At 67.8% G+C, this 56,681-nt stretch carries 55 protein-coding genes and 1 pseudogene (2 of these 56 only partly in view); 22 read left to right on the top strand and 34 right to left on the bottom strand.

Features of this window, described 5'->3' with window-relative positions; all coding sequences use genetic code 11:
- Window positions 1–395, top strand: partial view of an LCP family protein gene (locus tag AC1DWT_RS06625; protein ID WP_477920050.1) — the 3' end only. It extends 1,639 nt beyond the left edge of the window; the window shows 395 of its 2,034 coding nt (coding positions 1,640–2,034); its start codon lies beyond the left edge, outside the window; its stop codon occupies window positions 393–395.
- Window positions 396–477: 82 nt separating this feature from the next.
- On the top strand, window positions 478–1,176 hold the full coding sequence (phoU, locus tag AC1DWT_RS06620; protein ID WP_015888704.1) for a phosphate signaling complex protein PhoU: 699 nt from the start codon (window positions 478–480) through the stop codon (window positions 1,174–1,176).
- Between the two features lie 140 nt (window positions 1,177–1,316).
- Here phoU and pstB read toward each other — a convergent pair whose 3' ends face one another.
- The 6 genes from pstB to AC1DWT_RS06590 form a co-directional block, all read right to left on the bottom strand.
- Complete coding sequence (gene pstB, locus AC1DWT_RS06615; RefSeq protein ID WP_015888703.1) at window positions 1,317–2,093, bottom strand: phosphate ABC transporter ATP-binding protein PstB; 777 nt, start codon at window positions 2,091–2,093, stop codon at window positions 1,317–1,319.
- 43 nt (window positions 2,094–2,136) lie between these two features.
- Window positions 2,137–3,045, bottom strand: coding sequence for a phosphate ABC transporter permease PstA (gene pstA / locus AC1DWT_RS06610; RefSeq protein ID WP_072943053.1), 909 nt, complete (start codon window positions 3,043–3,045; stop codon window positions 2,137–2,139).
- A 3-nt stretch (window positions 3,046–3,048) separates the two neighbouring features.
- The gene (gene pstC, locus AC1DWT_RS06605) at window positions 3,049–4,122 is read right to left on the bottom strand and encodes a phosphate ABC transporter permease subunit PstC (protein ID WP_072943052.1); all 1,074 of its coding nucleotides are present in this window, start codon (window positions 4,120–4,122) and stop codon (window positions 3,049–3,051) included.
- A gap of 68 nt (window positions 4,123–4,190) precedes the next feature.
- The gene (pstS, locus tag AC1DWT_RS06600; RefSeq protein WP_072943051.1) at window positions 4,191–5,309 is read right to left on the bottom strand and encodes a phosphate ABC transporter substrate-binding protein PstS; all 1,119 of its coding nucleotides are present in this window, start codon (window positions 5,307–5,309) and stop codon (window positions 4,191–4,193) included.
- A gap of 216 nt (window positions 5,310–5,525) precedes the next feature.
- Complete coding sequence (gene mshD / locus AC1DWT_RS06595) at window positions 5,526–6,443, bottom strand: mycothiol synthase (protein ID WP_072943050.1); 918 nt, start codon at window positions 6,441–6,443, stop codon at window positions 5,526–5,528.
- Window positions 6,440–7,198, bottom strand: coding sequence for a winged helix-turn-helix transcriptional regulator (locus AC1DWT_RS06590; RefSeq protein ID WP_072943049.1), 759 nt, complete (start codon window positions 7,196–7,198; stop codon window positions 6,440–6,442). Before AC1DWT_RS06590 ends, mshD begins: the two co-directional genes overlap by 4 nt.
- A gap of 195 nt (window positions 7,199–7,393) precedes the next feature.
- On the opposite strand from AC1DWT_RS06590, the gene AC1DWT_RS06585 reads away from it, so the two are divergent.
- From AC1DWT_RS06585 to AC1DWT_RS06565, 5 genes are all read left to right on the top strand, one after another.
- Entirely contained in the window at window positions 7,394–8,173 is a 780-nt protein-coding gene (locus AC1DWT_RS06585; protein WP_072943048.1) for an LmeA family phospholipid-binding protein, read from the top strand.
- Window positions 8,170–8,643 (top strand): thioredoxin family protein, encoded by a 474-nt coding sequence (locus AC1DWT_RS06580; protein ID WP_095863325.1) that lies wholly within the window; start codon window positions 8,170–8,172, stop codon window positions 8,641–8,643. The genes AC1DWT_RS06585 and AC1DWT_RS06580 overlap by 4 nt, the downstream gene beginning before the upstream one ends.
- A 236-nt stretch (window positions 8,644–8,879) precedes the next feature.
- Window positions 8,880–9,332 (top strand): DUF4395 domain-containing protein, encoded by a 453-nt coding sequence (locus tag AC1DWT_RS06575; protein ID WP_477920049.1) that lies wholly within the window; start codon window positions 8,880–8,882, stop codon window positions 9,330–9,332.
- A gap of 67 nt (window positions 9,333–9,399) precedes the next feature.
- The gene (locus tag AC1DWT_RS06570) at window positions 9,400–10,236 is read left to right on the top strand and encodes a sulfurtransferase (protein WP_015888694.1); all 837 of its coding nucleotides are present in this window, start codon (window positions 9,400–9,402) and stop codon (window positions 10,234–10,236) included.
- A 3-nt stretch (window positions 10,237–10,239) separates the two neighbouring features.
- The gene (locus tag AC1DWT_RS06565) at window positions 10,240–10,545 is read left to right on the top strand and encodes a DUF1416 domain-containing protein (RefSeq protein ID WP_072943045.1); all 306 of its coding nucleotides are present in this window, start codon (window positions 10,240–10,242) and stop codon (window positions 10,543–10,545) included.
- Window positions 10,546–10,614: 69 nt separating this feature from the next.
- Here the strand turns inward: AC1DWT_RS06565 and AC1DWT_RS06560 are convergent, their stop codons facing one another.
- Complete coding sequence (locus AC1DWT_RS06560) at window positions 10,615–11,883, bottom strand: cutinase family protein (RefSeq protein ID WP_095863323.1); 1,269 nt, start codon at window positions 11,881–11,883, stop codon at window positions 10,615–10,617.
- A 242-nt stretch (window positions 11,884–12,125) separates the two neighbouring features.
- Here AC1DWT_RS06560 and AC1DWT_RS06555 point away from each other — a divergent pair, with 242 nt between their 5' ends.
- Together AC1DWT_RS06555 and AC1DWT_RS06550 are read left to right on the top strand one after the other, a co-directional pair.
- Entirely contained in the window at window positions 12,126–12,848 is a 723-nt protein-coding gene (locus AC1DWT_RS06555; protein WP_373560157.1) for a heme-binding beta-barrel domain-containing protein, read from the top strand.
- Between the two features lie 87 nt (window positions 12,849–12,935).
- Window positions 12,936–14,045 (top strand): type IV toxin-antitoxin system AbiEi family antitoxin domain-containing protein, encoded by a 1,110-nt coding sequence (locus AC1DWT_RS06550; RefSeq protein WP_373560156.1) that lies wholly within the window; start codon window positions 12,936–12,938, stop codon window positions 14,043–14,045.
- A 243-nt stretch (window positions 14,046–14,288) separates the two neighbouring features.
- On the opposite strand, the gene cydC is transcribed toward AC1DWT_RS06550, so the two are convergent.
- From cydC to AC1DWT_RS06525, 5 genes are all read right to left on the bottom strand, one after another.
- Window positions 14,289–15,968 (bottom strand): thiol reductant ABC exporter subunit CydC, encoded by a 1,680-nt coding sequence (gene cydC, locus AC1DWT_RS06545; RefSeq protein ID WP_477920046.1) that lies wholly within the window; start codon window positions 15,966–15,968, stop codon window positions 14,289–14,291.
- Entirely contained in the window at window positions 15,958–17,661 is a 1,704-nt protein-coding gene (gene cydD, locus AC1DWT_RS06540) for a thiol reductant ABC exporter subunit CydD (protein ID WP_095863321.1), read from the bottom strand. Before cydD ends, cydC begins: the two co-directional genes overlap by 11 nt.
- Window positions 17,658–18,695, bottom strand: coding sequence for a cytochrome d ubiquinol oxidase subunit II (gene cydB / locus AC1DWT_RS06535; RefSeq protein WP_095863320.1), 1,038 nt, complete (start codon window positions 18,693–18,695; stop codon window positions 17,658–17,660). Before cydB ends, cydD begins: the two co-directional genes overlap by 4 nt.
- Window positions 18,696–18,706: 11 nt before the next feature.
- Window positions 18,707–20,203: a cytochrome ubiquinol oxidase subunit I gene (locus AC1DWT_RS06530; protein ID WP_095863319.1), complete on the bottom strand. Its 1,497-nt coding sequence runs from the start codon at window positions 20,201–20,203 to the stop codon at window positions 18,707–18,709.
- A 133-nt stretch (window positions 20,204–20,336) separates the two neighbouring features.
- Window positions 20,337–21,209, bottom strand: a complete 873-nt coding sequence (locus AC1DWT_RS06525) for an aminodeoxychorismate lyase (protein WP_095863318.1) — start codon at window positions 21,207–21,209, stop codon at window positions 20,337–20,339.
- Between the two features lie 62 nt (window positions 21,210–21,271).
- Here AC1DWT_RS06525 and ygfZ point away from each other — a divergent pair, with 62 nt between their 5' ends.
- From ygfZ to AC1DWT_RS06505, 4 genes are all read left to right on the top strand, one after another.
- Complete coding sequence (gene ygfZ / locus AC1DWT_RS06520; RefSeq protein WP_095863317.1) at window positions 21,272–22,393, top strand: CAF17-like 4Fe-4S cluster assembly/insertion protein YgfZ; 1,122 nt, start codon at window positions 21,272–21,274, stop codon at window positions 22,391–22,393.
- Window positions 22,390–23,058, top strand: coding sequence for an MOSC domain-containing protein (locus AC1DWT_RS06515; RefSeq protein ID WP_095863316.1), 669 nt, complete (start codon window positions 22,390–22,392; stop codon window positions 23,056–23,058). Before ygfZ ends, AC1DWT_RS06515 begins: the two co-directional genes overlap by 4 nt.
- Window positions 23,055–24,008, top strand: coding sequence for an asparaginase (locus tag AC1DWT_RS06510; RefSeq protein WP_072943028.1), 954 nt, complete (start codon window positions 23,055–23,057; stop codon window positions 24,006–24,008). The genes AC1DWT_RS06515 and AC1DWT_RS06510 overlap by 4 nt, the downstream gene beginning before the upstream one ends.
- Before the next feature lie 181 nt (window positions 24,009–24,189).
- Window positions 24,190–24,390: a DUF3073 domain-containing protein gene (locus tag AC1DWT_RS06505; RefSeq protein ID WP_005244376.1), complete on the top strand. Its 201-nt coding sequence runs from the start codon at window positions 24,190–24,192 to the stop codon at window positions 24,388–24,390.
- Between the two features lie 111 nt (window positions 24,391–24,501).
- Here the strand turns inward: AC1DWT_RS06505 and purM are convergent, their stop codons facing one another.
- Together purM and purF are read right to left on the bottom strand one after the other, a co-directional pair.
- Window positions 24,502–25,581: a phosphoribosylformylglycinamidine cyclo-ligase gene (gene purM, locus AC1DWT_RS06500; protein WP_005244377.1), complete on the bottom strand. Its 1,080-nt coding sequence runs from the start codon at window positions 25,579–25,581 to the stop codon at window positions 24,502–24,504.
- A gap of 120 nt (window positions 25,582–25,701) precedes the next feature.
- Window positions 25,702–27,285 (bottom strand): amidophosphoribosyltransferase, encoded by a 1,584-nt coding sequence (gene purF / locus AC1DWT_RS06495; protein WP_072943026.1) that lies wholly within the window; start codon window positions 27,283–27,285, stop codon window positions 25,702–25,704.
- A gap of 173 nt (window positions 27,286–27,458) precedes the next feature.
- On the opposite strand from purF, the gene AC1DWT_RS06490 reads away from it, so the two are divergent.
- On the top strand, window positions 27,459–27,839 hold the full coding sequence (locus tag AC1DWT_RS06490) for a class I SAM-dependent methyltransferase (protein ID WP_275957895.1): 381 nt from the start codon (window positions 27,459–27,461) through the stop codon (window positions 27,837–27,839).
- Here AC1DWT_RS06490 and AC1DWT_RS06485 read toward each other — a convergent pair whose 3' ends face one another.
- From AC1DWT_RS06485 to AC1DWT_RS06455, 7 genes and pseudogenes are all read right to left on the bottom strand, one after another.
- The gene (locus AC1DWT_RS06485; RefSeq protein ID WP_095863315.1) at window positions 27,840–28,226 is read right to left on the bottom strand and encodes a sterol carrier family protein; all 387 of its coding nucleotides are present in this window, start codon (window positions 28,224–28,226) and stop codon (window positions 27,840–27,842) included.
- Window positions 28,227–28,230: 4 nt separating this feature from the next.
- The gene (locus tag AC1DWT_RS06480) at window positions 28,231–28,875 is read right to left on the bottom strand and encodes a CPBP family intramembrane glutamic endopeptidase (protein ID WP_095863314.1); all 645 of its coding nucleotides are present in this window, start codon (window positions 28,873–28,875) and stop codon (window positions 28,231–28,233) included.
- Window positions 28,872–30,641 (bottom strand): alpha/beta hydrolase, encoded by a 1,770-nt coding sequence (locus tag AC1DWT_RS06475; RefSeq protein WP_095863313.1) that lies wholly within the window; start codon window positions 30,639–30,641, stop codon window positions 28,872–28,874. Before AC1DWT_RS06475 ends, AC1DWT_RS06480 begins: the two co-directional genes overlap by 4 nt.
- 3 nt (window positions 30,642–30,644) lie before the next feature.
- A complete protein-coding gene (purL, locus tag AC1DWT_RS06470) occupies window positions 30,645–32,930 on the bottom strand; it encodes a phosphoribosylformylglycinamidine synthase subunit PurL (protein ID WP_072943018.1) in 2,286 nt (761 codons plus the stop codon).
- A gap of 143 nt (window positions 32,931–33,073) precedes the next feature.
- Entirely contained in the window at window positions 33,074–34,357 is a 1,284-nt protein-coding gene (locus AC1DWT_RS06465; RefSeq protein ID WP_095863312.1) for a M18 family aminopeptidase, read from the bottom strand.
- 25 nt (window positions 34,358–34,382) lie between these two features.
- Entirely contained in the window at window positions 34,383–34,736 is a 354-nt protein-coding gene (locus tag AC1DWT_RS06460) for a VOC family protein (RefSeq protein WP_095863618.1), read from the bottom strand.
- Between the two features lie 52 nt (window positions 34,737–34,788).
- Window positions 34,789–36,024 (bottom strand): annotated as a pseudogene (locus AC1DWT_RS06455) (macrolide family glycosyltransferase); the annotation flags it as partial.
- A 57-nt stretch (window positions 36,025–36,081) separates the two neighbouring features.
- On the opposite strand from AC1DWT_RS06455, the gene AC1DWT_RS06450 reads away from it, so the two are divergent.
- The gene (locus AC1DWT_RS06450) at window positions 36,082–36,672 is read left to right on the top strand and encodes a TetR/AcrR family transcriptional regulator (RefSeq protein WP_095863311.1); all 591 of its coding nucleotides are present in this window, start codon (window positions 36,082–36,084) and stop codon (window positions 36,670–36,672) included.
- Here AC1DWT_RS06450 and malQ read toward each other — a convergent pair.
- On the bottom strand, window positions 36,669–38,780 hold the full coding sequence (malQ, locus tag AC1DWT_RS06445; protein WP_477920043.1) for a 4-alpha-glucanotransferase: 2,112 nt from the start codon (window positions 38,778–38,780) through the stop codon (window positions 36,669–36,671). The two genes, AC1DWT_RS06450 and malQ, sit on opposite strands and share 4 nt — an antisense overlap.
- Window positions 38,781–38,975: 195 nt before the next feature.
- On the opposite strand from malQ, the gene AC1DWT_RS06440 reads away from it, so the two are divergent.
- Window positions 38,976–39,623 (top strand): HemK2/MTQ2 family protein methyltransferase, encoded by a 648-nt coding sequence (locus tag AC1DWT_RS06440; RefSeq protein ID WP_095863309.1) that lies wholly within the window; start codon window positions 38,976–38,978, stop codon window positions 39,621–39,623.
- A gap of 52 nt (window positions 39,624–39,675) precedes the next feature.
- Here AC1DWT_RS06440 and purQ read toward each other — a convergent pair whose 3' ends face one another.
- Together purQ and purS are read right to left on the bottom strand one after the other, a co-directional pair.
- Window positions 39,676–40,353, bottom strand: a complete 678-nt coding sequence (purQ, locus tag AC1DWT_RS06435) for a phosphoribosylformylglycinamidine synthase subunit PurQ (protein ID WP_095863308.1) — start codon at window positions 40,351–40,353, stop codon at window positions 39,676–39,678.
- Window positions 40,350–40,589, bottom strand: coding sequence for a phosphoribosylformylglycinamidine synthase subunit PurS (gene purS, locus AC1DWT_RS06430; protein ID WP_005244409.1), 240 nt, complete (start codon window positions 40,587–40,589; stop codon window positions 40,350–40,352). The genes purQ and purS overlap by 4 nt, the downstream gene beginning before the upstream one ends.
- Before the next feature lie 130 nt (window positions 40,590–40,719).
- Here purS and AC1DWT_RS06425 point away from each other — a divergent pair, with 130 nt between their 5' ends.
- The gene (locus AC1DWT_RS06425) at window positions 40,720–41,367 is read left to right on the top strand and encodes an MBL fold metallo-hydrolase (protein ID WP_005244410.1); all 648 of its coding nucleotides are present in this window, start codon (window positions 40,720–40,722) and stop codon (window positions 41,365–41,367) included.
- 50 nt (window positions 41,368–41,417) lie between these two features.
- Here the strand turns inward: AC1DWT_RS06425 and AC1DWT_RS06420 are convergent, their stop codons facing one another.
- The 3 genes from AC1DWT_RS06420 to AC1DWT_RS06410 form a co-directional block, all read right to left on the bottom strand.
- Entirely contained in the window at window positions 41,418–42,122 is a 705-nt protein-coding gene (locus tag AC1DWT_RS06420; RefSeq protein ID WP_072943007.1) for a DUF2334 domain-containing protein, read from the bottom strand.
- 98 nt (window positions 42,123–42,220) lie between these two features.
- The gene (locus AC1DWT_RS06415) at window positions 42,221–42,715 is read right to left on the bottom strand and encodes a glutathione peroxidase (protein WP_072943166.1); all 495 of its coding nucleotides are present in this window, start codon (window positions 42,713–42,715) and stop codon (window positions 42,221–42,223) included.
- Window positions 42,716–42,797: 82 nt separating this feature from the next.
- Window positions 42,798–44,183: a cation:dicarboxylate symporter family transporter gene (locus tag AC1DWT_RS06410; RefSeq protein WP_072943006.1), complete on the bottom strand. Its 1,386-nt coding sequence runs from the start codon at window positions 44,181–44,183 to the stop codon at window positions 42,798–42,800.
- 160 nt (window positions 44,184–44,343) lie between these two features.
- Here AC1DWT_RS06410 and AC1DWT_RS06405 point away from each other — a divergent pair, with 160 nt between their 5' ends.
- From AC1DWT_RS06405 to AC1DWT_RS06395, 3 genes are all read left to right on the top strand, one after another.
- Window positions 44,344–45,909, top strand: coding sequence for a sensor histidine kinase (locus AC1DWT_RS06405; protein ID WP_095863307.1), 1,566 nt, complete (start codon window positions 44,344–44,346; stop codon window positions 45,907–45,909).
- Window positions 45,906–46,595 carry a response regulator gene (locus AC1DWT_RS06400; protein WP_095863306.1) on the top strand — a complete coding sequence of 230 codons (690 nt, stop codon included), beginning with the start codon at window positions 45,906–45,908 and terminating at the stop codon, window positions 46,593–46,595. The genes AC1DWT_RS06405 and AC1DWT_RS06400 overlap by 4 nt, the downstream gene beginning before the upstream one ends.
- 93 nt (window positions 46,596–46,688) lie before the next feature.
- Complete coding sequence (locus AC1DWT_RS06395) at window positions 46,689–46,868, top strand: hypothetical protein (RefSeq protein WP_015888663.1); 180 nt, start codon at window positions 46,689–46,691, stop codon at window positions 46,866–46,868.
- A gap of 109 nt (window positions 46,869–46,977) precedes the next feature.
- On the opposite strand, the gene AC1DWT_RS06390 is transcribed toward AC1DWT_RS06395, so the two are convergent.
- The 3 genes from AC1DWT_RS06390 to AC1DWT_RS06380 form a co-directional block, all read right to left on the bottom strand.
- A complete protein-coding gene (locus AC1DWT_RS06390) occupies window positions 46,978–48,432 on the bottom strand; it encodes an amidase (protein ID WP_095863305.1) in 1,455 nt (484 codons plus the stop codon).
- Between the two features lie 92 nt (window positions 48,433–48,524).
- Window positions 48,525–49,193 (bottom strand): hypothetical protein, encoded by a 669-nt coding sequence (locus tag AC1DWT_RS06385; RefSeq protein ID WP_477920041.1) that lies wholly within the window; start codon window positions 49,191–49,193, stop codon window positions 48,525–48,527.
- Window positions 49,194–49,366: 173 nt separating this feature from the next.
- Window positions 49,367–50,626 (bottom strand): YlbE family protein, encoded by a 1,260-nt coding sequence (locus tag AC1DWT_RS06380; protein ID WP_095863303.1) that lies wholly within the window; start codon window positions 50,624–50,626, stop codon window positions 49,367–49,369.
- A 229-nt stretch (window positions 50,627–50,855) separates the two neighbouring features.
- Here AC1DWT_RS06380 and AC1DWT_RS06375 point away from each other — a divergent pair, with 229 nt between their 5' ends.
- Both AC1DWT_RS06375 and AC1DWT_RS06370 read left to right on the top strand, forming a co-directional pair.
- Entirely contained in the window at window positions 50,856–51,770 is a 915-nt protein-coding gene (locus AC1DWT_RS06375) for a LysR family transcriptional regulator (RefSeq protein WP_095863302.1), read from the top strand.
- Between the two features lie 394 nt (window positions 51,771–52,164).
- Window positions 52,165–52,953, top strand: coding sequence for an IclR family transcriptional regulator (locus AC1DWT_RS06370; RefSeq protein ID WP_095863301.1), 789 nt, complete (start codon window positions 52,165–52,167; stop codon window positions 52,951–52,953).
- Between the two features lie 41 nt (window positions 52,954–52,994).
- Here AC1DWT_RS06370 and AC1DWT_RS06365 read toward each other — a convergent pair whose 3' ends face one another.
- The 4 genes from AC1DWT_RS06365 to AC1DWT_RS06350 form a co-directional block, all read right to left on the bottom strand.
- On the bottom strand, window positions 52,995–53,390 hold the full coding sequence (locus AC1DWT_RS06365; RefSeq protein ID WP_072942993.1) for a RidA family protein: 396 nt from the start codon (window positions 53,388–53,390) through the stop codon (window positions 52,995–52,997).
- Between the two features lie 3 nt (window positions 53,391–53,393).
- Window positions 53,394–54,161: a cyclase family protein gene (locus AC1DWT_RS06360; RefSeq protein WP_095863300.1), complete on the bottom strand. Its 768-nt coding sequence runs from the start codon at window positions 54,159–54,161 to the stop codon at window positions 53,394–53,396.
- 77 nt (window positions 54,162–54,238) lie between these two features.
- Complete coding sequence (locus AC1DWT_RS06355; protein WP_167372174.1) at window positions 54,239–55,480, bottom strand: MFS transporter; 1,242 nt, start codon at window positions 55,478–55,480, stop codon at window positions 54,239–54,241.
- 236 nt (window positions 55,481–55,716) lie between these two features.
- On the bottom strand, window positions 55,717–56,681 hold the 3' portion of the coding sequence (locus AC1DWT_RS06350; RefSeq protein ID WP_072942989.1) for an NAD(P)/FAD-dependent oxidoreductase. Its footprint extends 244 nt past the window's final position; 965 of the gene's 1,209 nt are visible here — the last part of the coding sequence; the start codon falls outside the window, past its right edge; it ends in the stop codon at window positions 55,717–55,719.

The raw sequence follows: 56,681 nt of genomic DNA, 5'->3' as shown, positions 1-56,681 counted from the left end.
CGTCCAGCGTGACCGTGCAGGTGTCGAACGCATCGGGTGAGTCGGGGCTGGCCGCGACCGTCGCCGACAATCTCGCCGCCGAGGGCTTCCAGATCTACAACGTCGGCAACTACACGGGCACCAGCAGCGAGACCGTCATCCGGTTCTCGCCGGGCCACGAGGCCGAGGCGGCGACCCTGGCGTCGTCGTTCCCGGGTGCGGTGCTCGAGGCGACCACCGGACTCGGAACGGTCGTGGAGGTCGCGCTCGGTTCGAGCTTCTCCGGGACCGTGCAGACACCGAGTCCGATCGACACTCCGCTGAACGTGTCGGACGTGCGAATCGGCCAGCCGGAGGACGCGGAAATCCCCGCGGACCTGGCGGTTGTGAACGCAGGCGACACGTCCTGCGATTGAGCGCACGCTCAGCAGCGTCGTTCACCCTGCGTTCACCGTGTGATCGTGACTTGGTTTCCCGTGCACCGTAGGCTGTGACCTCATGCGCGTGGCTTACAACGAACAGATGACCGAGCTTGCCGACCTTCTCGGTGAGATGGCGGGGCTTGCGGGGGTCGCCATGGAGCGAGCCACCCAGTCGCTGCTCCAGGCAGACCTCTCGCTCGCCGAGCAGGTCATCGGCGAGCACGACAAGATCACCGAGCTCAGCACCATCTGCGAGGAGCGGGCGTTCGCCCTCCTCGCCCTGCAGGCACCGGTCGCCGGCGACCTCCGCTCCGTCGTCAGCGGAATCCAGATCGTCGCCGACATCGACCGGATGGGTGCGCTGGCGCTCCACGTCGCCAAGATCGCGCGCCGCCGACATCCCAACCACGTGCTCCCCGAAGAGGTCAACGGCTACTTCGCCGAGATGGGGCGCATCGCCGTCTCCATCGGCGCCGCCGCCCGCGAAGTCCTCGAGACGCGCGACCCCGAGCGTGCCGCGCGCCTGCGCGAAGAGGACGAGGCGATGGACGACCTCCACCGGCACCTGTTCACCGTGCTCATGGACCGCGAGTGGAAACACGGCGTGGCCGCCGCCGTCGACGTCACCCTGCTCGGCCGCTTCTACGAGCGTTTTGCCGACCACGCCGTCGAGGTGGGCCGCCGGGTGATCTTCCTGGTCACCGGCAAGCTGCCCGACGACACCGAGACCGCCGTGAAAGACGCCGACAACCTCACGTCCTACCCGGAACTGTAGAACTCCCCCAACACTTTTCGAACGAACRGGACGCTCGYACGGTCTGACCGTGCGAGCGTCCCGTTCGTTCGCTGGAAGTCGTCCATACGATAAGAACGCCCCGGCCGAAGATCCGGCCGGGGCGTTCTCCTCGGTGTGCGTTATCCGAAGCGGCCCGAGATGTAGTCCTCGGTGGCCTTCTGCGTCGGGTTGGAGAAGATCTTCTCGGTGTCGTCGATCTCGACGAGACGTCCCGGCTTGCCGGTGGCCTCGAGGTTGAAGAACGCGGTCTGGTCACTCACACGCGCGGCCTGCTGCATGTTGTGGGTGACGATCACGATGGTGAAGTCCTTCTTCAGCTCCGTGATGAGGTCCTCGATCGCGAGGGTCGAAATGGGGTCGAGCGCCGAGCAGGGCTCGTCCATCAGCAGGACATCGGGCGAGACGGCGATGGCCCGGGCGATGCACAGACGCTGCTGCTGACCGCCGGAGAGTCCGCCACCGGGCTTGTCGAGACGGTCCTTGACCTCGTTCCACAGGTTCGCGCCGCGCAGCGACCGCTCGGCCACCTCGTCGAGACGCTTCTTGCTGCGCTCGCCCTGCAACTTGAGGCCGGCCACCACGTTGTCCTTGATGGACATCGTCGGGAACGGGTTGGGACGCTGGAACACCATACCGATCGTCTTGCGGACGCCGACCGGGTCGATGCCGGAACCGTAGATGTCCTCACCGTCGAGGAGGATCGAACCCTCCACGCGCGCACCGGGAGTCACCTCGTGCATGCGGTTCAGCGAACGCAGCACGGTCGACTTGCCGCAACCGGACGGACCGATGAACGCGGTCACGTTCCGCGGGGGGACCGACAGCCCGACATCGGCGACGGCGTGGAACTTGCCGTAGTAGATGTTGACGTCCTTGAGATCCAGACGCTTGGCCATTACCGGCTCCCTACTGATTGATGTACGAACTCGAGTGTATGTGTCACTTGCTGCGGACCTGTGAGAAGTGGCCGACGACCTTGGCCGCGATGTTGAGGACGGCGATCAGGAGGATCAGCGTCAGCGCCGCGCCCCAGATGCGGTTGGTACCGGCATCGGTCGGGTTGTTCATCTCGGCGACCATGACGCCGGGCAGGGTGCCCATCTCGCCGCCGAACAGGTTGAAGTTGATGAACGGTGCGTACCCCACCAGGATCAGCAGCGGAGCAGTCTCGCCCATCACGCGGGCCAGCGCCAGCATGACGCCGGTGATGATGCCCGGCAGCGCGGTGGGCAGCACGATCTTGGCGATCGTCTTCCACTTCGGAACGCCCAGCGCGTACGACGCCTCGCGCAGGTCCTGTGGCACGATGCGGAGCATCTCCTCCGTGCTGCGGACGACGACGGGCACCATCAGCAGGACCAGGGCGAGCGCCACCGCGAACCCGGACTTCGGGAAGCCGAACGTCGCGATCCACAGGGCATAGATGAACAGGGCGGCCACGATCGACGGGACACCGCTGAGGATGTCGACCATGAACGTGGTCAGCTTCGCCAGCCGCGACTTCCGGTCGGCGTACTCGACGAGGTAGATCGCGACGAACAGTCCGAGCGGGATGGACAGCACCGCGCAGACGAGTCCCTGCAGGATCGTGCCGATCAGCGCGTGGTAGATACCGCCGCCCTCGGCCGACGACGTGAGTCCGCTGAGCGAGTGGGTGAACCAGGTGGCCGACGTCAGGGCGGGAATACCCTTGACGACGGCGGTGATCAGGACCCACACCAGCGGAACCAGGGCGACGAGCACTGCCAGCGTCACGAGAACGGTGGCGGTGATATCGGTGATGCGCCGCCGGGTACCGACACCCCGGAAGGTGGGTGCCTTGACCGGCTTGTCGAGTGTCGCGGTCATGGGTCAGTCCTTCTTTCCTGCGATCACGGCGCGGGCCGCGGCGTTCACGACGAACGTGAGTACGAAGAGCACCAGACCTGCGGCGATGTACGCGCCGGCCTGGATGTTGTTGTTGAACTCCGCGTAGCCGAGGGCGATCTTGGACGCGATGGTGGCGCCGCCGTCGAACAGCGACCATCCGAAGGGCTGCGACGTGGTGCGCAGGATCAGGTACAGCGCCATGGTCTCACCGAGGGCGCGACCGAGGCCCAGCATCGAACCACTGATGTAGCCGGACTTACCGAACGGAATGATCGTGGTACGCACCACTTCCCACCGGGTGGCGCCCAGGGCGAGCGCCGCCTCGATATGGGACGTCGGTGTCTGGACGAACACTTCGCGGGTCACGGCGGTGATGACGGGAAGGATCATCACGGCGAGGACGATGCCGGCCGTGAAGATGGTGCCGCCGCCGGTGATCGAACCGCTGCCCGTCGCGAACAGCGGGAACCAGCCGAGGGTCTCATTGAGCCACACCGCAAGCGGCCTGATTGCCGGCGCGAACACCAGCAGACCCCAGAGGCCGTAGACGATCGACGGCACCGCGGCCAGCAGGTCGATGACGTACGCCAGCGGACGCTTGAGCCAGCTCGGCGAATATTCGGTGAGGAAGATCGCGATACCCAGCGCAACCGGCATCGCGAGCACGAGCGCGAACAGCGACACCAGAACCGTCACCTGGAAGAGGTCGAGCACACCGAACGCCATCGCGTTGATGTCCTGGGTGACCCACTCGCGGCTGGTGAGGAAGTTGACCTGGTTCCGGCTCAGCGCGGGAACGGCACGCCAGACGAGGAAGATGCCGATCGCGGCGATGAGGATGGAGATGACGATCGCCGACGTGGTCGCGAGGGACTTGAAGATCCGGTCTCCCGGCCTCGCGACGGCCTTGCCGCGAGGTGTATCGGTCGGGGTCGGGGTTTCGGCCTTGGTGGAACTCAACTCGGCCTCCGGAGTGCCGTTCGGACCGCCCACCCCGGCCCCGCCGGAAGCGGAGCCGGAGGCGCGAGGTGCTGATTCGGTGTGCGCTTCACTCATCTGCGCTCCCAATCTTTCATCGTCAGAATATCGAGTCATGGGCGGGTCCGAACGACTTACCGTGTGAATCAGCCGATTGCGGCGACCGACGCGTTCAGCTTCTCCTTCATGGAGTCGGGCAGCGGCACGTAGCCCTGCGCGGCCAGGTTGTCCTGGCCCTCGTTGGCGGCGCTGGTCAGGAACGACTTGACCGCTGCGGAGGTGTCGGCGTCGTAGCCCTTCGAGCACACGATCTCGTAGGTGGCGAGCACCAGCGGGTACGCGCCGGCTTCCTTGGTGCCGAAGATCGAGGCGAGGTCGAGGGTCAGGTCGCCCTCGCCCGCACCCTTGAACTGCGCACCCTCGATGGCCTTCGCCGCGGACTCGTCGGACAGCGCGACGGGGCCCGAGCCGGTGTCGATCTGCGCTGCCGACAGCTTGTTCTGGTCTGCGTACGACTTCTCGACGTAGGTGATCGAGCCGGGGGCGGAGGCCACTGCCTGCGCGACACCGGCCGACCCCTTGGCGCCCTCACCGATGCCGCCGGTGAAGTCGGAGCCGGCACCGGTGGTCCAGGCGCCGTTCGAGGCGGCGGTGAGGTACTGCTGGAAGTTGTCGGTGGTTCCCGAGGAGTCCGAGCGGATGATCGCGGTGATGTCCTGGTCCGGCAGGGTGGCGCCCGGGTTGAGGGCGGCGATGGCCGGGTCGTTCCACTTCTTGATGGTGCCGTTGAAGATCTTGGCGGTCACTTCACCGTTCAGCACCAGGTCCTCGACACCGTCGAGGTTGTAGGCGACCGCGACGGGCCCGAAGACGAGGGGAAGGTTCCACGCCTCGCCGCCGACGCAACGCGCCTTGGCCTGCTCGGCCTGCTCGGTCTTGATCGCCGAGTCGGAACCGGCGAAGTCGACCTGACCCGCGATGAACTGGGTACGTCCGTCACCGGAACCGCTGGGGTTGTACGCCAGGTTGACGGTCTTGCCCTTCTCCTGGCACACGGAGATGTAGGTGGAGACGAACTGGTCCATGGCGTTCTTCTGCGCCGAGGAACCGGCCGAGGAGAGGTTGGCCTTGCCCTCGCACGTCGCGCTCGAGGCGGCTACGTCGACGCCGCTCGACGCGGCGTTGTTGTCGCTGCCACACGCGGCCAAGGTCATGGCACCCAGGGCCACTGCACCGAGCAGGGCGCCATTGCGCTTGAGATTCACCTAGTCCTCCGGAAATACCGTCTCGCCCTGGATCGGGCGGCGACATGAGGCGCGGACCGGGAGGATCCTGCACCAGGCAGCACGGCGCTGCCCACGGAGAAACCTAGGGGTAGCTAATGTCCAGTTGGACCACGATCGGTGAACGGAAAGTGAACAGACCGAGCATTTGCCCATATTTCCGAGACGAACGACGGGTGCCGAAGTAAGAGGAGCGCCTCAGGCTCGCGCGTACGCGACGTCGGTGTGGAACCGCTCGAACCCGAGCCGGTCGTAGGTGTGCAGCGCCGACGTGTTGTCGCCCTCGACGTAGAGCAGCACCGCACCGAGCCCGCGGTCACGCAGGTAGTGCAGTCCGGCGAGTGTGAGCAACCGGCCGAGACCGCGCCCCTGGGCGTCGGGTCCGATGGCCACCACGTAGACCTCACCGATGGCCGGCTCGTCGCCCTGCTGCGGGTGCACCTTGGTCCAGTGGAATCCGAGCAGCCGCTTCTCGTCCGCCGTGCCGTACGCCATGAACAGCCCGGCCGGATCGAACCAGGCCTCCGCGCGGCGTTCGGCCATTTCCCGTTCGGTCCACGACCCCTGCTCGGGGTGCCAGGCGAAGGCGGCGGCGTTGACCCGCAGCACCTCGGGATCATCCTCGACTCCGCGGTACAAGCGGAGTGAAATATCCTCCGGCACAACGATTTCCGGAAGCTCGGCACCCTCGAGTGGACGCCGGAGCTGCAGCAGTTCGCGTGCACCGCTCAGCCCGAGGCGGTGCGCCACCGCCTGCGCCGCGGGCAGGTTGCCGTGCGCCCACACCCGGGTGTCCGGACCACCCTCGGACAGGACCTCGGTAACCAGCCGGCTACCGATCCCCCGGCCGCGCGCCTCGGGATCGACCGCGAGTTCGGCCATCGCGGGGTGCTCGCCGTGACCCGGCTGCAGCTGCGCGTACCCGACGATCCGATGGGCGTCGGTCTCCACGAGATGACGGACACCGTCGCCGCCGGCCCCGGACACGGCGTGCACGCCCTGCTCCGACACGGGCGCGGTTCCGTCCGCTGCCGTCGCGCGGTCGAGCAGTGCGGACACGTCCGCGGCCTGCTTGCCGTCGAGTCGATCGGTCCAGGACTGCACCGAAGCGCTCACTGGATCACAGGTCCTTCCGCGGATTCGAAGTCTGCATCTTCGGCATCGAGGTCGTCGACCGGCGGCACCGGCGCACCCGACTTGCTGCGGGTGGGACGGACGGCCTTGTATCCGACGTTGCGGACTGTACCGATCAAGGATTCGTACTCGCTGCCCAGCTTGGCGCGCAGACGACGCACGTGGACGTCCACCGTGCGGGTACCACCGAAGAAGTCGTATCCCCACACCTCCTGCAGCAACTGCGCGCGGGTGAAGACGCGACCCGCGTGCTGCGCCAGGTACTTGAGGAGTTCGAACTCCTTGTAGGTGAGGTCGAGGGGGCGGCCACGCAGCCGGGCCGTGTACGTGCCCTCGTCGATGACCAGTTCGCCGAGCGTGATCTTGCCCGACGCCTCCGGGCTGGCGACGCCGCCGGCACGTCCGACCAGCAGTCGGAGGCGGGCGTCCACCTCGGCCGGCCCGGTGCCCGGGAGCAGGATGTCGTCGAGACCCCAGTCGGAATTGACCGCCACCAGGCCACCCTCGGTGAGCACCGCCACCACGGGGACCGCGGAACCCGTGCTGCCCAGCAGCCGGCAGAGGCCGCGGGCCGCCGCGAGATCGGTGCGCGCATCCACCAGGGCGATGTCGGCGGAGCTCGCTTCCAGGAGAGAGGACACCTCCGTCGGGGCAGGCCGCACCGAATGCGCCAGCAGGGCGAGGGCAGGCAGAACTGCCTCGGGGTTCGGGTCGGAGGTAAGAAGCAGTAGCTCCACACAGCCTCCCATCTCGTCGCCGTCGTACCCGGCCGGCCGACGGATGGTTCGTCCGCCGGTCCAGGTAGATCGACACTGAAGGTATCGACACTTTTGTCGGTGACAGAGTAGCGCGCCGCCGTCAAGGTCCGTCGCACCGAACCCCGGCAACCGGCGCGAAGGTTGCACCGGCACCGTGTCCGTCACAATGGGGCCGTGCGGAAACTCATCATCGGAATCATCTTCCTCGTGGCACTCGGTCTCGTCGTCGACTTCGGTTCGGCGGCGTACGCGGAATACCGGGTGTCGCGGGAACTGCGGGCGGGCGCGTCCCTCACCGCGGATCCCGAGGTGACGGTGCACGGCTTCCCCTTCCTCACCCAGGCGTGGGCCGGGAAGTACGAGAACATCGAGATCCGCGCCCAGGGAGTACAGAGCGACGTGGTCGGTGAGGTGACGATCGAGTCCACCCTCCTGGGCGTGTCCGCGCCGCTGTCCGACCTCGTCGACGGCTCCGTCACGAGCCTTCCGGTCGACCACCTCTCCGGCCGCATGCTCATCGACGCCACCGACCTCGGCCGCTTCCTCGACATCCCCGACCTGCAGGTTTCGGCCCCGCCGGCCAGCAAGTCGGACGGGACCGGCGGCTCCGGCGGCTCCGGAATGACGACCGCGGGCGGCGTCGTCCTCACCGGCACCGTCCCCGTCGGCCCGCTCGAGACCACCGTCAGCGTGCAGGCCGACCTGGTCCTCGACGGCGATCAGGTGAAGATCGTCGCCAGCGACTTCTACTTCGGGCCCGAGGGCCACGCCGACTTCACCATCCCCGAGCCGCTCGCCCCCGCGATCCTCGGCCTCTTCACCCGGACCATCGACCCCCGGGAACTGCCGTTCGGCGTCCAGCCGACGGAGGTGTACGCGGAGGGCTCGCAGATCGTCATCGAGGGTGTCGGCGACAACGTCACGATCGACCTGAACGAACTGCAGAGCCGATGACCGGAATCACACTGTTACTGATCGCACTGTTCGCGGCCCTCGCGTTCGGGCTCGTCTGGCAGCGCCGCCAGGGGAAGGTCCGGACCACCGGCGAGACGACCGCGGCAGTGACCGACGAGCGACGCCTGCTGCTCGAGGCGGCGGGCGTCGGGTCGGGTTCGGGGCACGGGCGACCGGCCACCGTTCTCCACTTCTCCGCCGACTGGTGCGGACCCTGCGCAGCGGTGCGCAGGGTCGTCGGACAGGTCGTCGCGGACCTCACCGGCGAGCCGGAACCTCCCGTCGAGGTGGAAGTCGACATCGACGAGTATCCCGCTCTCGCCAAGGAACTCGGCGTTCTGTCGTTGCCGACGACGTTCATTCTCGACGCCGACCTGCAGCAATGCTTCCGGGTGTCCGGGGTGCCCTCAGCGGCCGACCTGAGGGCGGCGCTCGGACCCCTCACCCGGCCCCCGGCTTCAAATTCCTGAAGAACCGGGTAAACTCGTCGTCGTGCAATCCAGCCACGAGCTCATGCTCACCCGACGCCGCACGGTAGACCTGTGCCGCCTCGGGGCTTGTTGCTGTACCTGTTGCTGATCACCAGGGCTGTCGCTTTCTGCTGACACCGCGGACTCCGCGCACGTGATCGAAACCCGATGACGACGTCGTCCGTCGTTGCTCGGCGCCAGGCAAGCATTCAGGACTCAACGCAGGAGCACTTCTCATGTCCACAACACTCGAGGTCGAGCAGGTCGACGTTCGTGGCCCCCGGTTCGCCGCCTGGGTCACCACCGCAGTCCTCGTCGCCATCCTCGTCGTGTCGACGTTCTCGCTGGTCGCAGCAGGAATTCTGCTGGCACTGCAGGCGGTCGTCTTCGCGGCAGGCGCGGCCTCCGGGCCGCGGCGCAGCCCGTACGGCCGGATCTTCGGCAGCCTCGTCGCGCCGCGACTCACTCCGGTGAGCGAACGCGAACCCGCCGCACCGCTGCGGTTCGCGCAGCTCGTCGGCTTCGTCTTCGCCGCCGTCGGCACCGTCGGCTTCTTCGCCGGCTCCGGCCTCGTCGGCGAAGTGGCCACCGCATTCGCCCTGTTCGCGGCGTTCCTCAACGCCGCATTCGGGTTCTGTCTCGGCTGCCAGATCTATCCACTCGTCGCACGCCTCCGGCCCGCGGCCTGAAAGTTTCACATCGAGAACCACTGCACGATCCACCCGACACAAGTAAGAACACATCGAAAGGAACACCATGGCTCGCTCCGATGTCCTAGTCTCCGCCGACTGGGCTGAGCAGAACCTCAACGCCCCCAAGACCGTTTTCGTCGAGGTGGATGAGGACACCAGCGCATACGACGGCGGCCACATCGAAGGCGCCATCCGCCTCGACTGGCGGAAGGACCTGCAGGACGGGGTCCGTCGTGACTTCCTGAACCAGCAGCAGTTCTCCGACCTCCTGTCCGCCAAGGGTGTCGCCAACGACGACACCATCGTTCTCTACGGTGGCAACAACAACTGGTTCGCGGCGTACGCGTACTGGTACTTCAAGCTGTACGGCCACCAGGACGTCAAGCTTATCGACGGCGGCCGCAAGAAGTGGGAGCTCGACGGACGCCCCCTCTCCAAGGAGACCGTCTCCCGCGAGGCCACCCAGTACAAGGCCGACGCACCCGACCTGACGATCCGCGCGTTCCGCGACGAGGTCATCGACGCCATCGGCAACAAGAACCTCGTCGACGTGCGTTCGCCCGACGAGTTCTCCGGCAAGATCCTCGCCCCCGCGCACCTGCCGCAGGAGCAGGCGCAGCAGCGTGGACACGTCCCCACGGCCATCAACATCCCGTGGAGCACCACCGCAAACGAGGACGGCACCTTCAAGTCGGACGACGACCTGGAGAAGCTGTACTCGGAGAAGGGCTACGACGAGTCGAAGCCCACCATCGCGTACTGCCGTATCGGCGAGCGCTCCAGCCACACCTGGTTCGTGCTCAAGGAGATCCTCGGCAAGTCCGATGTCAAGAACTACGACGGCAGCTGGGTCGAATACGGCTCACTCGTCGGCGCACCCATCGAGTTGGAGGTTCACTGAGCCATGTGTGGAGCACCTGTACAGACCCAGACCCTGCCCGCGGGCGTCGACGTCGAGAAGGAAACGGTCATCACCGGCCGCGTTCTCGCCGCTGACGGCCAGCCGATCGGTGGAGCGTTCGTGCGTCTCCTCGACGGCGGCGGAGAGTTCACCGCCGAGGTCGTCGCCTCGGGCACCGGAGACTTCCGCTTCTTCGCCGCTCCCGGCGACTGGACCGTGCGTGCACTGTCCAGCTCCGGCAACGGCACCGCCACGGTGAGCCCGACGAGCGCAGGCGTGCACAACGTCGACGTCACGGTCGGCGAGTAAGACTCAGCACCAACGCAGGAAGGCCCCGCTCCGGCATTCGGAGCGGGGCCTTCTTCGTGCGGCTCCGCGCTACTGCTTCTGCGCGAGCGCGGTGATCCAGTCGACGATCTTCTCGCTCTCCCAGTACCAGGGGTCGTTCGGGTTGTTGTTCCAGTAGAACAGGTGCTGGATGAAGCCGAGGAAGATGTACGGCTTGATCACGAGTTCGAAGACGTCCCGGTTGTCCTCGACGAACCCGGGGCCCTCTTTCGCGAGCTTCGCCTTCACGACCTCGGAACCGGGGCCCATCGCCCAGTTCAGCGCCTCGACCATCTGCTCCTGCGACACCTGCGTGTTCCGGTCCGGTCCGTCGGGGTCGTAGGTCCGGTCGGCCACCTTGCGCAGGACGTCGAGGAAGGACTCGTCGGAGGCGAACCAGTCGTCGTGGGTGACGATGTGCACGATCGACCGTGCCGCCATGTTCGTCACCGCATTCGCGAAGTCGGAGACAGTCTGGCCGGGGTTCAGCAGGGTGAAGTGCAGCTGTCCCAGCACCCCGAGCGCCAGCTCGAGGACGGCGATCTCCTGCGGCGCGTCGCACGCGATGTCGTAGGGGCGGCACGCGTAGGTGATCTTGCCGTCGAGAGCGCCGTAGTCGGCCGGCTCGGAAGACATGAATCCGCCTCCGGGTGGGCCGGGTTCGCCCATCGAGGGGGTGCCCGCCGGACGGTACGGGTCGCCGATCAATGCGACGCCGGCGATGTCGTCGGCGGTAACCAGAGCGTTGCTGTCGCGGTGGCCGAGTTCGCGCGCCACCCGTTCGACGACCTCGGCGCCGACGCTGTATCCAAGCAGCACGTACTTGGTGCCGTCGCCACACTTCGCCTTGTTCTCGTCGAGGATCCTGTTCGTCGACGCGACACCGGCGGCCATCGAATCCTGGTATGTCGGAACAGGTTGCAGCAGACTCAGGCCGTACGTGGACGGGTACGGCACGTACATCCACCCCACCGTTCCCGGCTCGTCCTTGTTCGCCTCGCCGGTCGGCACCGTCACGTTGCCCACCCAGTTCGACCACACCTCGCCACTCTCCGCGAGGGGGTTGCGGTCTTCTTCCGAATCCGTCGCGCCCGAGACCGCGACGATGAGAATGTCCGGGCAGTCGGCGGCGTAGTTGTTCGGATCGACGCGGTCGGTGTCGTCGCTCCCCGAACCGGCGCTTCCCGACCCTGCACTGCCGGAGTCCGGGGCCGCGACGGCCAGGCCGGGAGCGCCGAACGCGGACACGGTGAGCAGCAGAACCGTCGCCGTGATCGCGGCTCGCGCCAGGCCGGGGAGGGCGGGGCTGGATCGAAGCATGGGACCTCCGGGAGGAGCGGGAGACGAGACGACGGCATGAGGATATCCGGAACCGACCGGGTGGTCGCCTTCGAAAAACCGTAGCCGCAGTGACGGTAAGCCGCCTCCCGTTTCGACCGTTCGACGGGTTCGGTTTAGGATGTCACCGTGGTTATCTTCTTCGAGGTACTTCTTGTCCTTGCCGCCGTGTTGATCACGTGGTTCTCCCTCTACACGATCTACCGCCTGGTCACCGACGAGTCGTGAGTCAAACTCCGGACGCAGGCGCAGATCCGCCTTCCGAGCACCCGACTACGAGCGCGCCCGCTGAGGACTCCCCCACCGTGCGTCGTGGTAGCGGTGACGCAGCCGTCGCGGACGCCATCGAGCGTTCCAAGACGACGGCGTCGCGGAACATCCCGCAGCTTCCGGACCTTCCGCTGCCCGAGGACACCGCGAATCTGCGCCTCGGCCCGGATCTGAACAACGAACTTCTCGCGGTACTGCCGCTCGTGGGCGTCTGGCGCGGTGAAGGGGAAGGCCACGACCCCGCCACCGGCGACTACCGCTTCGGGCAGCAGATCATCGTCTCCCACAACGGGGGCAACTACCTCGAGTGGAGATCCCAGACCTGGGTTCTGGGCACCGACGGCGAGTACGTGCGCCCCGATCTCCACGAGACCGGCTTCTGGCGGATCAGCGGAGACGGCATTCCCGGCAGCACCAACGAGGAAGTCGTCGAACTTCTCCTCGCCCACAGCTCCGGCATCGTCGAACTGTTCTACGGCCGGGCCCTCACCCAGTCGTCGTGGGAACTCGCGACCGACGTCGTGATTCGCAGCACCTCCGGTGTTCTCGTCGGCGGCGCCAAGCGTCTCTACGGCATCGTCGAGGGCGGCGACCTCGCGTACGTCGAGGAACGCATCATCGCGGACGGGGAACTGCGCCCCCACCTCTCCGCGCGGCTGTCCCGCTACGTTGGCTGACGCCCCGTGAGTACTTGTTAACCGCGGGCGGTTAATAAGTACTCACGGCTCGGGTTATCCACAACCTCAGGTTCATCCACAGGCCAGTTGAAATCGGCCCTTCTCGGGCCATTCCTGTCGGCCGGGTTCCGCACCGTCGCGTCCATGACACCTGCGACGATCGACTTCAAGCCCGAATTCCAAACAGTCCTCGACCACCAGCACGGCCTCGTCACGGCCCGGCAACTGCGCGGACTGGGCATCTCGACCCGGCAGATCCAGCACATGGTGGAGTCCGGCCAATGGTCGGCGGTTCTGCACGGCGTCTACGCCGTCACCAACGGTCCCCTCGATCGGCCGATGATGCTGTGGGCGGCGCTGCTGTTCGGTGGTCCCCGCGCGATTCTCAGCCACCGGACCGCGGCCGAGGAGTGGTCGCTGGTGCGTGTCGATCCCGAGGGTCCGATCCACGTCACCGTGCCCTACGGATTGTCTGCGGAGCACCAGGGGCCGACGTATCGCAAGGTCGGCCGGCGATCCGACCGTCCCGTTCCGCGCGAGGGCGATCTTCTCCACCCGGGGGTCGTGGTGCACCGCTCCCGGGCGCACGCCCACATCCTCGTCCCGACGCTCCTGCCGCGAACGTCCCTGGCCGACACCGTCGTCGATCTGGCCGTCGAGGAGCCGTCGGCGCCGGCGGCCGCGCGGGTCGTCGTGTCGGCGGTCACCGGCACCAGTGTGTCGGTCCACACGCTCCTTCGACGGATCGAGCAGCGTCCGCCGCGCAGATACCGCAGGGCACTGACCGACGCGCTGACATTCGTCTCCAGCGGAGTCCAGTCGATTCTGGAGCACCGGTACGCCGTCGACGTCGAACTCGCCCACGGACTGCCGGCCGCCCGGCGACAGTCGCCTGTGCTCGTCGACGGGAAGACTTTGTACGAGGACGTGGACTACTCGGACAGCGGTGTTCCGCTCCTTGTGCGGCTGGACGGGCTGCGGTACCACTCGTCGCGGTCGGTGGCGCTGCGCGACCGGCGTCGCGGCAACGCGGCGGAACTCGCGGGGAAGGCGGCGCTGGTGTACGGCTGGGAGGAGGTGACGCAACGCTCGTGTGAGGTCGCGGCCGAGGTGCGCACGGTGCTCGAGCGGGGCGGCTGGAGTGGGTCGAACCCGTGCCCGCGCTGCCGTGAGTACTTATTAACGTCGGGGGGTTAACAAGTACTCACGGGCGCGAAGCGCACAACGGCCCCCGAGCCTTCCGGTGCTTGTGCACCGGTCCCGATCTTGGACCAGACCGGGGGCTCGGGGGCCGGGTAGCTGCCTGGGATTCGCTCGCCGCTCGCGCGGTCAGTGAATTCCGTCAGCGGTAGCGGCTAGCTGGCAGCCACCTCACGTGTCCGTCTGTCATTCAATTTCAGACCACCTCCTTCCTCGTGTACACAAGAACGTACGCCGCACTCACGGAGTCGGCAACGCATTTTCGCTCTCAGCTTTCTCCACCCGTATCACCAGGTCAGCGCTCGTATCCTGCGGAAGCTGATGGGTGACCACCACGACTGTGCGCTGCGCAGACACCAATCCGCCGTCGCGTGCGAGCAGTCTCCGCAGCAGGTCGGCGCCCGCGTCGGCGTCGAGGTGTTCGGTCGGTTCGTCCAGCAACAGCACCCGGTCGGGCGACAGCAACGCCCTGGCGAGGAGCAGCCGGCGACGCTGCCCGCCGGACACCGCTCTGGCACCGCCGGCGAGGGTCGTGTGCACTCCCTCTGGAAGCCCCGCCACCCATCCCCCGAGCCCGACGGACTCCAGGACGGTCACCGCCGCCTCGGCATCCAGGTCGCCGCGCGCGACGCGCAGATTCTCGAGCACCGACGTATCGAAGAGGTGCGCGTCCTCCGCGAAGAACCCGACGTTCCGGCGCACCGCCTCGGACTTGATTTGGTGGAGGTCGATCCCGTCGATCCGGACCGTCCCCGAGACGGGGGGGAGCAACCCGGCGAGAGTCATCAGGGTGGTCGTCTTCCCCGACCCGCTGCCCCCGACGATCGCGACCCGGGCACCCGGCCGCAGGTCGAGGTCGAGCGGGGCGGTGATCTGCCCGCCGGGCCAGCCGCACCGCAGGTCCTTCGCGACCACTTCCGTGGGTCCGTCGAGGTCCCGGTCTCCGGGGTGCGGATCCGCGACTGCGGCGTCGAGCACGGCGAGGATGCGGCGGGACGCGATGCGGGCGCGGGTCAGCGCGACCGCTGCGGCGGGCAGTGCCGCGGTGGCCTCGAACGCGGACAGCGGCAGGAGCACGAGGATGCCCATCGCCATCGGGCTCATGGTCCCCGACGAGTACAGGTCCATGCCGATGAGCAGCGACGCGATCACGCTCACCCCCACTGCCAGCGGTGTGGCGGCGTCCGCGAACGCGCTGGGTGCGGCGGCGCGGTCGGTGGCCGAGACCGCGGCGTGCTCGGCGTCGACGGCCCGCGACACGGCGCGGTCGAGGCGACCCGCGACGCGCAGTTCCGCGGCGTGATCGAGGGCGGTGACGGCGTCCGCGCTGAACCGGGCGCGCGCCTGCGCTCCGGACGTCTCGGCGAGGCGGGCGGCCCGCGCGGACAACCAGGGCGCCGCGACCCCCGACACCGCGAGCGCCACTGCGAGCACGAGCGCCGCGACCGGCGAGATCACCGCGAGGATGCCGACGGCGGCCACGGCCAGGACGACGGCCACGGCGATCGGAACGAGCGCGCGGACCACGACGTCACCGAGGGTGTCGACGTCGGCACCGGTGCGCGCGAGGAGTTCGCCACGGCGCAGTCCGGCCGCGGCCGCGGGGTTACCGTCGGAGAGCCGCTGGTACAGCCGGGTGCGGGCGGACGTGGTGCCACGCAGGGCGGTGTCGTGGGTGGCCAGCCGCTCGAGGTAGCGGAAGACGCCGCGGGAGATGCCCAGGGCCCGCACCGCCACGACGGCCACGCTGAGGTCCAGGACGGGCGGCATCTGCCATGCCCTCGTGATCAACCAGGCCGACAGCGCCGCCAGCGCGAGGGCACTGCCCAGGGTGGCGACTCCGGCGGCGACGGCCCGCGCCACCCGTCCCGGTTTCAGGTCGAGAAGCGGCAGCGCCCGGAGCAGCGGGTCACGCGACATCGGCGCTCACCTCGATCACCCGGTCGGCGGCCGCGAGCACGGTCGGCCGGTGCCCCACCACCACGACCGTCCGGCCGGCGGCGGCCAGGCCGCGCAGGGAATCGAGCACGGTCCGCTCCGATGCGTCGTCGAGGTGTGCGGTGGGTTCGTCGAGCACCAGGACCGGACGCCGGGTGGCCAGCACCCGGGTCAGCGCGAGCCGCTGCCGCTGTCCGAGCGACAGTCCCGTTCCCCCGGACCCGACGCGTGTGTTCCAGCCGTCGGGGAGTTCGGCGAGGACCTGATCGAAACCCGTAGCCGTGCAGGCCTGTTCGAGGTCGACGACGTCGCCGATGAGCCGGAGGTTCTCGTCCAGGGTGCCGGGAACGAGGACGGGGTGCTGCGGCAGCCACGCCACCTGCGCCCACCACGCGGACCGGTCGAGCGAACTCACGGGGACGCCCGCCACCCGCACCTGTCCGCCCTCGGGTGCGACGAGGCCGAGGAGTGCGTGCACCGCAGTCGATTTCCCGGCGCCGTTGGGTCCGGTCAGCACGGTCACCGCGCCGGGTTCGAGGGTCCCGGACAGTCCGCGCGGCGCCCGGCCGCGGCGCGATGCGACGTCCACGTCGTCGAATTCGAGACGCGCCCCGGTGGCGTCCACCACCCCACCGTCAGAATCGACCGGCTCGTCCGAATCGACCGGCTCGTCGGCATCGATGACGGCGAAGGCGCTACTCGCGGCGGCCATCCCGTCCTCGGCGGCGTGGAACTGGGTGCCGACCATCCGCAGCGGGAGGTACACCTCGGGGGCGAGGATCAGTGCGACGATCCCCGCCTCGAGTCCCATGCCCCCGTAGACCAGCCGCAGTCCGATGCTCACGGCGACGAGTGCGACGCAGAGAGTGGCCAGCAGTTCCAGCACCATCGACGAGAGGAACGCCACCCGCAGCGCCGACATCGTGGTGCGGCGGTGGGCGTCGCCGAGTTCGCGCACCCGCGTCGCGGGCCCCTGTTCGCGGCCCAGCGCGCGGAGTGTGGGCAGTCCGGCGAGGAGGTCGAGCAGTTGCGAGGACAGTGTGGTCATCGCGGTCAGCGTCTTGGCGGCCTTGCCCCTGGTGAGCAGGCCGATGAGGATCATGAAGACCGGGATGAGCGGCAGCGTCACGAAGATGATGGCCGCCGACGTCAGATCCTGGAATGCGATGACCGCCAACGTCGCCGGCGTGAGCGTTCCCGCGAGGACCAGGGCGGGGAGGTACCCGGTGAGGTACGGCACAAGTCCGTCGATGCCGCGGGTGAGCACGGTCGCGATCTCGTCCCGCCGCGGATCGAGTGCGCGCGGCCGCAGGCGTGTGGCGACGCCGAGCACCTCGCCCTTCAGTTCCGCCACGACCCGCGACGCGGACCGGTGCGCGAACCGGGACTGGATCCAGGTGCCGAGGACGCGGATCCCCACCGCGGCCGCGAGGACCGTCAGTTCGGTGGACCACCGCCCGAGGTCGGTGGCGTCGTCGACGATGACGCCACCGAGCACACGGCCGATCATGAGCGCCGACACGATGACCATCGCGACGTTGACGATCGACAGCCCGACCGTGAGGACGAGATACCCGCGGGCTGCCGCGGAGTACCGCCACAGGCGGGGATCGACGGGGCGCCGGGAACCCCGCTCCCCGGCGGGGCGGGGTGCGTCGCCGACCGCTGTGCTCATCTGCGCTCGAGCGGGAGACCGATCGACGGCGGGATGTGCTTGGTCGAGATCCGTTGACGGAACACCCAGTACGTCCAGCCCTGGTAGATCAGCACCACCGGGGTGAGGAACGCGGCGGCCCACGTCATCACCTTCAGCGTGTACGGACTCGACGACGCGTTGTCGATGGTGAGGCTGTACGCGGCGTCCAGTGTGGACGGCATGACGTTGGGGAACAGCGAGCCGAACAGCAGGGCCACGGTGGCGATCACCGCGATCGACGTGAGCGCGAACGCCCAGCCCTCACGTTCGGCGCGGGTGAGCGCGACCACGCCCAGGAGTGCGGCGGCGGCGATCGCGACGAGGATCCACGTCCAGCCCTTGCCGTGCGCCAACTGCGTCCACAGCACGAACGCGCCTGCCACCGGAACGGCCGGGATTGCCAGCCGCGACGCCAGTTCGACGGCGTCCGTGCGGACCTCGTCGGCCGTCTTCAGGGCGAGGAACACCGCGCCGTGCAGGGCGAACACGAGCGCGGTCGTCAGACCGCCCAGCAGCGCATACGGATTGAGCAGATCGAAGAGGTTCGAGGTGACCTGCTTGTCGGCGTCGATGTCGACGCCGCGCACGATGTTCGCGAACGCGACACCCCACAGCACGGCAGGAACCCAGGATCCGAAGACGATGCCCCAGTCGCACCGTCGGCGCCAGGTGTCGTCGTCGATCTTGCCGCGGTACTCGATGGCGCAGATCCGGACGATCAGCGCGACGAGGATGATCAGCAGCGGCAGATAGAAACCGGAGAACAAGGTGGCATACCACTCGGGAAACGCCGCGAACAACGCGCCGCCGCCGGTGATCAGCCACACCTCGTTGCCGTCCCACACGGGGCCGATCGTGTTGAGCACCACCCGCCGTCGGGTGTCCCCGTTCGGGTCCTTGCGCCTGCCGAGCACCGGCATCAGCATGCCGACACCGAAATCGAATCCCTCGAGGACGAAGTACCCGATGAAGAGCACCGCGATCAGGATGAACCACACTTCTTGAAGTCCCATGACCGTCTCCCCTAGTACGCGAACGAGAGTTGCTCGGGCCGGCCCGGTTCTTCGGGCTCGTCGTGGTCGTCACCCGGTGGGTGCGCGTCGTGTTCGAGCGGTCCCTCCACCGTGTATCGGCGGATCAGCGTGAACCACACGACCGCCAGCGACCCGTAGACCACGGTGAACGTGATGAGCGAGACCCAGACGGTCCACGGGGAGTGATTCGAGACGCCTTGGTCGACAGTCAGTCTGATCATGTCGACACCGGTCGGGTTGGGTGCCACGACCCACGGTTGGCGGCCCATCTCGGTGAACACCCAGCCCGCGCTGTTGCCGAGGAACGGCGTCGGGATGACCGCGATCGACAGCCAGCCGAACCACTTCTTGTCCGGGACGCGGCCGCCGCGGGTCATCCACAGGCCGACGACGGCGAGCAGCGCCGACCCGGCCGCCCAGCCGATCATCGCGCGGAACGTCCAGTAGGTGACGAACAGGTTGGGCTTGTAGTTGCCCGGCCCGTACATCTCCTCGTAGCGGGCCTGGATCTCGGTGACGCCCTCGACGGTGGAGTCGAAGCTGCCGTCCGCGAGGAACGAGGTGAGCCCGGGGATCTTGATGAGCTGGGTGATGCTGTCGCAGTTGTTCTGGGTGCCGACGGTGAGGATCGAGAAGTCGGCGCCGGTTTCGGTGTGGCACAGCGATTCGGCCGACGCCATCTTCATGGGTTGCTGTTCGAACATCAGCTTGCCCTGGATGTCGCCGGTGATCGCGAGTCCGACACCCGCGGCGACCATCACCCACAGCGCGAGGATCGTGACCGGACGGAACATCGTCCTGGCGGTCTCCTCGTGCTTCTTCGCGACCTCCGGTTCGGTGGCTTCCTTCGACTTGCGCATGCTGCGCACCATCCACCAGCCGCCGACGCCTGCCACGAATGTGCCCGCCGTGAGGAATGCTCCGGCGACGACGTGAGGGAAGGCCGCGAGGGCGGTGTTGTTGGTGAGCAGTTCCCAGATGCTGGTGAGTTCCGCGCGCCCGGTCTCGGGGTTGTAGACGGCCCCCACCGGGTGCTGCATGAACGAGTTCGCGGTGATGATGAAGTACGCGGACGCGTTGACACCGATCGCGACGAGCCAGATGGTGGCCAGGTGGACGAGCTTGGGCAGCCTGCCCCAGCCGAAGATCCAGAGTCCGAGGAACGTCGACTCGAGGAAGAACGCCACCAGTCCCTCGAGGGCGAGGGGCGCGCCGAACACGTCGCCGACGAAGCGTGAGTACTCGCTCCAGTTCATGCCGAACTGGAACTCCTGCACGATGCCGGTGGCGACGCCGAGCGCGAAGTTGATCAGGAAGAGTTTCCCGAAGAACTTGGTGAGCCGATACCAGTGGTCCTTTCCGGTGACCACCCACATCGTCTGCATGACGGCGATCAGCGGGGCGAGCCCGATCGTCAGCGGTACGAGGATGAAGTGATAGACGGTGGTTATGCCGAACTGCCACCGGGAGACATCCAAGGCATCCATGGCTACTCCGAAACTGGGCCCGTAGGACAGGCTTCAGGGCCGGAGCGTGGGCTTCCGCCCGACCCTTGAAAACAACGTACTGCGGGGTCGTTTCCCCCGCAGGACTTTGCTACTACGAAATGTAGTAGACCTGTCAAGCCTCCGCGGACTCGGCACCCGACGTCTCGACCGCGAGGTCGACCAGCTCCACGATCTCGTCGGCGAGGGGCGCGTCCGGCAGGGCGAGGCCGTCGATCTTGCACACCCGCGCGGCCATGGTGATGCTGGAGATGAGCCAAACACCTTCCGCCGTAATGAGATCCGCCGGGCGCAGTGCCGCGTACTCGCAGCGGAACCCCTTGCCGGACGCCACCTCGTAGAGGGCCTGCTGCGTGGTGCCCGGCAGAATTCCGTGCTCCGGCGGCGGCGTGAGGAGCGTCTTCTCGCGGGCGATGACCACCGTGGAACGTGGCCCTTCCAACACATTGCCCTCACTACTGACGAAGATCACATCGTCGGCCCCGAACGTGGCCGCGTACCGCAGGGCGGCCATGTTCGTGGCATACGACAAGGTCTTCGCCCCGAGCAGCTGCCACGGCGCGCTCGCCGACAGATCCACCGAATAGCCCCGGGCCAGTGTGAGCACCGACACCCCGTCGCGGCGCGCGTCCAGGATCCGATCGGAGACCGGCCCGACGGTGACGAATGCAGTCGCGTCGCCACCGGACTCCCGGCCGCGGCTGAGCACGAGGCGCATCGCGCCCTCCCGCTCGGACCCCCACTCCTCGACGGCCAACTCCAGCGCCAGCCGCCAGTCGTCCAGGTCCTGCACCGGCAGACCGAGGGCCCGCGCCGACGCGACCAGTCGAGTGAGGTGCGGCTCCACCTTCAGTGCGCGACCGCCGCGCACCAACAGCGTCTCGAAGACACCGTCGCCACGCACCACCGCCAGATCGTCCGCGTGCAGCAGCGGGGCATCCGCGTCGCGCACCTCGTGGTCCAGCGTCACCAGCACTCGATCAGACATGAGACCCAGCCTATCGACCCTGCTGACCGCCACCCGAGGTCCATGGTCCCTAGACTGGGTCCGTGGTCGACAAACTGCCCGTCTCACCCAGTCCACTCGTCACGGCCCCGGGCGCGGTCCCTGCGCCCGAAGGCTCCCCCGACGCCGGCGTCGCCTGGCACCACGGCGATCCGCTCGGCGAACAACGCAGCGCCGAGCGTTCCGCGGTGGTCGTCGACCGCTCCCACCGGTTCGTCATCGCGATCAGCGGACCCGAACGACTCACCTGGCTGCACACCATCTCCAGCCAGCACGTCGCCGCACTCCCCGACGGCTCGAGTGCCGAGAACCTCAGCCTCGACGTCAACGGCCGCGTCGAACACCACTTCGTCCAGACCGACCTCGACGGCGTCACCTGGATCGACACCGAAGCCGACCGCGGATCCGACCTTCTCTCGTTCCTCACCAAGATGGTGTTCTGGTCCAAGGCCGAGCCCCGCGACGGCAACGAACTCGCCGTCCTCAGTGTGATCGGCCCCGACGCCGCGGCGGTCCTCGACGCCGCCGGGGTCGCCGTGCCCACCGAGCCGTACGCCGCGGCCGTGGTGGCCGGGGGCGGTTTCGTCCGCCGCATGCCGTGGCCGACCGCCGACTCCTTCGACCTGCTGGTCCCGCGGGAAGGACTCGCGACGTGGTGGGGCCGGCTCACCGCCGCCGGCGCCGCCCCCGCCGGAACGTGGGCGTTCGAGGCCCTCCGGGTGGCCGCCGTGCGTCCCCGGATCGGGCTCGACACCGACGACCGCACCATCCCGCACGAGGTCCGCTGGATCGGCGGTCCCGCCGAGCACGGCGCCGTCCACCTCGAGAAGGGCTGCTACCGCGGTCAGGAGACGGTCGCCCGCGTCCACAACCTCGGCAAGCCGCCGCGACACCTGGTCCTGCTGCACCTCGACGGCAGCGCCGAGGGCAGGCCGGAACCCGGTGACCCGGTGACGGCGGGCGGCCGCGCGGTCGGACGGATCGGCACTGTGATCGACCATCACGAACTCGGCCCCATCGCGCTGGCCCTCGTCAAACGGTCCATCCCCACCGACACCGAATTGGTGGTCGGCTCCTGCGCCGCGTCCATCGACCCCGACTCGGTGCCCGCGGACGACGCGGTCCAGGCCGGCCGCGCCGCCGTCGACCGGCTCCGGGGCCGATGAGCGGGGCCACCGCGGCGGCCGGCGAGGTGCTGGCCGTCTGCGTGCTGCACACCGAACGCGACAGCGGCACCCGGCGGGTGACCCGCACGGCGATCGACAAGCGGCCCGTCGACGGCCCGGTGTCCGTCACGACCGCCGGACTGGCCGGCGACCGCGTCTGCGACACCGAATACCACGGCGGGCCGTTCAAGGCCGTCTACGCGTACCAGGAGGACGAGGCGCAGCGCTGGGCGACGGAACTCGGCCGCGCACTGCCCCCGGGATGGTTCGGCGAGAACCTCCGCCTGGACGGCATCGCCGCGAGCGACGCCGTGATCGGCGAGCGCTGGCGGATCGGCACCACCGAACTGGAGGTGGCAGGCCCGAGGACGCCGTGCGGCACGTTCGGCGTGTGGGCCGCCGAGCCGAGGTGGGTCAAGCGGTTCTCCGAACGCGGCGACACGGGTGCGTACCTGCGGGTGGTGACCGAGGGGTCGATCACCGCAGGCGACGCCGTCCACCACATCCACGTGCCCGGGCACGGCGTCACCGTGCGCGATCTGTTCACCGGCCGCGACCCGGAACGGTTCGTGGCGCTGCTCGAACAGCAGGACAACCTCGCTCCGACCGTCGCGGACAAGGCCCGCCGACGGATCGCCGGACTGGAAGTGCAGGTCACGTATTGAGCATCGAACTGGTCGAGGTCGTCCGTTCCGGATTCCGTGAGTGCGTCCACCGTGGTTCCGCGGTGATCCTCAGCGCGGACGGCGAGATCGCGCTCGCCCTCGGCGAGGTGCACACACCGATCTATCCGCGATCGTCGAACAAGCCGTGGCAGGCCGTGACGATGCTGCGGAACGGCTTCGAACCGACCAGTTCCGAAGAGCTCGCGATCGCGACCGCATCCCACGAGGGCGAGTCGGACCACGTCGAACTCGTCGAGCGGCTCCTCGCCCGGTACGGCCTCGACGAGGATCAGCTCCGCTGCCCCGCGGATCTGCCCTCCAACGAGCTCGCGCGGGCCGAATTGCTGGCCGCCGGGGAGCTCCCCCGCCCGGTGTACATGAATTGCTCCGGCAAGCACGCGGCGATGCTCGCGACGTGCCTGGCCAACGACTGGCCGCTGGACAGTTACCTGGAGCCGACGCATCCCCTGCAACTCGCGGTCGTCGAGACGCTCGGCTCGATCAGCGGCGACGTCGACGCCGAACTCGGCATCGACGGATGCGGGCTGCCGATCGTCCCGCTGTCGCTGACGCATCTGGCGCGAGCGTTCGCGCGGCTCGTCACCGCCGAGCCCGGCTCCCCCGAGCTCGCCGTCGCCGACGCCGTCCGCGAGCACCCGTATCTCGTCTCGGGTACCGGCAAGGACGACGCGCGCCTGATGCCGGTCGTTCCCGGGCTGATGACGAAGGCCGGCGCCGACGGGGTCTACGCGGGCGCGCTCCCCGACGGCTCGGCGTTCGCGCTGAAGATCGACGACGGTCACGAACGGGCCCGGTTGCCCCTCGCCGCAGCGCTTCTCCACCGGATGGGCGCCGAATGGACCGAGGACCTGGCCGCCCTCGCATCGCAGCCCGTGCTCGGCGGCGGCGTCCGGGTGGGGACGGTCCGGGCAATTCCGGGAGTCTTCTGAAGTCGAAATGCCCGCATCGGGGCAGCTCGCGACCGCGATGAGACTAAACAGACACCGGTTCGGGGTGTGGATGGAAGCGCGAGGGACTTTTCCACGCTAGAGTGTGGGGCAGGAACTTACACACTCAAACGGGGCCGCCAAATTCCCCAGGCCGCCCCGCGAAAGCGCGAGGGGGTCAGCCATGGGCCGCGGCCGGGCTAAGGCAAAGCAGACCAAGGTTGCACGCGAGCTGAAGTACAGCGTACCGACCACGGATTTTGACAGCCTGCAAAGAGAGCTCTCAGGTGGGTCGTCCAACTCGCATCGGGACGAGGTCTTCGCTGACCAGCGTGCCGACAGGGAGGGTCACTCCCGGGAGGACGACGACGACTGGCGGCGCTGAGATCTGAAGACACAGAAATGAGGGGGAGCCGGTACCGGCTCCCCCTCATTTCCACATCTTCAGCCGGTCGGGGCCACTAGCTCGCCCCGTTCCGACAGACGGCGTCCGACCCTAGAACCTCGGGTGGTCGCCGGCGAGAATCGCGCGCTCGGCGGACACGTCGTGCGACTTCTTGATGCTGCCCAGCGTCCAGCAGTCGATGTGCCGCGCCGTCAGGACGGCCAGCGCACGATCGACGTCCTCGGGCGCCACGATCGCGACCATGCCGACGCCCATGTTGAACGTCTGCTCCATCTCGGCCCGCTCCACGCGTCCGCGCTGCGCGATCATCGCGAAGATCGGAGCGGGGCTCCAGGTGCCGCGGTCGAGTTCGGCAACCAGACCCTTCGGCATGACCCGCGCGAGGTTGTTGGCCAGTCCACCACCGGTGACGTGGCAGAACGTGCGCACGTCGGTCTCGGCGGCGAGCGCCAGGCAGTCCTTGGCGTAGATCTTCGTGGGCTCGAGCATCTCCTCGCCCAGCGTGCGGCCGAACTCGTCGACGTGCGCCGTCAGGCTCATGTGATCGATCTCGAGCAGCACCTTGCGGGCCAGCGAGTAACCGTTGGAATGCAGTCCGGACGAACCCATCGCGATCACGACGTCGCCGGGACGGACCCGGTCGGGGCCCAGCACCTGATCGGCCTCGACCACGCCGACACCGGTCGCGGACAGGTCGTAGTCGCCGTCCGCCATCACACCGGGATGCTCGGCCGTCTCGCCACCGAGCAGCGCGCAACCGGCCTGGATGCAGCCTTCGGCGATGCCGCTGACGAGTTCCGCGACCCGCTCCGGGACGACGCGCCCGACGGCGATGTAGTCCTGCAGGAACAGCGGCTCGGCACCGCAGACGACGAGGTCGTCGACGACCATCGCGACCAGGTCGAGACCCACGGTGTCGTGCTTGTCGAGCGCCTGGGCGACGGCGAGCTTGGTGCCCACACCGTCCGTGGACGCCGCGAGCAGCGGCTCCTTGTAGTCACCCTTGAGCGAGAACAGTCCCGCGAATCCACCGAGACCACCGAGAACCTCGGGACGGCTGGCGCGCTTGGCCAAGGGAGCGAAGAGTTCCACCGCCCGATCGCCTGCGGCGATGTCCACTCCTGCGGCGGCGTAGGACGCGCCAGGGCGACTTGTCGGATCCTCGGTCATGTGGTTGTTACTCCAGCCTTCTGTTGCTCGTCAAAATCGTGTCGGTCGGGCAATCGAGTGCTGTGATTGCGTCCTTACGGTACCGGAGTACGTTCTCCGGCCGGCTCCCGATGTACCGGCCTACGGCCGACTGAGGGCGTTCGCGTTGTCGTTCTCCCGCGTCGCGGGACCGCCTGCCGCGCTCTCGAGCATTCCCTCGAGAACGTTCTTTCCGATCGACGTCTCCGTGGGGAGCGCGATGGGGTACGTGCCGTCGAAGCAGGCCGCGCACAGTCGCGACGCCGGCTGCTCGGTGGCCGCGATCATGCCTTCGGTGGAGATGTAGCCGAGGGTGTCGGCGCCGATGGAGCGGCGCACCCCTTCGAGCATCTCGTCGAAGCTGCCGGGCTCGCCGCCGCCACCCGCACCGTTGGCGATCAACTCGGCCGGGGAGGCGAAGTCGATGCCGTAGAAGCAGGGCCACTTGACCGGCGGCGACGCGATCCGGACGTGGATCTCCAGGGCGCCTGCCTCGCGGAGCATCCGGATGAGCGCGCGCTGGGTGTTGCCGCGGACGATCGAATCGTCCACCACCACGAGGCGCTTACCGCGGATGACTTCCTTCAGCGGGTTGAGTTTGAGGCGGATACCGAGCTGGCGGATCGTCTGCGAGGGCTGGATGAAGGTGCGGCCCACGTAGGCGTTCTTCATCAGACCCTGGCCGTACGGAATGCCCGATCCCTGCGCGTACCCGACCGCGGCGGGAGTGCCCGATTCGGGGACCGGGATGACGAGGTCGCCCTCGGCGGGGTGCTCGGTGGCGAGGCGACGGCCGATCTCGACGCGGGTCGAGTGCACCGAACGTCCGCCGATGACACTGTCCGGACGAGCCAGGTACACGTACTCGAACACGCAGCCCTTGGGCTCGGGGTTCGCGAAGCGGGAGGAGCGGACGCCGTCGGCGTCGATGGCGAGGAGTTCGCCTGGTTCGATGTCGCGGACGAACGACGCGCCGACGATGTCGAGTGCGGCCGTCTCACTGGCCACCACCCAGCCGCGGTCCAGTCGTCCGAGGCACAGGGGGCGGATGCCGTGCGGGTCACGCGCCGCGTAGAGCGTGTGCTCGTCCATGAACGTGAGGCAGAACGCGCCGCGCAGCGTCGGCAGCAGCGTCATGGCCGCCTGCTCGATGGTGCTGTCCGCGGCGGCGTGCGCGAGGAGGGCGCCGACCACGTCCGAGTCGGACGTGGCGCCGCCGGGGCGCTTGTCGTTGACGAGGCCCGCCGCACGGGCGCGCTGCGCCAGTTCCGCCGTGTTGACGAGGTTGCCGTTGTGGCCGAGGGCGATGCCGCTGCCCGCCGCGGTGGTGCGGAAGATCGGTTGCGCGTTCTCCCACGTGGTCGAGCCCGTGGTGGAGTAGCGACAGTGACCGACGGCGACGTGGCCCGGCATCGCTGCCAGAGTCTGCTCGTCGAACACCTGGCTGACCAACCCGAGGTCCTTGAAGACCAGCACCTGCGAACCGTCGGCGACGGCGATGCCCGCCGCTTCCTGACCACGGTGCTGCAGAGCATAAAGCCCGTAGTAGGTGAGTTTCGCCACATCCTCTCCCGGCGCCCAGACGCCGAAGACTCCGCATTCTTCGCGGGGCTCGTTCTCGTCCTCGTCGGACGGGTTCGAAGAGAGAAGATTAGGACTGTGGACCGACAGATCGGCTCTGGTCACCGGGGTGCTCCCTGGGGATGGGCGTGTGAGGGGCAAGGTCAGTCTACGTGCCCCGCGCCGCCGCTTCTCCCACGGTGCCGATCGAACCGGCCCGACTCCCGGACGACGGGACGAAAATAGATTGGTTTCGGTATCGATCAGCATCCTCGAACCACAGAGCGGGGGCTGTTCCGATGAACGTCCGCAGCACGGCTCCGACCGCCGCAGAACGTCTGCTGAGCGCCTTCGAAGGTGCGATGGGCATCCCCCTTCCCGTACACGTCTGCCGCAAGCTCGGACTCCAGTCGGGCATGCGACTGCTGGGCGTGGGCTGCGGGTGGGGTTCGATGGCGATCCACGCCGCCGAGAAGTACGACGTGTCCGTCGTCGGGATCACCCTCAGCCACGAACAGGCCGAATGGGCGCGGGCCCGCACCTGGTTGCTGTATCTCGCGGCCAGCGCCCTGGGGTTCGAGGAGAAGGGTCGCCTGACGATCCATCAGGTCCTCGCCGTGCGCCCGTCCGACACCGGATCGAGCGGCCGGCCGCGCACCCTGGCGCTGTGGCTGGGGTGACTACACGCGCAGCAGCGGCAGCCAGTGGGCGATCTCCCCTGCACGACTCCCCGACACCGACACCTCGCCGCCGGACGTCGCGCCGTCGAAATCCAGCAGTCCCGTCACCAGCAGCAGCCACGTCCGCGGATCGGTCTCCACGACGTTGGGCGGGGTGCCGCGGGTGTGCCGGGGACCCTCGATGCACTGGACCGCGACGAACGGGGGAACCCGCACCTCCACGCTCGACCCGGGTGCCACCTGCTCGAGCGTCCGTGCGCTGAGCCGGACCGCCGCGGCCAGCTGGGTGCGGGACGGCTTCTCCTCGGTGTCGCCGCGCAGCCACGGACCGACCTCGAGTACGGCGGTCCTCAGTTCGGCGGGATCTACGGCTCGACGCGACGGCATGGGCTCAATCTACTGTGCGGGCCCGCACGGCTTCGGCGGCCACCACCCCGCCGACGTTGACCGAAAGATGCAGTAGAGCAGGGGCTACGACGCTGCCGCTGCACCGTCGCAACCACTCGAACAGCACTGCAGAGGAACCGGTGAGCAGCACGCTCGCGCCGATCGGGTCACCGGCGATCCGGGCCGCGCGCACGTGCCACAGCCCGAACGTCACGGCGTGCAGGGCGTACGCCGTGGTGGGTGTCCAGCCCCGTCGCAGCATCGCGGACAGGACGCTGCGGAACAGCAGTTCCTCGTGCGCGACGGTCCCCACGGGGATCCGGAACCCCACCCAGCGGGCGACATCGGTGGCGCGGTCGCCGGTCGGAACCCGCCTGCGCGCGGCGGGCACGCTCAGCGCGATCGCGTATCCGGCGAGCGGGATCACCGACGCCACGGCGCCGTACCGCAGCCCGGACCGGAGCGCCGACGCGGACAGCCCGAGTTCGTCGACGCCGTACCCCGCGGTGCGGGCGACTCCCACCACCGACAGTCCGAGCGCGCCGCCCGCGACGGCCCGCCCGTACGGGCCGAGGCCCGAACCGGGCAGCACCACGTTGTTCCACAGCACGGCCGCCGCCGCACCGGCCACGGAGGCGAGCCTGGTCACTTCTCCGGACCCTCTGTCCCGGCGAGGGATTCGAGGGTGGACCGGACACGTTCGGTGTCGGCGGGCGTCCACCCCTCGGGCTGCGCGACGGTGATCCAGCCGTCGAGGACGAGGGTTCCGTAATTGTGGCCGTGCCCGTCGGGCACCCCGGCGGCGTTCGTGAGGTCGGCGGACACCTGCCAGAACGTCACGAACGGAAACCATTTCATCGACGGCGAGCGATCGTCGCCCGGCGGTTCCTTCAACCAGTCGGGCCGGGTGAACGCGAGGTCGGGCGACCACCACACGACGGGATCGGACGGATGCTGGACGTACAGGATGCGCGGCGACAACCACTCCCCCGGGTCCTCGACCATGTCGGCGGAGTCGTCGGCGAACCGCACCACCAGACCCGCCGAGTACTCGGGGTCGACCTCGGGAGTGCCCGGGTCGCGGCGCTGAACCAGCTGCCCCCACAGCCGGTTCGAGTTGGGCGGCCCGACCCACAGCACACCGTCGACGGTCTGCCGGATGTCGCTCAGCGTGTCGAAGGCGCCCTCCCCTGCCTGGGTGCCGAGACTTTCGCCGTAGACGAGCAGCTTGGGGCGGGTCGCCTCGGGTTCCTGCAACCACCGTTCGTGCACCCGGTCGATCAGCATCTTTCCCGCCTCGGCCGCCTTCTCCCGGTCGGCGAGGAACGAGATCCAGCTCGGCAGGAACGAGTACTGGCCGGCGACCAGCGCCGTGTCGCCGTTGTGGACCAACTCGATCGCCTGCGCCGCAGTCGGATTGACCCAGCCTGTACCGGTGGTGGGGATGACGACGAGGACCTTGCGCGCGAACGCGCCGGTCCGCTCGAGTTCGTCGATGACGATGTCCATGCGTTCGTCGGGGTCCTCGGCGGTCTCGAGTCCTGCGTAGACCCGGATCGGATCCTTGGCCGGGGTGCCGTTGGCCGCCGTCAGTTCGTCGGCGTCGAGGCCGCGGGACACGAAGTTCCGGCCCTCGTACCCGAGGGTGTCCCAGGGCGCCAGCGACTCCGGGCTGCCCGACTTCTCGGGATCGAGCGGCTGCTCGACGCCGTCGCGGGTGGTCGAATTCTGCAGGCTGAACGCCGCATTCGTGGTGGCGTAGACGCCGCGCATCAGAACGCCGTCGACGAGCAGGAAGAACAGCACCGTCACGATGAGGATGCCGACGGTGGTGGCCGTCGGGATCGCGAGGTGCCACCGCCGGATGAGTCGCGCCGCGATCCACCGCACCAGTTCGCGCAGCAGCCGCCACACGGAGATGATCGCGGCACCCACGAGCAGGCTCAGGCCACCGGTGCGGATGTAGCCGGTGGTGGTGGTGCCCTCCGCCCCCATCAGCGCGGCGAGTTCACGCTGCCACGCCGCGGAGTACGCGAGCATCACGAGACTCACCGACACGCACGTCACCGTCACGAGCACGCGCAGGCCGGTGGACCACGGTTCCGGCAGCGGCCACCACGACCGGTGCCGCAGGAAGTAGCGGCGGACCAGCCAGCCGATCGCCGTTCCCACCGTGTAGCCGATCGCGGCGTTGATGCCGCCGATCAGCCCCTGGAACAGCCAGTCGCGGGGCAGCAGCGACGGCGTCAGCGACCAGCAGAAGAACAGCGTCGCGAACGCGATGCCGGTGAAGTCGAGCCGAAGGAAACGCCAGGTCCGGTCGAGTCGGGGACCGTGGAGGAGTGCAGGATCAACCAGCCGCGAGAGTTCCCGCGGCCCCCTGTCAACCCTCTCCAATGCCCCCGATTCGACCATTCATCACCCGAACAATGCCGGCAGAGTTCCCTCGAACGTCGTGCGCAGCTCGGCCAGCGAGACCGAGAACTGGCCCTGGACCTCGACGGAATCGGAGCCCTCGTCCACCACACCGATGCGCACCCACGGGAGGTTACGGGCCGTGCACATACCGGTAAAGCGAGTTTCCTCGGTGCGGGGGACCGCGACGAGCACGCGGCCCGACGACTCGGAGAACAGGGTGACGAACGGATCGGCGTCGTCGGGAAGCAGGATGCGGCAGCCCGTCTCCCCGGCCAGCGCGGCCTCGACGACGGTCTGCGCGAGACCACCTTCGGACAGGTCGTGCGCCGCCGACACCAGTCCGTCGCGGGACGCCGCGAGGAGGATGTCGGCCAGCAACTGCTCCCGCTCGAGGTCGACCTTCGGCGGCACGCCGCCGAGGTGGCCGTGCTCGACCTGTGACCAGATGGACCCGTCGAACTCGTCGCGGGTGTCGCCGAGCAGGATCAGCGTCTCGCCCGGTTCCAGTCCGAGACCGGTGGGGATGCGACGGTGCACGTCGTCGATGACACCGAGCACGGCCACCACCGGGGTGGGCAGGATCGGGGTCGAGCCGGTCTGGTTGTAGAAGCTGACGTTGCCGCCGGTGACGGGGATGCCGAGCTTCGCGCAGCCGTCCGCCAGGCCGCGGACGGCCTGCTGGAACTGCCACATGACGCCCGGATCCTCGGGGGACCCGAAGTTCAGGCAGTTGCTGACGGCCTTGGGGGTGGCGCCGGTGACGGCGACGTTGCGGAACGCCTCCGCGAGTGCCAACTGCGCACCGGTGTACGGGTCCAGCGCGGTGTAGCGGCCGGACGCGTCGGTGGCGAGCGCGATGCCGCGGCCCGTCTTCTCGTCGACGCGGATCACACCGGAGTCGGCGTTCTCGGCCAGGACGGTGTTGCCGCGCACGTAGCGGTCGTACTGCTCGGTGATCCACTTGCGGCTGCACAGCGCCGGGGACGCGAGCATCTTCAGCAGGGTCGCCTTCAGCTCGTCGGCCGACTCCGGGCGCGTCAGGCCGGCGGTGGTGTTGGCGACCAGGGCGTCCTGGCTCGCGGGACGCTGCACGGGGCGCTCGTACACCGGGCCCTCGTGGGCAACGGTGCGCGGCGGCACGTCGACGACGGTCTCGCCGTGCCAGGAGATGGTCAGGCGCTCGCCGTCGGTGACCTCACCGATGACGGTGGCCAGGACGTCCCACTTCTTGCAGACCTCCATGAACGCGTCGACGTTCTCGGGGGTGACGACCGCGCACATGCGTTCCTGCGACTCGCTGGAGAGCACCTCGGCGGCGGTCATGCCGGTGGCCCGCATCGGGACCTGCTCGAGGTTGATGTGCATGCCGCCGTCGCCGGCCGCGGCCAGCTCGGACGTCGCGCAGGACAGCCCGGCGCCGCCGAGGTCCTGGATACCGACCACCAGCTTCGCGGCGTACAGCTCGAGACAGCACTCGATGAGCACCTTCTCGGTGAACGGGTCACCCACCTGCACCGCCGGTAGCTTCTTCCGGCCGGTACCTGATTCGTCGCCGTCGAACGTCTCGGACGCCAGCACGGACACGCCGCCGATGCCGTCGAGGCCGGTCCGCGCACCGAACAGGATGATCTTGTTGCCGGCGCCGGACGCGAACGCCAGGTGCAGGTCCTCGACCCGCATCGTGCCGGCACAGAGGGCGTTGACCAGGGGGTTACCGGCGTACGACTCGTCGAAGACGGTCTCGCCGCCGATGTTGGGGAGGCCCAGCGAGTTGCCGTAGCCGCCGACGCCGCGCACCACACCGTCGACGACGCGGCGGGTGTCGGGGGCGTCCGCCGCACCGAAACGCAGCTGGTCCATCACCGCGATGGGACGGGCGCCCATGGCCATGATGTCGCGGACGATGCCGCCGACGCCGGTGGCCGCGCCCTGGTAGGGCTCCACGTAGGAGGGGTGGTTGTGGCTCTCGACCTTGAACGTGACCGCCCAGCCGTCGCCGATGTCGACGACGCCGGCGTTCTCGCCGATGCCCGCGAGCATCGAGGACCGCATCTCGTCGGTCGTGGTCTCACCGAAGTACCTCAGGTGCACCTTGGACGACTTGTAGGAGCAGTGCTCACTCCACATCACCGAGTACATCGCGAGCTCGGCCTCGGTGGGGCGCCGGCCCAGGATCTCCTTGATGCGGGCGTACTCGTCGTCCTTGAGACCCAGCTCCTTGAAAGGCTGTGCGACGTCGGGGGTCGCGGTGGCGGCGGTGACGGTATCGACCGGGTGTGCTGACACTGGAGGTGGGGTCCCTTCCCTACGGGAGTCAAGAGAGGCAAGCCGGGAGTCACGGTCGGCGCAAGCCGGGTGGCGACGAGCCGTACGTCAGTCTATCCGGCGGCTCGTTCCGGCACCGACCTGGCGCTCCTCGCCCCTCCCCGTCACGCCGTCGGTGTGAGGAAGGCCGCAAGGGCGTCGGAATAGGCGCGCACGTCACGGGCACCCATCAGCTCCCGCGAGGAATGCATTCCCAGCTGCGCGGCGCCGACGTCGACGGTGCTCAGCCCCGTCCTGGACGCGGTGATCGGGCCGATGGTCGAACCGCACGGCAGATCGGCCCGGTGCACGTACCGCTGCAGCGGCACACCGGCCTGGTCGCAGGCGAGCGCGAACGCACCGGCCCCGGCCGCGTCGGTGGCGTAGCGCAGGTTCTGGTTGACCTTGAGCACCGGTCCCCCGTTGACGGCGATGTGGTGGGCGGGCTCGTGCCGGTCCGGGTAATTGGGGTGGGTCGCGTGCGCCATGTCCCCGGACGCGCAGATCGACCCGGCCATCGTCTGCAGGAATTCTTCGCGACCGCCGCCGCGACCGAGGACGATGCGCTCGAGGACGGTGCTCAGGAGATCGGAGAACGCGCCCCGATCGGACATGCTCCCCACCTCCTCGTGGTCGAACAGCGCGAGCACCGGCACCTGATCCCCGGGACGTTCGGCCGCCGACAGCAGCGCCTGGGTGCCCGCGTAGCAGGTGCCCTGGTTGTCGAGCCGCGGCGCGCTGACGAGGTCCTGTTCGGTTCCGACCAGGGCGCTGGGCGCGAGATCGTGGGTCATCAGTTCCCACCCGAGCACCGCGTCGGCGGGCACCTCCGCCCGCTCGGCGACGAAGTCGATGAACGACCGGCGTTCGGTACCCACGCCCCACACGCCGTTGAGGTGGCGCTGCGGATCGAGGTGCACGCCCTTGCGGTCCTCGGACAGGTGGATCGCCAGCTGCGGCACGCGCAGGATCGGCTCGTCGACGCGGACGAGCTTCTCCTCCACCGTGTTGCCGACCCGCACACTCAGCCGCCCGGAGATGCCCAGGTCGCGGTCGAGCCAGGAGTTGAGCCACGCGCCGCCGTACGGTTCGAGACCCACCAGCTGCCACCCCGCCGACGAGAGGTCGGGGTGCTGCTTGACGCGCAGGTTCGGGCTGTCGGTGTGCCCGCCGACGATGCGGAACGGCGCCGTCCGGCCCACCCCCTCGGTGCTCCATGCGATGAGGGATCCGCCGCGCACCAGGAAGTACCGGCCGGGCTCGCCGGGCCACGAGTCGGTCTCGTGCAACTCGGTGAAACCGTTGCCGGTCAGCAACATCGACACCGTCGCGCACACATGGAACGGCGACGGTGAGGCATCGACGAAGGTGCAGAGTCCCTGGGCGTCGGCCCACGTAGTGGAAGGCATGGGGTCAATCATGCAGGACCCGCTGTCACGGGTGGGGACCCGAGACACAGAACTGGTTGCCGTCCGGATCGGCGAGCGTGACCCATCGGAAACCGCCCATCTCGTGCCGCCCGACCTCCGTCGCGCCGTCGGCACTCAGCCTGCCGACCTCGCCGTCGAGGTCTTCGGAGGCCAGGTCGAGGTGGATGCGGTTCTTCCCCGGAGTGGGATCGTCGACCTTCTGGAACGCCAGCTTCTGCGCGGAATCAGGGAGGGCGACGACGTAGAACCAGCCGTCGTTCTCCTGCTCGACCGTGCCCGCCGTCTGCTTCGCCCACCAGTTCGCGAGCGGCCCCGGATCGGTGGTGTCGAACGTGATCATGCCGAGTGTGAGTGCCATGCCCGCACAGTAGCCGTGACCACCGACACGTTTCGCAGCTTCGCAGGAACTCCTCGATGACCCGGACGGCAGCGTCCACGCCACCGGCAGAACGCAACTCGGCGGCGAGCTCCGCACTGCGGCGACGGACCGGCTCGGCGTCGACCCAGGTGAGCGCGTCCCGCAGTCCGGCTGCCGACACGTCCGAACTGTCCACGCGCACCGCCACTCCCGCGGCGACGAGCGCGTCGGCATTCTCGAACTGGTCGGTGGCCTGCGGCGCGGCGATCATCGGGGTCCCCGTGAACATGCCCTCGCTGGACCCGCCCATGCCGGCGTGGGTGAGGAACGCGTCGGCCTGCCCCAGGATGTCGAACTGCGGCACCCAGCGGTAGACCTCCACGTTGCCGGGCACGGCGCCGAGTTCGTCGACGTCGACGTGCTGCCCGATCTGCAGGACGACGTGCCAGCCGTCGAGGTCGCCGAATGCCTCGATGCAGCGGCGGTAGAAGTCGGCGTGATCGGTGAACGCGGTGCCGAGCGAGACGAGCAGCACCTTGCCCGCGGCTGCCGGACGCTCCCACCGGCCATCGGCGGGCCGCCGGGTGGGCAGCGCAGGTCCGACGAACGTATAGACGTCCTCGTTCACGCGGTCGGCGTTGGGCTGCATCGATTTCGCGATCAGCACCACCGCCCGGGCCGGGCGCCCGTAGAACTCGTCCGGGTCGGTCTCGACACCGTTGTCCCGCAGCAGTTTCCCCTGCCGCTCGTACAGTGCGGCGCCACGCGGGTCGGCACGCATGGTGTCCACGAACGATTTCATGTCGTCCTCGTAGCCCTCCCAGGCCACGTACGTCGGCGACAGTTGCACAGTCGGCACGTTCCATTCCTCGGCGAGGACGCGGGCGGGACCTCCCGCGATGTCGTAGAGGAACAGGTCGGGGCGGTCGTCCTCGTACAGCCTCCGCAACTGCGGCAGCATCGACTCGTACTCGGCCTGGAACAGGGTGAGGTGATCGATGGTGTCGCCGTCCCAGGACTTCCCGGACGCGTCCGCCGCGCCTGCGGTGTTCACGCGCGGCAACGTCGAGGCGTACTCCTTGAATTCCGCTCCGGTGCTCTGGACGACGTCCTTCACTGCGGCGTCGTTGGCGTACGTCACGCGGTGCCCGCGCGCGACGAGTTCTCGGAGAATCTCCAGGCTGGGGTTGACGTGCCCGGGCGCCGGGATGCTGACCATGGCGATGTGTGAGCGGGTCATCTTCATCCTTTCCGAGACGGAACGGTCCGTCTCGATACATGATGACATCCGGCCGCAGACGAGTCAAGACGATACGTCTCGTCTGGTCTGGTCTAGGATCCGTTCATGCCGTCCGCCGACAATCCCCGCCGATCCGAACGGTCCCGCGCCGCGATCCTGCAGGCCACGCAGGAGCTGATCCGCGAACAGCCCTACGGGAAGATCAGCATCGAGGGCATTGCCGCACGCGCCAAGGTCGGGAAGCAGACCATCTACCGCTGGTGGCGGTCCAAGGGCGCACTCGTCGTGGACGCCCTGCACGAACAGAACGCGGCCGGCGCCCAGGAGGCCCTGGCCCTGCCCGACACCGGCGACCTCGCCGCCGACATGAGGCTGGTGCTGCGGGCCACGGTCGACGAGTTCACGTCCCCCGATTTCGAACCGCTGTTCCGGGCGCTGTCCATCGAATCGCTGCAGGACCCGGCCCTGAGGGAACAGATCGTCGAACGGATCTACCAGCCGCAGTTCGAGTTCGTCGCCACGCGGTTCCGCTCGGCGCAGGACGCCGGGCAGGTGCGACCCGACGTCGACCTCGCTCTCGCGTTCGAGTTGTTCATGGCGCCGATGTTCTACCGCTGGCAGTCCGGAGCCCATCCCCTCACCCACGAGCACGCGGACGCCGTCGTCGACCTGGCGATGCGCGCCCTCGCGCCCTAAGCGCGGGTTGCGTCCTCGACGAACCCGAAATCGCCGTGCGTGAGGTCCTCGACGTGGACCGCGCGCCCGGACGCGTCGGCGAGGGGAATCTTCCAGTTCGAATACTGGGTCTCGTCGGTGCCCGGCTGATTCTGGATGCGGTACTCCCCCACCAGGTCGGCCAGTGCGACACCCGACAGCAGCGACGGGCTCCGGGCGATCAGCCTGTACAGCGCCTTCACGGTGTCGGGTATCGACGCGTCGTCCGCCAGCAACCCGCGGTCGCGCGCCAGTTGGAGCACGGCCTCGCGCTGCTGGGCGTCGTGTTCCTTCTCGAGTTCGAGGTCGCGTTCGAGGAGCCCGAGCCGCGAGCGCAATTCGATGTGTTCGCCGGCCAGGTATCCGGCGGTCGGCGGAAGATCATGCGTGGTCACGGATGTCAGGCACAGGGTCCGGTACTGCTCCGGCGGTGTCGGCCGCTCGCCGTCGTGCTCGAACCACAGGATCGAGGTCCCCAGGATGCCGCGCTCGGCGAGGTAGTCCTGCACCGCGGGCTCGAACACCCCGAGGTCCTCGCCGATCACCACGGCGCCCGCCCGCTCGGCCTCGAGCGCGAGGATCCCGATGAGCGCCTCGTGGTCGTAGGTGACGTACGTTCCGTCGGCAGGCGTCTGCGCGTCGGCGGGAATCCACCACAGCCGGAACAGTCCCAGAATGTGGTCGACCCGCAGGCCGCCCGCGTGCTTCAGGACGGTGCGCAGCATGTCGCGGTACGGGGCGTACCCCAGTTCCGCCAGCCGATCCGGCCGCCACGGCGGCTGATTCCACTGCTGGCCCTGCTGATTGAAGTCGTCGGGAGGAGCGCCGACGGTAATGCCCTCCGCCAGAGCCGTTCCCAGCGACCACGCGTCCGCGCCCCCGCGCTGGACCCCGACCGCCAGGTCGTGCACGATCCCGATGTCCATGCCCGCCGCGCGCGCAGCGTCCTGTGCGTCGGAAAGCTGCTCGTCGCACACCCATTGCAGCCACGAGTAGAACTGGATTCGCGGCGTCAGCTTGCGCCGCTGCGCCTGCACCCAGTCGCTGTCCGGCGCACCGGCCTTCGTCGTCCATCGCGGGTCGTCGGGCGGCAGTTTCTCGGTGAGCGCGCACCAGGTCGCGAAGTCCCGCAGCCCGTCCCCCTCGACGCGGCAGAACTCCTCGAACGCGTGCTGCCTGCTCGGGCTGCGCTCGATCCGGAAGACCCGTTCGAGCACCCGGAGTTTCGCCCGGTACGACGGGTTGCGGTCGATCCGGTCGGACCGGTCGTTCGCCCTCTCGAATCGCGCTGCGGCGTCGCGCATCCGCGCATGGCGTCGCGTCGAGAGGTACGCCGTCTCCGGGATATTCTCGACGCGGATGTACAGCGGGTTGACGTAGCGGCGGGTGGTCGGCAGGTACGGCGACGCCTCGATCGGCGGTCGGGGCTGCGCGGCATGCAGTGGATTGACCAGAACGTAGTCGGCGCCGTGGACGGAACCGAAGATCGACGCGAGATCCGCAAGGTCGCCGAAATCCCCCACACCCCAGGACCGACGCGACCGGATCGAGTACAACTGCGTGAGCACACCCCAGCGCCTGCGGTCGCGCAGTGCGTCCGAAGTGGTCAACCGCGCCGGTGTCACCACGAGCGTGCACGACGAGGAGGTGCCCGAGGTGGACGCCTGGACCGTGTGCCACCCGCACGGAACGTCGGAGGGCACGGCGAACGTCGCGCGCCCCACGAGAACACCGTCGACCTCTCGCGGATCGACCCACACCTGGAGTTGGCGTGCCGGGACCGTCGCGCCCGACTCCGTGTCGATCGTGACGTCCACCGCCTCGCCGTGCGGAACGTGGACCACGAAACGGGTCTCGGATCCGTTCCTGYCGACGACGACGGGCGGCAGCATCCGACGCCACGGCGCCACGTCGCACTCCGACAGGGCGCGCCGCACCTCGTCCTCCGTTCCGGCGGTGACGTCGAGCGCTGCGAGGACGCTGCGGAGCGTGTCGTCGCCCACGTCGTGACGCCGCTGGTCCCAACCCTGATACGACGTCGCAACCCCGTGCCGGGCCGCGAGATCACGCAACTGCTCGGTGTACGTCACCCGTCGATCGTGCCAGTTCGCCTCGGGTTCCGCGCGTCTTCCGGATCGCCGCCACGGCCGTCGGACCCGCCGGCGTGATTGGCCCCGCGGCGAGTGGGGTAACTGTTCGGTAATCAGACGCACGGCGTCCACGGCGAGCGCCCGGTGGCACTCGGTTGGCGTACGCCGATGCGCCCGGCAACCGAGGAGTCTTCGATGCTGCTACGTCTTCCCGGAGTCTATCGCCCGCAACACGATACGCAGTTGCTGGCCGGTGTCCTGGCGGCGGAGCGACTCGGTCCCCACTCCCGGGTACTCGATCTGTGTGCCGGGACGGGCGCGCTGAGCGTGGCCGCCGCGGCCGCCGGTGCGGGCCGGGTGACCGCGGTGGACGTGTCGAGGCGGGCGGCGATCAGCATTCGGCTCAATGCGCTCGCCCGCGGGCACCGGATCCGGGTGATCCACGGAGACCTCACCGAACACGTCCGCCAAGAGCGGTTCGAGCTCGTCGTTTCCAATCCGCCGTACGTCCCGGCATCCGTCGACACCGTGCCCGACCGCGGTCCGGCGCGCGCCTGGGATGCGGGAAAGAACGGTCGCGCACTGCTCGACCGGATCTGCTGCCAGGCCCCCGACCTTCTCGTCGACGGCGGGGTTCTGCTGCTGGCGCAGTCCGGCCTGAGCGGAGTCGAGAAGACACTGACGATGCTCGAGGAGCAGAATATGACGGTCGACGTCGCCGCGACGGCCGAGATCCCGTTCGGACCCGTCCTCGTCGAACGGCGGGAGATGCTCGAGCGGCGAGGGCTCATCGAGGTCGGTCAGATCCTCGAGGAAATCGTGGTGATCCGCGCCGTCAGCTAGACATGGCCTGATGGCGCCGTGCGTGGCCGAGGCCCGCACGGCGCCGGTCGGATCAGGCGGAGATGACGCTGTCGAGCACGGAGTAGAACATGCCGAGCCCGTCGTCACTGGGGCCGGTGAGGGCCTCGGTGGCGTGCTCGGGGTGCGGCATGAGGCCCACCACGCGGCCGTTGGCCGAGGAGATGCCCGCGATGCCGCGCTGCGAACCGTTCGGGTTGTCGCCGGTGTAGCGGAACACCACGCGGCCCTCACCCTCGAGTTCGTCGAGAACGTTCTCCGACGCCTGGTAGCGGCCCTCGCCGGACTTGAGCGGGACGAGAATCTCGGCACCCGTCTCGTAGCGGGACGTCCACGCCGTCGACGTGGCCTCGACCTTCAGCCACTCGTCGCGGCAGATGAAGTGCAGGCCCTCGTTCCGGGTGAGCGCGCCGGGCAGGAGGCCCGCTTCACACAGCACCTGGAAACCGTTGCAGATACCGAGGACGGGCATACCGCCCTGCGCGGCCTGCACGACCTTGCCCATGACGGGCGCGAACCGGGCGATGGCGCCGCACCGCAGGTAGTCGCCGTACGAGAAGCCACCGGGGACGATGACGGCGTCGACACCCTTGAGGTCGGCGTCGCCGTGCCACAGGCTCACGGCCTCGCCGCCGGCGAGGGTCACCGCGCGGGCGGCGTCGACGTCGTCGAGGGTGCCGGGGAAAGTGATGACTCCGACGCGGGCGCTCATGCTTCGACGCGCCTCACGGTCCAGTCCTCGATCACCGTGTTGGCCAGCAGGGCCTCGGCGATCTTCTCGAGCTGAGCGTCGTCGACACTGCCGTCGACCTCGAGCTCGAACCGCTTGCCCTGACGGACATCGGAAACTCCAGCGAAGCCGAGCCGCGGCAGCGCTCCGACAATGGCCTGCCCCTGGGGGTCGAGAATCTCGGCCTTGGGCATGACTTCGACGACGACACGGGCCACGTGCTGCTCCTTGTTGTTGTGCGCGAGCCCAGAGTGGAACACCGGGCACCCGGAAGTTTACCGGGCTACCTGCCTGCGGTTCGCATCGGACGAAGGGACGAGCCATGCACGCAAGCGCATACTCGAATTCATGCGACTGACTCACTTCGGCCACAGCTGCGTCCTCGTCGAGTTGAACGGTTCCACCATCCTCTTCGATCCGGGCAACTTCTCGCACGGATTCGAGGGCATCACCGGACTGGACGCGATCCTCGTGACCCACCAGCACCCCGACCACGTCGACCAGCAGCGACTGCCCGCCCTCGTCGAGGCGAACCCCGGCGCGGCGCTGTACTCCGACCCGCAGACCGCCGCCCAGCTCGGCGGCGCGTGGACGGGAGTGCACGCCGGCGACGAGTTCGACATCGGCGACGTGCACGTCACCGGCACCGGCGGCAGGCACGCGGTGATCCACCCCGACATTCCCGTGATCGACAACACGGCGTTCCTTCTCGGCGACGCCGGCAACCCGGCCCGGCTGATGCACCCCGGCGACTCCCTGTTCGTCCCCGAGCAGAAGGTCGACGTGCTGGCGCTGCCCGCCGCGGCGCCGTGGCTGAAGATCTCCGAGGCCATCGACTACCTGCGGGCCGTCGCGCCGCGGGTCGCGGTGCCCATCCACCAGGCGATCATCGCGAACGAGGCCACCGGCATCTTCTACGGCCGCTACTCGGACATGGCGCCCGAGGGCACCGAGTTCCGCACGATGCCGAGCGAGTCGAGCGTCGAGGTGGCCTGACGCCCCCGTGAGTACTTGTTAACCGCGGGCGGTTAACAAGTACTCACGGGTCAGGCGGCACCGATCTGCGAAATCCGCCGCTCCCAGCGGTACACGCCGGGCCGCGCGTCATGGAAGAGCGCGAGGTCGACGGCGTCGAGCATCGCCTGCCGCGGGCCCGACGTGCCCAGCTGCTTGGCGGTGACGGCGAGGCGCACCACGCCCCCGCGTTTGGCGGTGCGTCCGGAGCCGAGGACGAGGGCCCGGCACCACCACGGTTCGGCGCGGAATCCCTCCCCGATTCCCAGCACCCGCGACCGCACCGACGTCCCGCGTTCGAGGTCGTGGATGGCGGTCATCCCGGCGAGCAGCCGGAACCCGGCGGACGGCAGTGCCGCGACGGCGCCCTGCGACGCCAGCCAGCGGGGCGGGGCGAACAGTCTGGTGCGCAGCCCGGTCTGTTCCATCACCCGGTCGGCCGCGAGCAGTCGCAGCCGCGCCTCGTGCTCGGGCAGCGCGGCGAACTCGGCCCGACGGCGCTTGGTGGCGGCCTGGTCGTATCCGTGCAGGACGACGGCGTCGCCGCGGGATCGGCGCACACGGAGCCAGTCCTGCGTCGCGGGATCGTTGACCAGGCGGTACTTGTCCTTCAGGCGCGGGGCGACGAGCAGCGACAGCGGCACGCCGCGCGCATCCATCTCCTCGGCGAACGCGGCCGCGAAGTCGCGCGTCTCGTCCTTGATCCCCGACACCGACACGATCAGCTGTCCGGTCATGGGCCCCAGCGTGACAGGTGAACGTGAACAAGGGGCAAAGCTCGTGCGCCTTTCTGGTAGTCGGAGCTACCAGAAAGGCGCACGGGCGGCGAAGCCGCCTACTTCGGCAGGACCGCCTCGATGGCCTCGACGACCTCGGGCGCCTCGGGCTCGGTGCGGGGACGGAACCGCTTGACGACGGTGCCGTCGGGTGCGACGAGGAACTTCTCGAAGTTCCACTGGATGTCGCCCGCGGCGCCCTCGGCGTCGGCGGCCTTGGTCAGTTCCTCGTACAGCGGGTGCCGGTTCTCACCGTTCACCTCGATCTTCTCGAGCAGCGGGAACGTGACGCCGTAGGTGGTGGAGCAGAAGGTCTCGATCTCTTCGGCGGTGCCGGGCTCTTGCCCCATGAACTGGTTGCACGGGACGCCGATCACGGTCAGGCCGCGGTCGGCGTAGTCGGTGGCGAGCTTCTCGAGGCCCTTGTACTGCGGGGTCAGTCCACACTTCGAGGCGACGTTCACCACGAGGACGGCGCGACCGTCGTATTCGCCGAGGGAGGTCGGGGTGCCGCCGAGTGTGTTGATACCGATGTTCTGAACAGGTGTCGTCATGCGCACCAACGTAGCCAACAAACCTCTGTGCGCCCAGGCTTCGAATCGCCCGGGCGCACAGAGGTTTACTYCGGAGTGGGTGTCAGCTCTTCACGAGTACCTTCGGCTCGTCGGCGGCAGGGGTCTCCGTGGCCTGCTCTTCGACGACCTCGCCGTGGCCATCGTCGACCATCGTCGACTCGTCGAAGGGGAGCTTGCCGTCGAGGACGGTGCGGACGCGGTCGTTGTCGATCGTGTTCGTCCAGGAACCGACGAGCAGGGTGGCGACGGCGTTGCCGGAGAAGTTCGTGACCGCGCGGGCCTCGGACATGAACCGGTCGATACCGACGATGAGGCCGACGCCGTCGAGCAGTTCGGGACGGTGGCTCTGCAGGCCGCCGGCGAGGGTGGCGAGCCCGGCGCCGCTGACTCCGGCAGCACCCTTGGACGCGATGATCATGAACACCAGCAGCGACAGCTGCTCGGGGAAGGACAGCGGCTGGCCCATTGCGTCGGCGATGAAGATCGACGCCATGGTCAGGTAGATCGCCGTGCCGTCGAGGTTGAACGAGTAGCCGGTGGGGACGACGACACCGACGGTGGTGCGCTCGACGCCGACGTGTTCCATCTTCGCGATCAGGCGGGGCAGGGCCGACTCGGAGGAGGACGTGGCGAAGATCAGCAGGTACTCCCGGGCCAGGTACCGGACCAGCTTGAAGATCGAGACGCCTGCGACGACGCGGAGCACGGATCCGAGGACACCGAACACGAAGATCAGGCAGGTGAGGTAGAAGCCGAGCATGAGCGTGGCGAGCTGGACGACGGCGCCGAGGCCGGTCTGGCCGACGACGTTCGCGATGGCACCGAACGCACCGATCGGGGCGAGCCACAGGATCATCGACAGGATCTTGAAGACGAGCTTCTGGACGGAGCCGACTGCACGCAGGATCGGCTCACCCTGCTTGCCCAGGGCCTGCAGTCCGAAGCCGACGAGCAGCGCGACGAACAGGGTCTGCAGGACGCTTCCCTCGGTCAGCGCGGACATCAGCGACGTGGGGATGATCGACTGGAGGAAGTCCATGGTGCCGCCGGCTCCGTGGGCCTTCTCGGCGAGCGCCGCACCCGTGCTTGCGGTGTCGGCGCTGATGTTCAGGCCGGTGCCCGGGTCGAGCAGGTTGCCGACCAGCAGACCGATGCCGAGCGCGACCGTGGACATGCCGATGAAGTAGGTGAGGGCGAGTCCGCCGACCTTGCCCACCTTGGCGGCGGCCTTCACCGATCCGATGCCGAGCACGATCGTGCAGAAGATGACCGGGCTGATCATCATCTTGATCAGATCGACGAACATCGTGCCGAGCACGCCGAGCGACTTGCCGACTCCCGGAGCCAGCCACCCGACGAGGATGCCCGCGACGACGGCGACGATGACCCCCATGTACAACCAGTGTGTCCGGTCGCGCTTCTTGGTCTTCCCTGTCGCAGTACTCATGGGATTGTCCTCCAATTCGAGTGGCAAGCTGATCGGTGAGGCCGGTGAGTGACCGCGATCACGTCTTGGAAGAATCTTCTAAGCGATCGCTTGGCTGGAGAAGTTTGTGTTCATTACGTTCAGGAGAAATGCATTGCCGCACCATCCGCCGAGACGGCCCATGAGCGTCGCGAGGCAGCTCTTCCTCCTGCAGCTCGTCGTGTTGGTGCTGGTCATCGGCGCCGGGACCGCGCTGGCCATCGTCGACCAGCGTCGCGACAGCGACGAGACCACCCGGCGCGCCGTCACGGCCGTCGCGACCACACTCGCGCTGTCGGACGGCACCGTCGAGGCATTGCGGTCCCCCGACCCGACGGCCGTTCTCCAGCCCCAGACCGAGCAGATCCGCGCCGCGACCGGCACCGATTTCATCGTCGTGATGACGCCCGCGGGCATCCGCTTCACTCACACCAACCCGGAGCTGATCGGCGGCGTGTTCTCCGGGAACATCGAGCGCGCGCTCCGCGGGGAGACGTTCACGGAGACGTACGCCGGTTCGCTGGGACCATCGATCCGGGCGGTGACACCGGTGTACGACGGCGACCGGATCGCGGGCCTGGTGTCCGTCGGCGTCACCCGGGCGAAGATCGGCGACCAGTTCGCCGCGAGCCTGCCGACCATCTTCGCGGTCGCCGCGATCGGTCTGGCGGTGTCGGCGGCAGGTTCGTTCCTGCTGAGCAGGCGCCTGCGCCGTCAGACGCTGGGGATGGCCCCGGACGAGCTGCGGCAGATGTACGAGCATCACGACGCCGTCCTGCACTCGATCGGTGAGGGCCTGGTGGTGCTCGGCCGCGACAGCGGTGACACCGCGAATGCCGAAGTGGTGAACGACGAAGCGCGCCGCCTCCTCGATCTCCCCGAGGGCCCCGTCCCGCTGGCCGCGCTGCCGGAGTCGCTGCGGCAGTCGCAGGACGACGATTCCCGGGACGAGGTGCACGTGACCCCCGACCGCGTGCTGCTCGTCAGCCGGGAACCCGTGACGTGGGAGGGGCAGCGTCTCGGGACCGTGCTGACACTGCGTGATCGCACGGAATTGCAAAGCATCATGGGCGAACTCGACTCCGTGCGCGGCTTCGCGGAATCGCTGCGGTCACAGGCGCACGAATCGGCAAACCGACTGCACACGATCATCACGATGGTCGAACTGGGCCGCTACGACGACGCGATCGCGTTCGCCACCGAGGATCTGCGGTTGTCGCAGGAACTGATCGACCGCTTGATGACGGCGGTGCACGAACCCGCCCTGGCCGCACTGCTGCTCGGCAAGGTTGGGGTGGCCGCCGAGCGGGGAGTCGACCTGACCGTCACCGAGGACACCGCTCTCGGGCCCGTGGCGCCGCTCAGTGCGCGTGAACTCGTGACGCTGGTGGGTAATCTCGTGGACAACGCGATCGACGCCGCCCGCGGCGCGATGGAATCCCCCGGAGAGGATGCGTGGGTGGAAGTGACCGTCCGTCAAGAGGATTCGACGATGGTGGTGCGGGTGGCCGACAGCGGACCCGGCATTCCCGCCGACGAACTCGACAAGGCGGTCACGCGCGGCTACTCCACCAAGTCGGGTCAGCGCGGGCTCGGACTGGCGTTGGTGGCCCAGGTGGTGGCCCGGCACGGCGGGACGATCCACACGGAGCCGTCACTCGGATCGATGGTCGTCGTCGAGATCCCGATCGAGGGGGCCGCCTCGTGATCCGCGTGATGATCGTCGAGGACGAACCACTCATCGCCGAGGCCCATCGGGCGTATGTGGAACGCATTCCGGGCTTTTCGGTGCACACCGTCGTTCACGACGGCAACGGCGCCATGCGGGCGGTCGCCGCGGCGAACGGCAGCGACGACCCCATCGACCTCGTCCTCCTCGACATCGGCCTGCCGGATGCCAGCGGCCTCGACGTCGCGGCGGCACTGAGCGGCGTGCGACCGAGTCCCGACGTGATCGCCGTGACCTCGGCCCGCGACCTGGAGATGGTCCGCACCGCCGTGGCGCGCGGAATCGCGTTGTATCTCCTGAAGCCGTTCACGTTCGCGGCGTTCCGCGACAAACTCGAGCGGTACCGGGAATTCCGCGACGCCCTGCCTGCCGGAAGCAACGCACTGAGTCAGCACGACATCGATCGGGCGATGTCCGCGCTACGCACCTCCGACGAGCGCGCTGCATCCCCGAAAGGCGTTGCACCACAGACGCTCGACCACGTTTCGGCGTGCGTCCGTGACGCTGCCGGACCGCTGACGGCGGCCGAGGTGGCGGCCAGCATCGGGGTCTCCCGGGTGACGGCCTGGCGGTATCTCGAACGTCTCGCCGACGACGGGGTGCTCACCCGGCACACCGAGTACGGCAGGGCCGGCCGTCCGCAGATCCGGTACGAGCTGCGCTGAAGTACGAACCGGGGTTGTGACCTAGGTCACATCGGTGGACGATTGTAGAGGAGTCACCTCCGGCTCGCAGTAACTCAGTCAAGGACCTTCACAATGTCTAGCAGAATTGCCACCACACTCGCCGCAATCGCATTGACCCTGTCGCTCGGTACTCTGGCTGCTCCCGCAGCTGTCGCGGCGCCGGCCGCGCCGTCACCGACCCCGGCAGTCGGTTCGATCGCCGTCTGCCTCAACCTGCCACTGGGGTCGGCCAGCATCAGTTTCTGCATCTGAGCAGTGCGGGGGGCGAACTCGAACGCTACATCTGTGCATGTCTCGTAGCGTCCGTCGACGCCGTCGTGCCCTGGGCCCGCCAGACCGGTGCGAACCTGCGTTCGAATCGTCAGTCCCGCTGTCCGTCGCCGGGCCGGTGATCGACGGACGCGCACGATCGGGGGCGAGTCCACGCGTGCCGCGTCCGCTGCTCGAAATCCTTCGCCATATCGAGCAATTGGTCCTCCGCGCGGTGTCGCCCGACCAGCTGGATCCCCAGTGGTGTCCCCGCTTCGCTGAAGCCCGCCGGTAGAGAGATGACCGGGTGGCCGGTCACGGTGACGTGGCACGCGGACTCCATCCAGCCGAGGTAATCCGGTTGCTGTACGCCACACACCGAGGCGGGAAACTGCAGGTCGACGTCGAACGCCGGGAGGGGCGACACCGGGAGAAGCAGACCGTCGTACGTTTCCAGAAACTCTCGCATGCGATGGAAGAGTTCCGTCCTGAGCCGCGCAGCGCGACCGACGTCTCGACCGGAGAGTCGTCGCCCGGCAAGCATGTTCTCGTACAGACTGGGCCGAACCCACTCCCGATTCGCGTCGAACAGATCACCCAGCGCAGCTTCGAACTGCCACGCACGCAGAGTCCTGAAGCACTCGCCCGCGCCGTCGAAGCTGATGCATGCTTCCTCGACGATCGCGCCTGCCTCCCGGCACGTGTGCGCAGCGCGTTCGACGACTCGGCGAACCTCCGGGTCCACCGGAATGGTTCCGCCAAGATCGACGGAAAATGCGATTCTTCGACCTCGAAGGCCGTCTGCGGCGACAGTTGCAAATCGGGATCCGGGCTCCTCCAGGCTGAGGGGAGACCGGCCGTCCGGACCGGCCATCACCGACAGCAGCAGCGCAACGTCGTCGACGCAGCGTGCCATCGGCCCTTGAACGGACAGCCCGCACCAGCCGTCGGACGCAGGGTAGGTGGGCACCCGCCCGGCACTCGGGCGTAATCCGACGACATTGCAGTACCCAGCCGGGAGTCGAAGAGACCCGCCCATGTCGTTGCCGTCCGCGATGGGGTGCATGCCGGCGGCGAGAGCTGCGGCAGCACCTCCCGATGAACCGCCCGCGGTCACGGCGAGGTCGTAGGGATTGCGCGTCGCACCGAAAAGGTCGTTGAAGGTATGACCACCTGCGACGAACTCGGGAACATTGGTCTTGCCCAGCGTGACGACGCCCGCGGCCTTCATCCGTTCCACGACGAGATCGTCGAGTTCGGGCACGTAGTGCTCGTGGATCCGGGAACCGAAGGTTGTCCGGACTCCCATGGTGAGGTGGTTATCTTTGTGGGCGACGGGAATTCCGTGGAGCGGGCCGTCCCACCCGCCGGATGCAAACCGTTGATCGGCGGCTGCCGCCTGCTCCATCGCAGCTTCCGGAAGGTACGTCACGATGGCGTTGACGTCGGGGTTGACCTCATCGATGCGCTCGAGATGCGCCGACACGGTTTCTCGCGCCGAGAGCTCTCCTGCACGCATCAGCTGAGACAGCTCCGTCGCGCTGCGGTAGTACAGCGGCTCCGCCATGGACGACCTTCCTTCGTGAATGGACATGCATCGGGTGTTGTGAGTATCGGGACGATCGGCCGGACGGAGCCGCGAGTTCGTCCGCCCCGGAGTCAGCGGTAGCCGTACCGAAGACGATCATCGTCTGCCACGACACTCTCGCCACTCGGCCTCGGAATCCGCAGATTCCGCATCAAGACGTACGCGTCCCGGGGCAGCTGCCCACCGGCGCCCTGCTGGTCCGGAAGTTCGAACCACAACTGCAGACTTCCCTGCTCCACGATCAACTGATACGCCCTGCTTCGATCCGGAGCAGGCGAATTCCGATCACTCCGATCGACGAAACCTGCGTTCCGCGCGGCATCGCGGGAGGGGAGGTACCGCGCGATCCGAGAACCTCGAGCCCATCCGGGCAGATCGTCGCGGTCCAGTTCGTCCGCGATCATCGCGGCGATCCTGCCCGTCGATGGTCGCACCGCTGTTGCGCCAACCGGTCTCAGCCGGTCCTCGAGATTGTCCGCCGTGACACGCAGAACCCACGCTGTCCCGATCCTGGTCGGAGTGTGCAATCGAAATCCTGGCCAATCCGAATGGGCGATCGACTGCAGCACCGTGCGGCCGTCGCATCCCAGCCGGGTCAGCGACCTTCGTGAATAGGCAATCCCGCGTGCCACCGGATCGCTCAGACCCAGCTCGCTGAGCAGGGAGAAGGCACGTCCCGGGGCCGCTCCGCCGTATCCGACCTCGACGTCGTCGATCGCGACGACGTCGCCATTGCTCATGTCCCACAACATGTGGGGCACGACCAGAGATCCCGCCGAATTGGTGGGGAACCTTCTCGGATCACAACCGGACGACCAGAAGACGTCGCTTGCAGCGAATCCCGCGACGATGCGAGTGACTCGCGCGTCGAGCTTCTCGACGTGGCGCAGGGCGTTGGCAGGCCTCGCCCAGATCATTCACCCCACCGGCTTCCCGCTGACGTCAGCCAATCGCCTGCTCCCAGATCCAGCAAGGCGTTGTGCGCGGCTACGAACGGCTCTATGGGGAGCCTGGTGATTCCCGCGCCGACCTGTCCGATCCCCGCATCTCGGTGAGCGAATCCGTTGTTGACCACCGGGGAAATTCCCGTACGCGCTACCGCTTCGACGTCGATTCCCATCGGTGTGCCCCGGAAACCCTCGCCGGGAATCAGGAACCGACTACTACCCCCTCGGGTGATCTGACGCATCTCGGACACATAGTCCTGGAGCACGCTGGGGCTTCCCCCGATATAGGAACTGATGGCGGGGGCCGCCGACAGAGCGAAGGCGCCGAGCCCGATCACCTCGGTCACGAGCGAATCACCCATCATCGGGCAGGCATCGTCGACGGTATAGCCCTCGAACAGCTTCGGATCTCCTACGGGCGCGGATGCCGTGATCCACGAGTCGAGGCCACTGACGCGAATCCCCATCCGCCGGCCGTTTCCCGCGATCGCTGTCACCAACCCCCGGGTTCCACAGCGGTGGGCGGCATCCGCGACGAGCTTCGCTGCCGCCATCGAGAAAGACAGAAAGGTGTGGGGATTGCCGGCGAGGAAATCGAGGACGGCCGCGGCGGTCCCCGAGTCCGGGGCGTGCTCGACCACGGCGGGCGCGAGCCTGATCGTCAGCGCCGCCGTCGACGCCACGTTCCGATTGTGGCATTCGTCGCCGCGCCGAAGACCTTCCGACTGCAATGCGGTGATATCGATACCGTCCACCGCCCGCAACGCGTCGTCGAGAACCGGCGTCAGGACGGTACTCATCCACCGCAGCCGCTCGAGCACAGCGGCATCGTTGGCACCGAACCGGAGTGCTCGACCGAGCCCTTCGTTCAACGGCGCGAACGCGTTGTGCCCGTCGTCTCCCTCCACCACCACCATCGGAGTGCTGGGAGAAATGATGCCTGCCATCGCCCCGACAGCGGATGCCGAGTGACACGGCCGCAGATCGATCTTCCCCGCGTCGAACAGTTCACCGGCGGCCGCGAGATCGGGAGCCTCACCCTCGAGCACCAGCGCCCCGAGAATCGCACCTCTCATCGGACCCACTACCTCGCCGGGCTCCACCTGCGGGCCGGCGTGCAGGTACGAGCGGCGATCCACCGTGTCGATGACATCTCCCGCCCGTCTGACACCGACCGCGGTCGCGGACGTGGTGTCCAGTACCGCCCAACCATCCCTTACAGTCATGACAACTCCATCGAAAGTCGGATAGGACGTGTCCGGCCGGCTGGAAGCGGGCCACGGACGACATCTCCGGATTGTTGCGGGCAGAGGTACCGATCGGCCCGCTCGGCAATCCCAAAGATACCGAGGCACAGCCGATTTAGCGAGATCATGCTGGTCACATCTTGCCGATGAGAGGTATCATTTCGACTGATGATCGACCGCCGGCGAACGTCCGGAGAGGTGACGAGAGATGCGAATGAAACTGAACCGAATTGATCTGAACCTTCTCGTCGGCCTGGACGCCCTCCTGTCGGAGAGGAGCGTCTCTCGCGCTGCGAAGCAACTCTCGGTCGGGCAACCGGCGATGAGTGGCACATTGTCGCGATTGCGAAAACTCTTCGACGATCCCCTGCTCGTCCGCGACGGGTCGTCGATGACGCTGACACCGCTCGCGGAGTCCCTCACATACCTGGTCCACGACATACTCGGATCGATCGAGACGCTGGTGACCGTGCGTGCACCGTTCGACGCGGCGAGTGACACCCGCACGTTCACCATCCACGCGAGTGACTATGTCACGCTCGTCCTACTCCGCTCGTTCGTCAGGGCGGCTGCCGGCGAAGCGCCGAACGTGCGGATCAATATCGCTCCGCCACAAACGAATTACTTCGGTCCGCTGCTCGAGGCGCGGGCTGATCTCGTGATCATCCCACGCGAGATCGTGGGACACGTCGGAACCGCTTACGCCAGCGCCCCCCTCTTCACGGACCGGCACGTCTGTGTGGTCGCCGCGGACCATCCCGTTGTGGGCGAGACGATGTCGCGGGAGCAGTTCAGCGCGTTTCCACACCTGTCCGCCACCGGCGGAATCCCGCCGTCCTTCGCCGAGACCCAGTTCGACGAAATCTCATTGCCCTTTCGCATCGAAGCGTCGACGACCAGTTACGTCGCCGCCCCATTCCTGCTGGAAGGAACGGAGATGGTGGCGGTGCTGTACGAGCGCCTGGCGCGAGCACTTCACCGCAGCGCCGGCATTCGACTGCTCGAGCCGCCGGTTTCGTTGGCCCCGATCACCGAGATGATGTACTGGCATCCGCGCCATTCCGACGATCCCGGTCACCGATGGCTTCGCCACGGCATTCGCCGGCTGGCCGAGCAACTGTGACGGTAATGCAGCGAATAACTTACCGGCCGCCAGGTTCCGGGTACTCACGACATTTGTCCGGGACAAGTATATCGTCGGCGTCCGGCCCCGAATATGCGGTCTCCGTGGACGCCGCCCATTCAATATTCCTTTTCCGGATGGATTCGATATCCTCCGGAGACACCGCGCTCAGTCCGGTCGGAATCCGACTTCCGACCGCCCACCGTCCCGACACGATCTCGCCCTCGAACCGGTCGACGACCTGGTCGACCCCTTACGGACTACCGGCTTCAATTCTTCGCCCCTTTTCTCGCGTACAGCGCCGCGCTTCATGGGGATAATTCACGAGGCCGAATAATCCCTGTCTGGTTGAACCGGAATCCATTTCGAAACCGAGCCATGGTATATTTTGGGCGTGAGCAGCGCGCACGAGCCCGAGAAAAAGTCCGAGAATTCCACGATGCAGAGCATGGATCGTGGAATGCACATGCTCGAATTGCTCGCGGAACAGCCGATGCGCGCGAAAGAACTGGCCGAAGCCACCGGAGCGAAATGGGCAACTGCGCACCGCACACTGACCTACCTTCGTGACAAGGGATTCGTCAGGCGCGACGACACAACCGGTCTGCACTACGTCGGTCGCCGGATGTTCGCCATCGGCTCCGCCTACCTCGGCGATCATCCCCTTTTCACGACGAGCGAACCGTTGATGCGGACGGCCGCCGATCGGATCAACGGATTCGTTCAGATCGCCGAGCGGGACGGGCATTCGTCGGTGGCCATTGCCAGCGTCGAACCCCGCATTCCCGTTCCCACCCTGTCCTATGCGAATACGTACCGCGCCTATCCCCTCCACACGGGAGCCCGCGGATTGGTACTGCTCGCATACTGCCCCGACGAGTTCATCGACACCTATGTCCAGGAGCCGCTGCGTTCGTTCACCGAGTACACGATCACGGAACCCGCCGAGTTGCGGGCCAAGCTGAAGCAGATCGTGGCCGATGGCTACGCCACCAGCGACCGGGATGTCACCACTGCCACATGTGGGATTGCAGCGCCGATCCGGAACGCCGCAGGCGAGGTGACGGCGTCGGTGTCGATCGCCAATTACCGCGAACAGATGCCGCCGCGGGATCTCGTTCTTCACGAGGTGCTCGGACTCGCCCAATCGCTTTCCCAGCTGATGGGCTGGCGAAACCGGTAGGTCTTCTCCTCGGCGCCGAGGAGAAGACCTACCGGCAGCCTCTAGCTCTTGACGGCAATCGCCTCGAACTCGATCAGCATCCGGGGATCCACGAGACCGGCTACGTACACGAACGTCGACGGCGGACGGTTCGGAATCCACTTGTCGCGGACAGTACGAATCTCCGGGAGGGACTCCGGGTCGGTCAGGTACCCGGTGATCTTGACGATGCGGTCCATCGAACTGCCCGCAGCCTGCAGGGCACGCTCGAGGTTCGCGAACGCCCGGTCCGCCTGTGCCCCAGCCGAGAGGTCCTCACCGATGTCACCGGACTCGTCGTGCGGCACCGCTCCCGAGGTGAACACCAGATTCCCGGCTTCCGCTGCCCAGTGCCAGGCGGCATCGGCCTGCAGGCCGGGAACGGTCACGTACTTCACATCTTCGCCGACAGTGGTCATTGGTCAGTCCTCGTCGACGATGGCGACGGCCCGGACGAATCCGGCTGTGCCGCCGGCGATCTTGATGGGCAGCGCGATGACCTTGAAACCGTGCGGAGGCAGCTGGTCGAGGTTGGCGAGCTTCTCGATGTGCGCGTATTCGATTTCGAGGCCGAGGAGGTGGCAGGGCCACAGGTACTTCGGGTCTTTGCCGTGCTTGTGGTAGTCGGCGGCCCATGCGGCGTACGGACGGTCGTAGCTCCAGGCGTCCGTTCCCACGACCGTCACGCCCTGTTCGAGGATCCATTTGAGCGCCTCACGGCTGGGTCCGCCACCACGGGTGGTGTACTCCGGCTTCCCCCAGTACTTGTCGTTTCCGGTCATCGTGAGGACGATGTCGCCCGGCTTGATGGTGTAGTTCATGTCCTTCAGCTTCTGCTGAATTTCCTCGAGGGAGACCTCCGCGCCGTCTTCGGCATCACTGATGTCGATGACGACTCCGTCACCCATGCATCGCTCGATGGGCCACTCTTCGATGGTCTTCGGCTTCGACCCGTCCGCCATCACCGGGCCGAAGTGCCACGGTGCGTCCATGTGCGTGCCGGTGTGCGAGTTCATGTCGATATGTTCGACCGCGAACGCGGCACCGGGCGTGGGCCAGTGATTCGGGTCGATGTCGTAGTTTTCCTGGTTCCATTCGGCGCCGAGCGAGTGCGGCTCGAAGATGACGCCTTTGCCCTCGAGGGTGGGGTCACCGTCGGTGACCATGGAGATGTCGATGATTCTGCTCATCTGCTTACTTCCTCATTTCTTTCGGTCGGTCGCACTCTGGATCTCACAGCGCGACAGGGGATGTGGTAGGTGCACAGTCAGCCGACTGTGAGTTTGCGGTCTTCGTCGACCGGCTCGGCGGCTCGCTTCCTGCCCAGCAGACCCACGAGGGCGGTGAGCACCGAGATCGCCGCGACAGCAATCCAACCGGCCGCGAAACCGTGATCGGGGACGATGTGCCCGAAGACCACGGGGACGATGAATCCGCCGACCGCCGCGAGGGTGAGCATCACGCCGACCGCGGTGCCGACCTGTTCGGGATCGATCTTCGACAGGTCCGCGGGCACACCCAGCCAGGCCGGGTAGCTGAAGACGAAAAGGAATCCGATCGCGAAGGAGATGAACCACAGCAGGGCATCGGGGGCGACGGGGATCGCGGCGATCAGTGCCCCCATCAGCAGGAGGGGAACGACGATGACGGATCGGTAGTTGCGGACCAGGTCCGCGACCTTGCCACCGACCAGGCTGCCGGGGATTCCCGCGAGGGCCAGGATCGCGCCGAGCATACCGCCCTGGCCGGGTGTGAAGCCGCGTTGCGCGACCGCGTACTCGCTGAACAGCTGCGATGCGGTGAAGTAGGCGCCGTACACACCGAGCATGGCGATGCCGTAGATCCACAGCTGCTTGTCGACCAGAGCCCGGATCAGGCCGGCGCGGCTGATCCGGCCGCCGTGGAGTCCGCTGACGCCGCGCGGGGTGTGGAACCACACGGCCACCGCCGCCGCCAAGACGATATTGACGATGCCGCAGATCGCGAGCATGCCACGCCATCCCGCGAGGTCGGTCACGTAGATGCACGCATACAGACCCAGCGCGACACCGGTACTGAATGCGGCACCGCACGCGATGCCCAGCGCGAGGTTGATCTCGTGATCACGAAACCACACACTGACCGCGGCGACGGCGACGGCGATGAAGATGGACGCGCCGACACCGGCGATCACTCGGTACAGGGCGAGGTCGAGGAAGCCGACCGCGACGCCGGACAGCGCCGCACCGGCCCCTTGGAGCACCATCCCGAGGACGAGAGTGCGCTTCATCCCGAGTCGGGCCGCGATGATGCCGCCCGGGACGTGGGCGACCCCGTAGCCGAGCACGAACAGCGCGATCAGCATGGCGAGCTGCTCGAAGCTCACGCCGAGGTCCTCGCTGATGGGGGTGAAGGCCGACGCGATGTTGAACCAGTTCAACGTCAGGCTGACGTAGCCGAGGACGAGCAGAGCGAGCATTCGCCATCTGGCCTGGTAGACGTCGCCGTCTCTACCGTCAATAGTCGACAATGGGGTTCCTTCCATCGGGCACATTGCCTTCGAGGCAACCGCGGGTGAGATTGGGAGAGAGCGCAATACGATACGAAGCTCTCGCTTGGTGATAGTTCGGCAATTACGGCGACCCGAGAGTCAGATCCTGTGACCCAGGTCTCTGCCGGCATCCCGAATCTATCCGCCTCCACGACAATTGGGGAGATGGATGGGTTCAACGCGTCCCGATGGCCACTATCATTTTCAGTGATGGTCTAGGCCGAGCCGATTGCCTCGGACCACGACGCTCGGGCGGTGACGAGGTGCTGGTACTTGCTCAGGCCTCGAGGCGAGTTGAACGACACGACACCCGTCACCCGGTCGTCGCGGCCGTACAGTGCGACAAACCTCTCCTCCCCCGGCGCACCGCTCATGAAGCGCACCTGATCCGTGGGGAGAGGGCAGCCCACCATCTGAGTGCGCTTGCGAAACTGGTCGGACCAGAAACTGGGGACAGCAGACAGCGTCGACCGTTTCGTTCCGGCGATGAGATTCTCCGCGACGACCGTCGCCTGCAGCGTGGCGTTGTTCCAGTGCTCGCTGCGCACCTGCGCACCGAAGTAGTCCGAGTACCAACGGGCGGCGTCACCGACAGCGTAGATGCCGGGCACGTTGGTGTGCCCGCCGTCGTCGCAGAGAACCCCGTTGTCGACCTCCACGCCTGAACCGTCGAGCCATTCGGTCACCGGAGCACCGCCGACCCCGACCACGACCAGATCGGCGGGGAGAATTCGTCCGTCGGTGAGCCTGACCCCGTTGACCCGCCCGTCTCCCATGAGTTCCTGGACGCCCACCCCGAGTTCGAGGTCGGTGCCGTGACTCGTGTGCAGATCCGCGAAGTGAGAGCCGACGATTGCCCCGAGGACGGTTCCCAAGGGGGTCGGTTGCGGATCGACCAGGGTCACCGACTGTCCGCGGGTGCGCACGCTCGCCGCCACCTCGGCACCGATGAACCCGGCACCGACGACGACAACGTCTCGGGCACTGTTCAACTCGGTTCTGAGTGCGAGGGCGTCCGGCAGCGTCCGGAGAACGTGGACACCCGCGAGGTGCCCCATGAAGGCGGGGCGCCGAGCCCGCGAGCCGGTGGCCACGACCAGCGCGTCGAATTCGAGAACCGTGCCGTCGTCGAGCGTGACAGTGTGCCGCGACGGGTCGAGCGACAGCGACGTCGCCCGGC

It is taken from the genome of Rhodococcus sp. P4_B6, from assembly GCF_056402215.1.
Note: the sequence above shows the minus strand (reverse complement) of the source record. Positions and strands in the feature narration are given on the sequence as shown.

Excerpts from the sequence above, each read along its gene's own strand:
- AC1DWT_RS06385 (WP_477920041.1), bottom strand. The coding sequence starts at position 49,193 with ATGAGCAATGGCGACGTCGTCGCGATCGACGACGTCGAGGTCGGATAC.
- AC1DWT_RS06565 (WP_072943045.1), top strand. The coding sequence starts at position 10,240 with ATGTGTGGAGCACCTGTACAGACCCAGACCCTGCCCGCGGGCGTCGAC.
- AC1DWT_RS06420 (WP_072943007.1), bottom strand. The coding sequence starts at position 42,122 with ATGACCGGACAGCTGATCGTGTCGGTGTCGGGGATCAAGGACGAGACG.
- phoU (WP_015888704.1), top strand. The coding sequence starts at position 478 with ATGCGCGTGGCTTACAACGAACAGATGACCGAGCTTGCCGACCTTCTC.
- AC1DWT_RS06490 (WP_275957895.1), top strand. The coding sequence starts at position 27,459 with ATGAACGTCCGCAGCACGGCTCCGACCGCCGCAGAACGTCTGCTGAGC.
- cydC (WP_477920046.1), bottom strand. The coding sequence starts at position 15,968 with ATGTCGCGTGACCCGCTGCTCCGGGCGCTGCCGCTTCTCGACCTGAAA.
- purM (WP_005244377.1), bottom strand. The coding sequence starts at position 25,581 with ATGACCGAGGATCCGACAAGTCGCCCTGGCGCGTCCTACGCCGCCGCA.
- AC1DWT_RS06460 (WP_095863618.1), bottom strand. The coding sequence starts at position 34,736 with ATGGCACTCACACTCGGCATGATCACGTTCGACACCACCGATCCGGGG.
- AC1DWT_RS06570 (WP_015888694.1), top strand. The coding sequence starts at position 9,400 with ATGGCTCGCTCCGATGTCCTAGTCTCCGCCGACTGGGCTGAGCAGAAC.
- pstC (WP_072943052.1), bottom strand. The coding sequence starts at position 4,122 with ATGAGTGAAGCGCACACCGAATCAGCACCTCGCGCCTCCGGCTCCGCT.
- AC1DWT_RS06390 (WP_095863305.1), bottom strand. The coding sequence starts at position 48,432 with ATGGCGGAGCCGCTGTACTACCGCAGCGCGACGGAGCTGTCTCAGCTG.
- AC1DWT_RS06425 (WP_005244410.1), top strand. The coding sequence starts at position 40,720 with ATGCGACTGACTCACTTCGGCCACAGCTGCGTCCTCGTCGAGTTGAAC.
- AC1DWT_RS06580 (WP_095863325.1), top strand. The coding sequence starts at position 8,170 with ATGACCGGAATCACACTGTTACTGATCGCACTGTTCGCGGCCCTCGCG.
- AC1DWT_RS06560 (WP_095863323.1), bottom strand. The coding sequence starts at position 11,883 with ATGCTTCGATCCAGCCCCGCCCTCCCCGGCCTGGCGCGAGCCGCGATC.
- AC1DWT_RS06505 (WP_005244376.1), top strand. The coding sequence starts at position 24,190 with ATGGGCCGCGGCCGGGCTAAGGCAAAGCAGACCAAGGTTGCACGCGAG.
- AC1DWT_RS06375 (WP_095863302.1), top strand. The coding sequence starts at position 50,856 with ATGCGAATGAAACTGAACCGAATTGATCTGAACCTTCTCGTCGGCCTG.
- pstB (WP_015888703.1), bottom strand. The coding sequence starts at position 2,093 with ATGGCCAAGCGTCTGGATCTCAAGGACGTCAACATCTACTACGGCAAG.
- AC1DWT_RS06405 (WP_095863307.1), top strand. The coding sequence starts at position 44,344 with ATGAGCGTCGCGAGGCAGCTCTTCCTCCTGCAGCTCGTCGTGTTGGTG.
- AC1DWT_RS06415 (WP_072943166.1), bottom strand. The coding sequence starts at position 42,715 with ATGACGACACCTGTTCAGAACATCGGTATCAACACACTCGGCGGCACC.
- AC1DWT_RS06485 (WP_095863315.1), bottom strand. The coding sequence starts at position 28,226 with ATGCCGTCGCGTCGAGCCGTAGATCCCGCCGAACTGAGGACCGCCGTA.
- AC1DWT_RS06360 (WP_095863300.1), bottom strand. The coding sequence starts at position 54,161 with ATGAGCAGAATCATCGACATCTCCATGGTCACCGACGGTGACCCCACC.
- AC1DWT_RS06465 (WP_095863312.1), bottom strand. The coding sequence starts at position 34,357 with ATGCCTTCCACTACGTGGGCCGACGCCCAGGGACTCTGCACCTTCGTC.
- pstA (WP_072943053.1), bottom strand. The coding sequence starts at position 3,045 with ATGACCGCGACACTCGACAAGCCGGTCAAGGCACCCACCTTCCGGGGT.
- AC1DWT_RS06515 (WP_095863316.1), top strand. The coding sequence starts at position 22,390 with ATGAGCGGGGCCACCGCGGCGGCCGGCGAGGTGCTGGCCGTCTGCGTG.
- AC1DWT_RS06380 (WP_095863303.1), bottom strand. The coding sequence starts at position 50,626 with ATGACTGTAAGGGATGGTTGGGCGGTACTGGACACCACGTCCGCGACC.
- AC1DWT_RS06410 (WP_072943006.1), bottom strand. The coding sequence starts at position 44,183 with ATGAGTACTGCGACAGGGAAGACCAAGAAGCGCGACCGGACACACTGG.
- cydB (WP_095863320.1), bottom strand. The coding sequence starts at position 18,695 with ATGGGACTTCAAGAAGTGTGGTTCATCCTGATCGCGGTGCTCTTCATC.
- AC1DWT_RS06525 (WP_095863318.1), bottom strand. The coding sequence starts at position 21,209 with ATGTCTGATCGAGTGCTGGTGACGCTGGACCACGAGGTGCGCGACGCG.
- AC1DWT_RS06365 (WP_072942993.1), bottom strand. The coding sequence starts at position 53,390 with ATGACCACTGTCGGCGAAGATGTGAAGTACGTGACCGTTCCCGGCCTG.
- AC1DWT_RS06440 (WP_095863309.1), top strand. The coding sequence starts at position 38,976 with ATGCTGCTACGTCTTCCCGGAGTCTATCGCCCGCAACACGATACGCAG.
- AC1DWT_RS06575 (WP_477920049.1), top strand. The coding sequence starts at position 8,880 with ATGTCCACAACACTCGAGGTCGAGCAGGTCGACGTTCGTGGCCCCCGG.
- AC1DWT_RS06530 (WP_095863319.1), bottom strand. The coding sequence starts at position 20,203 with ATGGATGCCTTGGATGTCTCCCGGTGGCAGTTCGGCATAACCACCGTC.
- cydD (WP_095863321.1), bottom strand. The coding sequence starts at position 17,661 with ATGAGCACAGCGGTCGGCGACGCACCCCGCCCCGCCGGGGAGCGGGGT.
- AC1DWT_RS06450 (WP_095863311.1), top strand. The coding sequence starts at position 36,082 with ATGCCGTCCGCCGACAATCCCCGCCGATCCGAACGGTCCCGCGCCGCG.
- purQ (WP_095863308.1), bottom strand. The coding sequence starts at position 40,353 with ATGAGCGCCCGCGTCGGAGTCATCACTTTCCCCGGCACCCTCGACGAC.
- AC1DWT_RS06395 (WP_015888663.1), top strand. The coding sequence starts at position 46,689 with ATGTCTAGCAGAATTGCCACCACACTCGCCGCAATCGCATTGACCCTG.
- AC1DWT_RS06475 (WP_095863313.1), bottom strand. The coding sequence starts at position 30,641 with ATGGTCGAATCGGGGGCATTGGAGAGGGTTGACAGGGGGCCGCGGGAA.